This is a genomic window from Pseudomonas sp. R3-52-08, from assembly GCF_003851745.1.
Lineage (GTDB): Bacteria > Pseudomonadota > Gammaproteobacteria > Pseudomonadales > Pseudomonadaceae > Aquipseudomonas.
Genome location: NZ_CP027730.1, coordinates 2,101,990 through 2,159,075 on the forward strand (window position 1 = coordinate 2,101,990; position 57,086 = coordinate 2,159,075).

General features: G+C 57.8%; 50 protein-coding genes, 1 tRNA gene and 1 pseudogene (1 of these 52 running past the window's edge). 26 read left to right on the plus strand and 26 right to left on the minus strand.

Features of this window, described 5'->3' with window-relative positions; translation table 11 throughout:
- Positions 1-105: 105 nt before the first annotated feature.
- Both C4J91_RS09755 and C4J91_RS09760 read right to left on the minus strand, forming a co-directional pair.
- Positions 106-1,161 carry a permease gene (locus C4J91_RS09755; protein WP_124362120.1) on the minus strand — a complete coding sequence of 352 codons (1,056 nt, stop codon included), beginning with the start codon at positions 1,159-1,161 and terminating at the stop codon, positions 106-108.
- Positions 1,162-1,218: 57 nt separating this feature from the next.
- Positions 1,219-1,920, minus strand: coding sequence for a histidine phosphatase family protein (locus tag C4J91_RS09760; RefSeq protein WP_124362121.1), 702 nt, complete (start codon positions 1,918-1,920; stop codon positions 1,219-1,221).
- 254 nt (positions 1,921-2,174) lie between these two features.
- Here C4J91_RS09760 and C4J91_RS09765 point away from each other — a divergent pair, with 254 nt between their 5' ends.
- The 3 genes from C4J91_RS09765 (at position 2,175) to hemB (ending at position 4,799) form a co-directional block, all read left to right on the plus strand.
- On the plus strand, positions 2,175-2,873 hold the full coding sequence (locus tag C4J91_RS09765; RefSeq protein WP_124362122.1) for a glutathione S-transferase N-terminal domain-containing protein: 699 nt from the start codon (positions 2,175-2,177) through the stop codon (positions 2,871-2,873).
- 3 nt (positions 2,874-2,876) lie between these two features.
- Entirely contained in the window at positions 2,877-3,707 is an 831-nt protein-coding gene (locus C4J91_RS09770) for a PhzF family phenazine biosynthesis protein (protein ID WP_124362123.1), read from the plus strand.
- A gap of 117 nt (positions 3,708-3,824) precedes the next feature.
- On the plus strand, positions 3,825-4,799 hold the full coding sequence (hemB, locus tag C4J91_RS09775) for a porphobilinogen synthase (RefSeq protein ID WP_016977356.1): 975 nt from the start codon (positions 3,825-3,827) through the stop codon (positions 4,797-4,799).
- Between the two features lie 88 nt (positions 4,800-4,887).
- Here hemB and C4J91_RS09780 read toward each other — a convergent pair whose 3' ends face one another.
- The 3 genes from C4J91_RS09780 to C4J91_RS09790 all read right to left on the minus strand — a co-directional run bounded on the left by C4J91_RS09780 (position 4,888) and on the right by C4J91_RS09790 (position 6,649).
- Positions 4,888-5,337, minus strand: coding sequence for a hypothetical protein (locus C4J91_RS09780; protein ID WP_305955268.1), 450 nt, complete (start codon positions 5,335-5,337; stop codon positions 4,888-4,890).
- A 235-nt stretch (positions 5,338-5,572) separates the two neighbouring features.
- Positions 5,573-5,959 carry a hypothetical protein gene (locus C4J91_RS09785; RefSeq protein WP_124362124.1) on the minus strand — a complete coding sequence of 129 codons (387 nt, stop codon included), beginning with the start codon at positions 5,957-5,959 and terminating at the stop codon, positions 5,573-5,575.
- Between the two features lie 324 nt (positions 5,960-6,283).
- On the minus strand, positions 6,284-6,649 hold the full coding sequence (locus C4J91_RS09790) for a hypothetical protein (RefSeq protein ID WP_256681670.1): 366 nt from the start codon (positions 6,647-6,649) through the stop codon (positions 6,284-6,286).
- A gap of 284 nt (positions 6,650-6,933) precedes the next feature.
- Between C4J91_RS09790 and C4J91_RS09795 the strand changes: the two are divergent.
- Positions 6,934-7,179: pseudogene (locus tag C4J91_RS09795) on the plus strand (porphobilinogen synthase); the annotation flags it as partial.
- 46 nt (positions 7,180-7,225) lie between these two features.
- Here C4J91_RS09795 and C4J91_RS09800 read toward each other — a convergent pair.
- Together C4J91_RS09800 and C4J91_RS09805 are read right to left on the minus strand one after the other, a co-directional pair.
- The gene (locus tag C4J91_RS09800) at positions 7,226-7,612 is read right to left on the minus strand and encodes a hypothetical protein (RefSeq protein WP_124362126.1); all 387 of its coding nucleotides are present in this window, start codon (positions 7,610-7,612) and stop codon (positions 7,226-7,228) included.
- Positions 7,609-12,402: an RHS repeat-associated core domain-containing protein gene (locus C4J91_RS09805; protein ID WP_124362127.1), complete on the minus strand. Its 4,794-nt coding sequence runs from the start codon at positions 12,400-12,402 to the stop codon at positions 7,609-7,611. The genes C4J91_RS09800 and C4J91_RS09805 overlap by 4 nt, the downstream gene beginning before the upstream one ends.
- 235 nt (positions 12,403-12,637) lie before the next feature.
- Between C4J91_RS09805 and C4J91_RS09810 the strand changes: the two genes are divergently transcribed.
- Positions 12,638-13,723: a DUF1615 domain-containing protein gene (locus C4J91_RS09810; protein ID WP_124362128.1), complete on the plus strand. Its 1,086-nt coding sequence runs from the start codon at positions 12,638-12,640 to the stop codon at positions 13,721-13,723.
- 140 nt (positions 13,724-13,863) lie between these two features.
- On the opposite strand, the gene C4J91_RS09815 is transcribed toward C4J91_RS09810, so the two are convergent.
- From C4J91_RS09815 to C4J91_RS09825, 3 genes are read right to left on the minus strand one after another with little or no spacing between them, the layout of a single operon-like run.
- Positions 13,864-15,045 (minus strand): acetyl-CoA C-acetyltransferase, encoded by a 1,182-nt coding sequence (locus C4J91_RS09815; RefSeq protein WP_124362129.1) that lies wholly within the window; start codon positions 15,043-15,045, stop codon positions 13,864-13,866.
- Between the two features lie 11 nt (positions 15,046-15,056).
- Positions 15,057-15,716, minus strand: coding sequence for a CoA transferase subunit B (locus C4J91_RS09820; RefSeq protein ID WP_003211625.1), 660 nt, complete (start codon positions 15,714-15,716; stop codon positions 15,057-15,059).
- Between the two features lie 33 nt (positions 15,717-15,749).
- Positions 15,750-16,448 (minus strand): CoA transferase subunit A, encoded by a 699-nt coding sequence (locus C4J91_RS09825; RefSeq protein ID WP_124362130.1) that lies wholly within the window; start codon positions 16,446-16,448, stop codon positions 15,750-15,752.
- Between the two features lie 188 nt (positions 16,449-16,636).
- Here C4J91_RS09825 and C4J91_RS09830 point away from each other — a divergent pair, with 188 nt between their 5' ends.
- Complete coding sequence (locus C4J91_RS09830; RefSeq protein ID WP_124362131.1) at positions 16,637-17,539, plus strand: LysR family transcriptional regulator; 903 nt, start codon at positions 16,637-16,639, stop codon at positions 17,537-17,539.
- 59 nt (positions 17,540-17,598) lie between these two features.
- Here C4J91_RS09830 and C4J91_RS09835 read toward each other — a convergent pair whose 3' ends face one another.
- From C4J91_RS09835 to C4J91_RS09860, 6 genes are all read right to left on the minus strand, one after another.
- Positions 17,599-17,928: a hypothetical protein gene (locus C4J91_RS09835; RefSeq protein WP_057725643.1), complete on the minus strand. Its 330-nt coding sequence runs from the start codon at positions 17,926-17,928 to the stop codon at positions 17,599-17,601.
- Positions 17,929-18,456: 528 nt separating this feature from the next.
- Complete coding sequence (locus tag C4J91_RS09840; protein WP_124362132.1) at positions 18,457-19,299, minus strand: NAD-dependent protein deacetylase; 843 nt, start codon at positions 19,297-19,299, stop codon at positions 18,457-18,459.
- A gap of 8 nt (positions 19,300-19,307) precedes the next feature.
- Positions 19,308-19,748, minus strand: coding sequence for a CBS domain-containing protein (locus C4J91_RS09845; RefSeq protein WP_124362133.1), 441 nt, complete (start codon positions 19,746-19,748; stop codon positions 19,308-19,310).
- A gap of 132 nt (positions 19,749-19,880) precedes the next feature.
- Complete coding sequence (locus tag C4J91_RS09850) at positions 19,881-21,830, minus strand: DNA topoisomerase III (RefSeq protein ID WP_124365129.1); 1,950 nt, start codon at positions 21,828-21,830, stop codon at positions 19,881-19,883.
- 214 nt (positions 21,831-22,044) lie between these two features.
- Positions 22,045-23,667, minus strand: coding sequence for an MFS transporter (locus C4J91_RS09855; protein WP_124362134.1), 1,623 nt, complete (start codon positions 23,665-23,667; stop codon positions 22,045-22,047).
- 65 nt (positions 23,668-23,732) lie between these two features.
- Positions 23,733-25,379 carry a GMC family oxidoreductase gene (locus tag C4J91_RS09860; RefSeq protein WP_124362135.1) on the minus strand — a complete coding sequence of 549 codons (1,647 nt, stop codon included), beginning with the start codon at positions 25,377-25,379 and terminating at the stop codon, positions 23,733-23,735.
- Between the two features lie 129 nt (positions 25,380-25,508).
- On the opposite strand from C4J91_RS09860, the gene C4J91_RS09865 reads away from it, so the two are divergent.
- Positions 25,509-26,399, plus strand: coding sequence for a LysR family transcriptional regulator (locus tag C4J91_RS09865; protein WP_124362136.1), 891 nt, complete (start codon positions 25,509-25,511; stop codon positions 26,397-26,399).
- A 151-nt stretch (positions 26,400-26,550) separates the two neighbouring features.
- Here C4J91_RS09865 and C4J91_RS09870 read toward each other — a convergent pair whose 3' ends face one another.
- Positions 26,551-27,897 carry a glutamine synthetase family protein gene (locus C4J91_RS09870; protein WP_124362137.1) on the minus strand — a complete coding sequence of 449 codons (1,347 nt, stop codon included), beginning with the start codon at positions 27,895-27,897 and terminating at the stop codon, positions 26,551-26,553.
- 11 nt (positions 27,898-27,908) lie between these two features.
- Entirely contained in the window at positions 27,909-28,466 is a 558-nt protein-coding gene (locus tag C4J91_RS09875) for a helix-turn-helix domain-containing protein (protein WP_124362138.1), read from the minus strand.
- Positions 28,467-28,763: 297 nt separating this feature from the next.
- Here C4J91_RS09875 and C4J91_RS09880 point away from each other — a divergent pair, with 297 nt between their 5' ends.
- From C4J91_RS09880 to C4J91_RS09890, 3 genes are all read left to right on the plus strand, one after another.
- Positions 28,764-29,222 (plus strand): transposase, encoded by a 459-nt coding sequence (locus C4J91_RS09880; RefSeq protein ID WP_124365130.1) that lies wholly within the window; start codon positions 28,764-28,766, stop codon positions 29,220-29,222.
- A gap of 240 nt (positions 29,223-29,462) precedes the next feature.
- Positions 29,463-29,771 (plus strand): RcnB family protein, encoded by a 309-nt coding sequence (locus C4J91_RS09885; protein ID WP_124362139.1) that lies wholly within the window; start codon positions 29,463-29,465, stop codon positions 29,769-29,771.
- A gap of 89 nt (positions 29,772-29,860) precedes the next feature.
- On the plus strand, positions 29,861-31,054 hold the full coding sequence (locus tag C4J91_RS09890) for an MFS transporter (protein ID WP_124362140.1): 1,194 nt from the start codon (positions 29,861-29,863) through the stop codon (positions 31,052-31,054).
- Here C4J91_RS09890 and C4J91_RS09895 read toward each other — a convergent pair.
- Both C4J91_RS09895 and C4J91_RS09900 read right to left on the minus strand, forming a co-directional pair.
- A complete protein-coding gene (locus tag C4J91_RS09895; protein ID WP_124362141.1) occupies positions 31,017-31,289 on the minus strand; it encodes a DUF1652 domain-containing protein in 273 nt (90 codons plus the stop codon). The two genes, C4J91_RS09890 and C4J91_RS09895, sit on opposite strands and share 38 nt — an antisense overlap.
- Positions 31,290-31,391: 102 nt before the next feature.
- Positions 31,392-32,888 (minus strand): helix-turn-helix transcriptional regulator, encoded by a 1,497-nt coding sequence (locus tag C4J91_RS09900; RefSeq protein WP_124362142.1) that lies wholly within the window; start codon positions 32,886-32,888, stop codon positions 31,392-31,394.
- A 214-nt stretch (positions 32,889-33,102) separates the two neighbouring features.
- On the opposite strand from C4J91_RS09900, the gene C4J91_RS09905 reads away from it, so the two are divergent.
- From C4J91_RS09905 to C4J91_RS09940, 8 genes are all read left to right on the plus strand, one after another.
- Positions 33,103-33,723 (plus strand): hypothetical protein, encoded by a 621-nt coding sequence (locus C4J91_RS09905; protein ID WP_124362143.1) that lies wholly within the window; start codon positions 33,103-33,105, stop codon positions 33,721-33,723.
- Between the two features lie 203 nt (positions 33,724-33,926).
- A complete protein-coding gene (locus C4J91_RS09910; protein ID WP_124362144.1) occupies positions 33,927-34,271 on the plus strand; it encodes an FKBP-type peptidyl-prolyl cis-trans isomerase in 345 nt (114 codons plus the stop codon).
- An 11-nt stretch (positions 34,272-34,282) separates the two neighbouring features.
- A complete protein-coding gene (locus tag C4J91_RS09915) occupies positions 34,283-34,882 on the plus strand; it encodes a GNAT family N-acetyltransferase (RefSeq protein WP_124362145.1) in 600 nt (199 codons plus the stop codon).
- A gap of 562 nt (positions 34,883-35,444) precedes the next feature.
- The gene (mgtA, locus tag C4J91_RS09920) at positions 35,445-38,150 is read left to right on the plus strand and encodes a magnesium-translocating P-type ATPase (RefSeq protein ID WP_124362146.1); all 2,706 of its coding nucleotides are present in this window, start codon (positions 35,445-35,447) and stop codon (positions 38,148-38,150) included.
- Between the two features lie 28 nt (positions 38,151-38,178).
- Entirely contained in the window at positions 38,179-38,895 is a 717-nt protein-coding gene (locus C4J91_RS09925) for an MgtC/SapB family protein (protein WP_124362147.1), read from the plus strand.
- Positions 38,896-39,198: 303 nt separating this feature from the next.
- On the plus strand, positions 39,199-39,825 hold the full coding sequence (locus C4J91_RS09930) for a response regulator transcription factor (protein WP_124362148.1): 627 nt from the start codon (positions 39,199-39,201) through the stop codon (positions 39,823-39,825).
- 6 nt (positions 39,826-39,831) lie between these two features.
- Complete coding sequence (locus C4J91_RS09935; RefSeq protein WP_124362149.1) at positions 39,832-43,446, plus strand: transporter substrate-binding domain-containing protein; 3,615 nt, start codon at positions 39,832-39,834, stop codon at positions 43,444-43,446.
- Between the two features lie 133 nt (positions 43,447-43,579).
- The gene (locus tag C4J91_RS09940; RefSeq protein WP_124362150.1) at positions 43,580-44,002 is read left to right on the plus strand and encodes a chemotaxis protein CheY; all 423 of its coding nucleotides are present in this window, start codon (positions 43,580-43,582) and stop codon (positions 44,000-44,002) included.
- A gap of 42 nt (positions 44,003-44,044) precedes the next feature.
- Here the strand turns inward: C4J91_RS09940 and C4J91_RS09945 are convergent, their stop codons facing one another.
- Both C4J91_RS09945 and C4J91_RS27750 read right to left on the minus strand, forming a co-directional pair.
- Positions 44,045-45,124: a 3-deoxy-7-phosphoheptulonate synthase gene (locus C4J91_RS09945; RefSeq protein WP_124362151.1), complete on the minus strand. Its 1,080-nt coding sequence runs from the start codon at positions 45,122-45,124 to the stop codon at positions 44,045-44,047.
- Positions 45,125-45,464: 340 nt separating this feature from the next.
- Entirely contained in the window at positions 45,465-45,599 is a 135-nt protein-coding gene (locus tag C4J91_RS27750) for a hypothetical protein (RefSeq protein ID WP_256658946.1), read from the minus strand.
- Between the two features lie 141 nt (positions 45,600-45,740).
- Between C4J91_RS27750 and C4J91_RS09950 the strand changes: the two genes are divergently transcribed.
- The 8 genes from C4J91_RS09950 to C4J91_RS09985 all read left to right on the plus strand — a co-directional run bounded on the left by C4J91_RS09950 (position 45,741) and on the right by C4J91_RS09985 (position 52,852).
- Positions 45,741-46,490, plus strand: coding sequence for a carbon-nitrogen hydrolase family protein (locus tag C4J91_RS09950; protein ID WP_124362152.1), 750 nt, complete (start codon positions 45,741-45,743; stop codon positions 46,488-46,490).
- Positions 46,491-46,928 (plus strand): GNAT family N-acetyltransferase, encoded by a 438-nt coding sequence (locus tag C4J91_RS09955; protein WP_124362153.1) that lies wholly within the window; start codon positions 46,491-46,493, stop codon positions 46,926-46,928.
- A 141-nt stretch (positions 46,929-47,069) separates the two neighbouring features.
- Positions 47,070-47,435, plus strand: a complete 366-nt coding sequence (locus C4J91_RS09960) for a helix-turn-helix domain-containing protein (protein WP_124362154.1) — start codon at positions 47,070-47,072, stop codon at positions 47,433-47,435.
- Positions 47,436-47,586: 151 nt separating this feature from the next.
- Complete coding sequence (gene uvrY / locus C4J91_RS09965; protein WP_017530522.1) at positions 47,587-48,228, plus strand: UvrY/SirA/GacA family response regulator transcription factor; 642 nt, start codon at positions 47,587-47,589, stop codon at positions 48,226-48,228.
- A gap of 1 nt (position 48,229) precedes the next feature.
- Positions 48,230-50,053 carry an excinuclease ABC subunit UvrC gene (uvrC, locus tag C4J91_RS09970; RefSeq protein ID WP_124362155.1) on the plus strand — a complete coding sequence of 608 codons (1,824 nt, stop codon included), beginning with the start codon at positions 48,230-48,232 and terminating at the stop codon, positions 50,051-50,053.
- A gap of 32 nt (positions 50,054-50,085) precedes the next feature.
- Positions 50,086-50,646, plus strand: coding sequence for a CDP-diacylglycerol--glycerol-3-phosphate 3-phosphatidyltransferase (gene pgsA / locus C4J91_RS09975; protein WP_034119069.1), 561 nt, complete (start codon positions 50,086-50,088; stop codon positions 50,644-50,646).
- A gap of 59 nt (positions 50,647-50,705) precedes the next feature.
- Positions 50,706-50,781, plus strand: a tRNA-Gly gene (locus tag C4J91_RS09980).
- 235 nt (positions 50,782-51,016) lie between these two features.
- Positions 51,017-52,852, plus strand: coding sequence for an integrase arm-type DNA-binding domain-containing protein (locus tag C4J91_RS09985; protein ID WP_124362156.1), 1,836 nt, complete (start codon positions 51,017-51,019; stop codon positions 52,850-52,852).
- A gap of 82 nt (positions 52,853-52,934) precedes the next feature.
- Here the strand turns inward: C4J91_RS09985 and C4J91_RS09990 are convergent, their stop codons facing one another.
- From C4J91_RS09990 to mobH, 4 genes are all read right to left on the minus strand, one after another.
- The gene (locus C4J91_RS09990) at positions 52,935-53,606 is read right to left on the minus strand and encodes a hypothetical protein (RefSeq protein ID WP_124362157.1); all 672 of its coding nucleotides are present in this window, start codon (positions 53,604-53,606) and stop codon (positions 52,935-52,937) included.
- Entirely contained in the window at positions 53,603-54,739 is a 1,137-nt protein-coding gene (locus tag C4J91_RS09995; RefSeq protein ID WP_124362158.1) for a hypothetical protein, read from the minus strand. Before C4J91_RS09995 ends, C4J91_RS09990 begins: the two co-directional genes overlap by 4 nt.
- On the minus strand, positions 54,732-55,709 hold the full coding sequence (locus C4J91_RS10000) for a hypothetical protein (protein WP_124362159.1): 978 nt from the start codon (positions 55,707-55,709) through the stop codon (positions 54,732-54,734). Before C4J91_RS10000 ends, C4J91_RS09995 begins: the two co-directional genes overlap by 8 nt.
- Before the next feature lie 223 nt (positions 55,710-55,932).
- Positions 55,933-57,086 carry the 3' portion of a MobH family relaxase gene (gene mobH / locus C4J91_RS10005; RefSeq protein WP_124365131.1) on the minus strand. It continues 574 nt past the right edge of the window, so the window shows 1,154 of its 1,728 coding nt (coding positions 575-1,728); its start codon lies beyond the right edge, outside the window — the gene reads right to left on this strand; its stop codon occupies positions 55,933-55,935.

Consider the following 57,086-nt stretch of genomic DNA (forward strand, 5'->3'; position numbering starts at 1 on the left):
CGATTGCGGTGCAGCAGTCACCCATTTTTTAACTGACAGACCGCCATCGGGAGCAAGCCCCTTCCCACACTTAGGTCGCGGGGTGCGATAAAGCCTTCCCAAAACCTAAAGAATCACCGCCCCGATCAACCCGCACACCACCCCCATCAGCATGGTCAGCCCGGCCACCGTCACCAGCACCCGCGCATCGAAATCCTTACGCAGCATCAGCAACGACGGCAGGCTCACGCTCGGCAGGGTCATCAGCAAGGCGACGGCCGGGCCGGTGCCCATGCCCAGGGTCATCATGGTTTGTACGATGGGAATCTCCGCCGCAGTAGGAATCACGAATAACGTGCCGACAATCGCCAGCGGTACCAGCCACACCAGGCTGTCGGCCATCGCTCCGTCCACATGGGGGAACAGCCAGACCCGCGCCGCGCCAAGGATCAGCACCGCGAGGATATACACCGGGATGGTGCTCCAGAACAGCTGCCACAAGGTCCGTAACCAGCGCGCCAGGAAGGATTCGGACTCAACAGTGCTGACTTCGGCCACAGCCTGCAGCGCCGCTTCCGGCACTTGCTCCGGACGTGCAATGCGCTGCGCCACCAACGACACACCCACCACCAGCACAATCCCCGCCACCAGCCGCAGCGCGGTAAAGCCCCAGCCCAGCACAAACCCCATGAACACCAAGGTGGCCGGGTTCAAGACCGGGTTGGCGATCCAGAATGCCAGCGCAGCGCCGACCGATACCTTTTGGCGCCGCATACCCGCCGCGACAGGCGCCGCGCAGCAGCTGCACATCATGCCCGGCAAGGCGAACAGCCCGCCACGCAGGGTCGAGCCCAGGCCGGCGCGGCCAAACAGGCGCAACAGCCAGTCGCGAGGGATCAACACCTGCAGCAGCGAACCGAGGATTACCGCCAGTACGGCGGCCTTCCAGATCGCCAGGAAATACACCTGGGCATAGGCCAGCGCCGCCGCGAGGGGCGAGCTTTGCTGGTCATTGAGAATCGACGCGCCGATGCTGTGGTTATCGGCCGCTACAAAAGCCTTGAGGTAGTAGGGCGACCATTTCACATAGTAGAGGCCGATGCAGGCCACCAGCAGAAACAGCGCAGGTTTGCACCAGAACGACCAGCCCCGGTTGGGCTGGGCAGAAGCGAGGTTGGACATGGAGATGATCCGCAGATGAGTCAATAGCGGCCATCATACGCGCCTGATGCCCAACCTTCAGGTATCTGCGCTGACCTGGGTCGGATCCGGGCAGGTTTCCTCACCATTATTGAGCCCCTGCTTGTAGTTGCGACTGAGCAGCGAGGCCTTGCCGTTGTGCCAGGTCAGTGTCAGCACGTACAGCGAGTCATAGTCGTTACCGGACCAGTCTTCGGTGATGGTGTGCTTTTCGCCGGCCGCTTCACTGGCGACTTTGTTGATCAACTCCGGCAGGTAACCGTGGGACCAAGCGGTATAGATCGTTGCGTTGTGGTACTTGTCCTCGACCAGCTCATCGGCCAGGGCACTGGTGTCGTTCGCGGAAAACTTGATGTTGACCGGCAAACCCAGCTTGATTGCGCTGGGACTGATGGTCATCAGCGGGCGAATGTAGCTGTAGGAGTTATCCAGCTCGCCTTCCTCGACATTGCGCGTCGGGTTGGCGGCGAATACGAAATCGGCCTTGCCGAATTTTTCCGGCAATACACTGGCCAGGTTCATGGCGCGGTTCAGGCCCTGGCAATTGAGCTGGCCCAGGCCGCCGGCAGGTTTTTCGCCGTGGCGCAGGAAGACCAGAGTTTGCACGCCGTCCACCGGTTGTGCGCGGCTTTCGCGGGCATCCAATGCCGTGACAATGCCGGCGGTGACCAGCAGCAGCGGTAACATCATGTATGAATGGCGTTTGAATTGTTGCACAAGGCGCAGAGGCTTGATCTTCATTATGGGTTCGAGTCTTCGTGCGTCGGTTTAAGGCGGACAGGCCCGGCCCAATGGCGCAGTGTGCGTCCTGGGGGTGTTCCTTGTCGGTATAGCCAGGTGCCTCCATTCACCCTGCGAGCGCATTTAAGAGTGCGCTTGAGCGTTTTGGTTCGCCCGTGTGGGATTCTAGCCAGGCAATGTTGCTTAATGATGACCCATGCAGGGTGGCGAACAGATGACTATCATGGGGGCTTTCCGCCCAGGGATGTCTCCCGATGAATGCACTTGCCGCTTTCCCGATCAACAGTAAATGGCCCGCCCAGCACCCGGAGCGCTTGCAACTGTACTCGTTGCCTACGCCCAACGGTGTAAAAGTATCAATCATGCTTGAAGAGCTGGGCCTGCCCTACGAGGCACACAAGGTCAGTTTCGACACCCAGGACCAGTTGTCTCCCGAGTTTATGTCCCTGAACCCCAACAACAAGATCCCTGCGATCATCGATCCCAATGGCCCAAGCGGGCAGCCGCTGGCGTTGTTCGAGTCCGGCGCGATTCTGATTTACCTGGCGGAAAAAACCAGCCGGTTGCTTTCCGAAGATCCGGCCACCCGCTATGAAACCCTTCAGTGGTTGATGTTCCAGATGGCCGGGATCGGCCCGATGTTCGGTCAGGTGGGGTTCTTCAACAAATTCGCCGGCAAGGCTTACGAAGACAAGCGCCCGCGTGACCGCTACGTCGCCGAGTCCCGCCGCTTGCTCCAGGTACTGGAAAAACGCCTGCTGGGCCGCACCTGGATCATGGGGGATGACTACAGCATCGCTGACATCGCCACTTTCCCCTGGATTCGCAACCTGATCGGCTTCTATGAATCGGGCGACCTGGTGGGTATCGCCGATTTCCCCAATGTACTGCGCGCGTTGGATGGCTTTATCGCACGCCCTGCGGTGATCCGTGGCCTGAACATTCCGAGCTGAAGCATGCCGACTTTCGATTTCAAGCAACTGGATGTATTCAGCAGCGTGCCCCTCAAAGGCAACCCGCTGGCCGTGGTGCTCGGGGCCGATAGCCTCACGGACCAGCAGATGGCTGACTTCGCCAAGTGGACCAACCTCAGCGAAACCACGTTTTTGCTGAAGCCCCGTGACCCACGCGCCGATTACCGGGTGAGAATTTTCACCACCTTGCACGAACTGCCGTTTGCCGGGCATCCGACGTTGGGCAGTTGCCAGGCGTGGTTGCACGCAGGCGGTGTTCCGCGTGGGCAAGAGGTCATTCAGGAGTGCGAAATCGGTTTGGTCCGCATCCGACGTGAAGGCGACGAACTGGCGTTTATCGCGCCACCGCTGTTGCGTTCGGGCGTTGTCGAGGCGCCGCTGCTGGAGCGTGTGCGCCTGGGGTTGGGCCTGGCCCCTGACGCGATTGTGCGCAGCCAGTGGGTGGATAACGGCGCTGGTTGGCTGGCGGTGATGCTGGCTGATTGCCGGGCCGTGCTGGAGGTAAGGCCTGACTACGCGCAACTGCTCGGGTTGGCCGTTGGTATCATTGCTCCTTGCGATGGGGAGGACGCACAGTTTGAGGTGCGCGCCTTTATCGCCGGCGACGGTGCCCAGGAAGACCCGGCCACCGGCAGCTTGAACGCCGGCCTGGCCCAATGGTTGCTCAGCGAGGGCCTGGCGCCGGAGCGCTATGTGGTCAGCCAGGGCACGGCCATGGGACGCGCCGGGCGTATTCGTATTGAGCGCCAGGGTGATGAAGTCTGGGTCGGTGGCGCCGTTGCGGTATGCATCGAAGGCCGTCTACAGCTCTAGATCAATGCAATTGTTACGTGTCGCGCAATACACTGTTGGGCCCTCGGCATTTGTGCTGCGGGTGCTTGGGGCATAAGCTTTGGTCCCAAAGATTTCAGCCATTTTTTCAGGAAAGCCATGACCAGCCAGTTCCCCCAAGCCCGCCCCCGTCGCCTGCGCCGCTCCCCGGAGCTGCGTGGCTTGTTCCAGGAAAGCGAATTCACGCTCAACGACCTGGTGCTGCCGATTTTTGTCGAAGAAGAAATCGACGACTTCGTACCGATCACCAGCATGCCGGGCGTGTTGCGTATCCCTGAGAAAAAACTGGCCGGCGAGATCGAGCGTTATGCCCGTGCCGGCATCAAGTCGGTGATGACCTTTGGCGTATCCCACCATCTTGACGCCAGCGGCAGCGACACGTGGAAAGAACGCGGGCTGGTTTCGCGCATGTCATCGATCATCAAGGACGCCGTGCCGGAAATGATCGTGATGTCCGACACCTGCTTCTGCGAATACACCGACCACGGCCACTGCGGCGTGATGCATGGCGCTCACGTCGACAATGACGCGACCCTGGTCAACCTGGGCAAACAAGCCGTGGCCGCCGCCCGCGCCGGAGCCGACGTGATCGCACCCTCGGCAGCGATGGACGGCCAGGTCCAGGCCATCCGCCGCGCTCTGGACGACGCCGGTTTTACCCACATCCCGATCATGGCCTACTCCACCAAATTCGCCTCGGCTCTCTACGGCCCGTTCCGCGAAGCCGGCGGCAGCGCCCTCAAGGGCGACCGCAAAAGCTACCAGATGAACCCGATGAACCGCCGCGAAGCCGTCCGCGAATCGCTGCTCGACGAGCAGGAAGGCGCCGACGCGCTGATGGTCAAACCGGCCGGCGCTTACCTCGACATCATCCGCGACATCCGCGAAGCCTCACGCCTGCCAGTGGCGGCGTATCAGGTGAGTGGTGAGTACGCAATGATCAAATTCGGCGCCCAAGCCGGGGCGATTGACGAAGACCGCGTGGTGCGCGAGACCTTGGGCTCGATCAAGCGGGCTGGGGCGGATTTGATTTTTACGTACTTTGCGATGGATTTGGCGTTGGCGGGGATTTAAGGGCGCCATTTATCCCTGTGGTGAGCGGGTCGGATTTGCTTGCCACAGGGGTAGGAGGGCGACCTTGTATATTGATTTTGAACAGCGCTCAATTAAATTTTTCGTAATCTTCCGCACCTAATGACTTTAACCATTTCTTGAAGAAATCAATTTGATCCTGTGGGTTGTTTGTTAGGTTTTCTTCTTCATAGTCGAATAAATGGACAATGTTGTCCTTGGTTGCTTGTTGGCCTAAAGTCATTTCGTATGCCACAAGCCCAGCGCTCATCTGAGAGGCCATTCTTGATGGTTTAACGTTTATTTTTGCCCCTTTGCATAGAAAGGTTATCTCCGGGAAATCTGCTCGAATATTTGCGAAGCAGACATAAAGGTCTATTCCTCTATAAATTTTTTTAAAATTTTCGGCTTCTGAAAATGTCATGGTGAGTTTTGTTGGGGCATATCTGACGGTGACTTGCTTGTGTTCGTTGTTGATTATTACTTTTATATTTTTTGTTTCCATTTTATTTTCTATTAGGGTTTGGTATGGAATATTCAATGCGGCTAACCTCCCCTTGGAGCTAGATCAGGTGTTGGCAGAAATTTAAGAACGCCGTAATTCTGTGGTTAGCGAACTTGCTCGAGTGGGACTGAGCGGCAGCCACTTAACTGGCTACACGGATCTAATTGACTGAGCGGGCCATACTGATTAGTTTTATTCCCTGAGTAAGTAACTGTCGAATTTTTCTATTATGCTCTGTGGCTCGGGGTTTGCTTGTTACATGGTCATCGAGCTAAATTTGCAGTGATTCGGCCCATTTTTTGCGATAAGAAATCTGTTCGTTGATGTCATTTGTAAGTTCATTTTCTTCATAGTCGAATATACGAACGAGTTTTGCATCGGAATCACCTATTTGGGTTTCATAAGCAACGATTCCACTAGACATTTGTGAGGCCATGGCTGAGGGATAGACGTTTATTTTTGAACCTTTACATAGAAATTTAATATCGCTAAATTCTTTTCTCAATGAGCCAAAGCATAGATAGATATCTGCTTCGCTATACGTTTTTTTCAGTCCGCTGGCAAAGGTTATTGAAAGTGTTGCTGTTCTTCCGTCGCATTCTATTGTGGCTTTTTCTCGAGTTGAATTTTTGATTACAAATATCTCTAGTTTTTTCATTTTTTAGCTTCTATTTGGGTTGATTACTGGGTAGACCGACGCTGGGGTTGGCGCCGTGCAAGAAAGCCGTGCCATTTCCAAAAGGTGAGCTGAATTCCACATATAAAATTTCTCGTTCGGAAAAAACATCGATAGTTCGTATTTTCATTTCACTTCTTCGTTAATGGGAGTCGTACAACAGTATCATCTACATTCGTCGTGTTGGTTTTTAGCTCAAACGTCCATGTTTCCTCATGGTAATGATGCTTGCTCGGCTTGCTGTTCATTTCATGAAGGCCGTAACGGATGCTTCTTTTTGCATCGCCAGAAACAATTCTGTCGCGATCAGGTCCGCCGGTTCGTGGGTTGTTGTTCGTTTGTGACGGCTTCTAGGTCGTAATGTTGTAAGCAGCTTAGTAATACCCTCATGAATTCTTGCTGGTCGAGTACTTCGGCGCCGAAATAAGTTGTCATTTTTTTGAATACATCATCAAAGCTATCACCAGTCATTAAGAAGTGCTCAATTGAATCAATAAACCAATTTTGCTCGGATTTGGTGTATTCCAGAAATTCTGGTTTTGTCAGTTCGTTAAAAAGCTCGACGAGTTCTTTTTTGCTATTTACGTCTTTTGATGCGATGAGTTCTTCTCTTTTGGGGTCGTCGGTATTCTCGATGTCATACGTAAATAGCAGTCCGCGAATTATTGACATGCTGAGTGCTCTTTTATTCATAATCATAATTCCGCATAGGCTGTTTTGGGATTGCCGTCTCTATTCAGTATTACTCGAGCTTTAGATTGTTGGCTATATTTCATCTCGTCGCCAGAGTATCCTTCGCCTACAATTTTTCCCATATTCATGGGTTCTAATGATTGGGCAAGTCCGTTCCTTCTGAAAATGAGTTGTGCTCGATATATTGCATTCAATTGATCCCTATGGCTAAGAAAGTGGGTTGCAGCAGGTGAGGGGAAAAGGGGACAGATTTATTAGTTTTTAATGCGCTGATGGTCAAACCGGCCGGCGCCTACCTCGACATCATCCGCGACATCCGCGAAGCCTCACGCCTGCCGATGGCGGCGTATCAGGTGAGTGGTGAGTACGCGATGATCAAATTAGGCGCCCAAGTGAGTGCGATCGATGAGGCACGTGTCGTGCGCGAGACCTTGGGCTCGATCAAGCGGGCGGGGGCGGATTTGATTTTTACGTACTTTGCGATGGATTTGGCGTTGGCGGGGGTTTAGGTAGGCGCTCATTCTGTGGCGAGCGTGCTCGTCACAGATGCATTTGCTAAGTTTGCACCGATTCAGCCCAGCGCTGGCAGAAATCATGCTGCTCTTGTATATCATTGGTGAGATCGTTTTCTTCATAAGAAAATATATGCACAAGTTCCCCTCCTGGCTGCCCCATAGTCATTTCGTAGGCAACAAGACCGTTTGACATATGTGAAGACATACCTGACGTGTGGACGTTGATTTTGGCGCCTTTGCAAAGAAACAATGTGTCTTTCATATCAGCTCTTAATAAACCGAAGCAATCGTATAAGTCCATTGCTGTATAGGTTTTTTGGATTCCGTTGCTTAGCAATAGATAAAGGGTAGGTTTGCCGCCTTCATATTCAATCACGGCACTGTCACGTATCCCGTCTTTGATAATGGTGATTTCACGTGATTTCATGGGTATTTCCTATGTGGGTTCAAAAATGTATATCCCTTAAAGGTTCCGTCTTCATTAACGGGCGATGCACCTAAAATATCCTTGGTGTCTATTCGTTCGGGAATTGCGATTTCTAATTCGTTTTTATGTTTTGAGAGCCTTCCGAGCTCTTTGTTCACGTCTCTTCCAGGGATTTTTCTCAGTGTGTAAAGGAAACCCTCTTCGAGTCCAAAGTTTGAAGCAAATACCAACGCTTGTTTCCTTGAGGTTGAAGTGGGGACGAATTTGCTAGGAGGGCTGGCATTATTCAAGGCGTGCAGGAAAAGGTCTGTGCTGTCTCCTCGACTTTCAAATCCATTATTAAAGATTTCGTCTGGTCCTCTTAAGTCACCGCGATATAGATATTCTCGTTTTTTTTCTGAGCTGGGTAGCGGGGGAGTCCCCTCATCCACCTTTCCCTGCCCGTGAGATTTTTCCGTATTAAGCTGTGGTTTACATCCCCCCGCGCCTGGACATGTACTTAAACCTAGCGGATCCACCCATCCAGTAGGATTGGGCACGTACCGGTACGCATTGATCCCACCCGCCAGTTTCACCGGATCAGGCGTCAGGTAACGACCAATATCCGGATTGTAGTAGCGATGGCGGTTGTAGTGGAGGCCGCTTTCCTGATCGAAGTATTGGCCTTGAAAGCGCAGCGGGTTGTCGATTTTGCCTACGTCGAGGCGGCTGATTTCGCCGTAGGCGCGGTAGTGGGCGGACCAGACGATTTCGCCTTCAGGCGTGGTGAGTTCTTGCGGCGTGCCGAGGTGGTCGAGTTGGTAGTGGTAGGGCTTGGTTTCTTGTGGGCCGAAGCCTTCCAGCAACACCAATGGGCGGAAGCTGTCGGGTTCGTAGAGGTAGCTGCGATGACGTTCCGCATGATGTTCGGCAATCAGCTTGTCGCCTTGCCAGAAGAACTCGGTGGTTTTCCCATCCACGGTTTTGCTGATACGCCGCCCAAACGGGTCATAGCGATAACTGGCCGTTTTCCCGTTGGGCTTGGTGATGCCGATTAGCCGGTGCTGGCAGTCGTAGCGGTATTCGGTGACGAGCTGATGGCTTTTGCCGCGCCGTTCGCGGGTCAGGTTGCCGAAGGCGTCGTAGTCGTAATGGTGATCGCCTTGGATCACCAAGCGGTTGCCCGCGACGATGTCCGGGCCAGGCCTGTCTTGCATCAGCAGGTTGCCGGCAGGGTTGTGGCCGAAGCGTTCCTGGACGTCTTGCGAGTGATCGGCGCGGGTCAGGCGGTGGAGTGGGTCGTAGCGGTAAAGGTGTTCGCCTTTGCGGGTGTCGTGCAGGCGGGTGAGGTTGCCGGTTTTGTCGTAGTCGTAGTGGCGTTGGTAGAGGTGGTTTTGTTGCTGGGTGACGGCGTGGGTATGTAGCCGGTTTTGCTCGTCGTAGTGGTAATGGCTGAGCAGTTGGCCTTGTTGGCGTTGGTGTTCGCGACCGGCTTTGAACAGGTGGGAAGTCAGCAATGCACCGTTCAGCTCGACGGTGGCGAGGTGGCCGCCTTTGTCGTGGTTGAAGGTGAGGCGGTTGTTGTCCGGTAGGCGTAAATGCTGAAGTTGGCCGCAGGCGTCGTAGCCATAGCGCAACGTGCCCCAGCCTTGGTGTTCGGCAGTGAGGCGGTTTTGGCGGTCGTATTCGTAGGCCAGGAACCAGTGGCCGTCGTCGACGCTGAGGAGGTTGCCTTGGCGGTCGTAGGCATAGTCGACAGCGCTGCCGTCGGGCAGGGTTTTTCTTACGAGGCGGCCGGCGTGGTCGCGCTGGTATTGAGTGACGAGCTGACTGCCGTCGTCGCCGTGTTCGGTCTTTTCCAGCAGGTTGCCGTTGAGGTCGTAGGCGTAGGCGGTGCGTTGGCCGTCAAAACCGGTTTCCTGTTGGATCAGGCCGTTGGGGTGGTAGTCGAGTTGGTAGGTTTCGCCGACTTCGTTTTCGATGGCGGTCAGCAGCAAGCGGGCGTTGTCGTAGCGGTACTTGAGCTGGGTGCCGTCGGCATTGATGCGGCGGCTGATCAGGTGCAGGCCGTCGGCGTATTCGTAGCGGGTGACGTGGCCCAATTCATCGCGCTCGGCGATGATTTTTCCGTAGGGGTTGTAGCTGAATTCCCGGTAAGTACCGTCGGATTGGGTCAGTTTCAGCAGGCGGCCTACGGCGTCCCACTGATACTGGGTCAGCGCGCCCTGTTCATCCTCACGCGCAATCTGCCGGCCCAGCTCGTCATAGCGGTAGCGCTTGATCCCGCCATTCGGTAATTGCTCTTCAACGAGCTGCCCACGCTCGTTCCACACCAACCGATGACAACTGTGATCCGGATACCAGACCCCGGTCAGTTGCCCCTGTTTGTCGTAGCTGTAGTCGGTCGCGTTGCCATCCGGATTGATCTGGCGAATGACATCGCCTTGTTCATTGCGCTCGTATTTCCAGACCGCCTCACCGCGCCTTACAACCCGTACGAAACCGTTGTCATGCTCGTAGGACGTCGGCTCATCATCCCCCGGAAACAGCGCGACCAAGCGTCCGGCGTCGTCGTATTGATAGGCCGTCACCGCGCCCATCGGGTCCTGCTCGACCGTCAGGCGACCCTTGTCATCGTAGGATTTGAAGTGCTGGGCGCCGTCGGGGTCGATGCGCTGTACCAGCCGCGCCCGCTGGTCATGTACGTAAACTTCCTGGCTGCCGTCGGCGTTGTGCACGGTGACGCGACCGTCATCGCCCCAGGCATACCGCGTGTCCATCTGCGAGAAACTGGCCCAATGCCGGACACAGCGCGCCGCCTTGCCGGAACGTTCCCACTCCCAAAAGAAACTCGCCCCACCGGCCAGTTGCCGTTCAAGAATGACGTGCTGCTCGTCGTACCGATAACGCTCACATTCACCTACGGCATTGGTTGCTGAAACCAGTCGTCCACTGTCGTCATAGGCGTAGGAAACGACGTTCTGCTCGGTCACCCAGACGAAGGGTTCATGCCCCGTGGCGCGATGAACCTGGTAGTCCACCGCCACGATGCGGTCGAACTCATAACGCAACAAAAGCGAACGGCCCACGCCGTTATCCAACCGCTCAATGCGGCCCAATCGATCCCGGACAACCGACAACCGGTTGTCATACGCATCGCTGATCGCCGTCAGCACACCGTCGCGAAAGTGATAAAACCGGGATGACCGGGCCAGCACCAATTCACCAGGCAACGACCCCAGATAAATCGCCGCTTCCGCCAGGCTGTTGGTAATCGCCGGCCGAGCCACCGTCGGCAAGGGCAGGGTGGTCGCGCGATTCTCATGGTCCGTCCACACCACCGAATCGCCCGACACCACCAGCCGCTGGGCCAGCGCATGACTCCAGCCAAACCCCAACCCACAATCCACTTCCACCGCACTGCTGCGATACAAGCGCGTCCACTCGAATGGCAAGACCCCATCCAGCGCGCCATCGGTAAGTGTCAGCAGTTCCTCGCCAGTGACCATCGACACCGGGCAACCGTTCGTAACGGTTTTATCCGCAGAGGCCGCCGCATCGCCCTTCGGATTCGAAGCCACGGCAGGCACATCATCCACCGCCTCCTGCCGCACCAACGCCGTACGCTGGGTCTTGCTGCGCACCGCCGGCACCGGATTCGAAACCAGCGTGTCGCCAGCCTTCAAAGGCGCCACCGGCACCGCCTTGATCGGTATTGGGGCACTGCCCAGCAGCACCGGCTTAAGCGCTTCGGTGTGCCCCTCCAAGCGAGCTGTGCCGAACTGCGCGGCTATCTGCTCCAGCCACCTGCGCACCCGGCGTGACTTGATGCCGGCCAGCACTTTGGTGCTGATGCGCACCACAACCCCCATGCAGGCCGTTGCCATTCCCAATAGCAGGGTGATGACGACCTCGGCGCCAATCGCCCCGAGCATTTCGTTCATATACGGCGGTGGCAGCATGCGCATCCAGCTGACCAGGGCCGCCAGGTGAACGAACAGCAAAGGCTCATCGCTGAGCACCAGCAAACCCTTGGCGAGGGTCTCGGCACTTAACGCGAGTAACTTTTCAAGCTCATCCTGGGAAAGGTAATGCAGCAGCTTTTCAGCGTTGGCCAGCGGGTCGGACAACCACTGGAGTAACTGCGTGATGTTGTCCCAAACCGAGTAAAGAACTTCGCCAAAGCCTTGGGCATAAGCGCGGTGCAGCGAGAGGTAACGCTGGAGAAAATTCGCTTCGCAATAGTTCTTCCATAGCGGTTCAAAGGTGGTGTCCCATTCACTGCGCAGCCAGCCTTCCAGTGGCGTGATGACCGACTGATAAGAGGCATACAGCGCCTTGAAATGCGCCGAGGAAACGTCGGGGTAGAAACTCACCCGGTACCGCTGGTTGCGGTCACACTCGGTCACTTCGAGGATGCCGCTTGGGCCGATGGTTTTATGGATCGGCTCGCCCAGCGGGCCACCGTCTGGATCGATGCGCTGCAACATCACCGGCGTGTTGCCGATCGGCACGAAGCGCGAGCTCTGGAACATATGCACCAGTGTCAATGTGCCGTTGGCCTGGCATGTAGCGACGGTGCTGCTGGGGAAGATCGAACGGTTGATCGGGGCGACCAGCGCCACCTCGTTCCCGACCTTGAACACCTGCTCCACATCCAGTGCCGAAGAGCTGAAGAAGTGCTGCGCCCAGCTGTCGTAGTGGTTGAGGCAACCGCGGAAATCGCTGAGCACGGATTCGACGTCCCGCGTCTTAGAATCCATCGCGGCCAGCACCAGAAAGCCGATGGCTCGGCCGGTTGCTTCGATCATGGGCGAGCCCCATCGATCAGGGCTCTCACTGGAAAAACCATCTGCACTCCCTCGCACTGTTTGATCAGGCGAGGGACTTTGCAGAGGTTTTCAGGGCAGGGGAGTAGAGCTTATCTGGCGTTAACGTGGGAATTTTCAACCAGCGCCGCACCACGTTCGGCATAGCAGCGAACCCCGGTTAGACTTGCCTGTCGATATCCCCATTGCCCGGCCCGCCGTTCACCAAGGAAGCCTCATGTCTTCAAGCCGCCTGATCCTCTGCCTCGCCACCTTGCTGCTGCTGGCCGGTTGCGCCACCTCGCGAGGGCCGCAACAACCCGAGCGCAGCGAGGCCGAGGTGAAGGCGCAGATCGTGCGCCTGCTCCCCGCCAAGGTCGAGGACCGCGACGGTTGGGCCCAGGACATCTACACCGCGTTCGACGCCCAGAAGATCTACCCCAGCACCGAAAATATCTGCGCCGTGCTGGCGGTGACCGAGCAGGAGTCCACCTTTCAGGTCGACCCACCGGTGCCAGGCATGGGCAAGATCGCCCAGGATGAAATCCTGCGGCGTGCCGGGAAAGTTCATGTACCGGCGTTTGTCGTACGCAGCGCCTTGCAAGTGCGCTCGCCCACCGGCAAAACCTATGCCGAGCGTTTGAATGCCGCACGCACGGAGAAGGATCTGAGCGCGATCTTCGACGACTTCATCAGCGTGGTGCCCTTGGGCAACACACTGTTTGGCGGCTTCAACCCGGTGCACACCGCCGGTCCGATGCAGGTCAGCATCGACTTCGCGCAAAAACAGGCACGGGGTTATCCCTACACGGTGGACGGCACGATTCGCCGCGAAGTATTCACTCGCCGTGGCGGCATGTACTTCGGCATCGCTCATTTACTCGGCTATCCGGTGAGCTATGACCAGCCGCTGTACCGCTTCGCCGATTTCAACGCGGGTTGGTACGCCAGCCGCAATGCCGCGTTCCAGGCCGCAGTCAGCCGTGTCTCAGGCACTGAGTTGACCCTGGATGGGGATTTGATTCGCTATGGTTCGCTGCTGCCCGGTACCACCGAACTGGCGGTGCGTTCACTGGGAGCGAAATTGGATATGCGCAATCCCAGCATCCGCAGCCAACTGGAGCAGGGCGATCAGTTGGATTTTGAGGACACCACGCTCTACAAGCGCGTATTCGCCCTGGGCGACAAAGCCGCCGGCAAGCCGCTGCCGCGAGCCATCCTGCCGGGCATCGTGCTCAAAAGCCCGAAGATCACCCGCAACTTGACCACGGCCTGGTTCGCCAAACGCGTGGATGAGCGGTATCAGCGCTGTATGAAACGTTGATCAGGTGCGGCGCGTCGGACTGAAGCGTTGCCATCGCCGGCAAGCCAGCGCCTACATGTTGATCGAGTTCTTCCAGGGGATCGATAAAGAAAAGGCCCGGCTTTTCGTGGAGCCAGGCCCTTTCCGTGTTGCTCGTTGAATCAGTTGCGTTCGAGGGCCAGCGCCACGCCCTGGCCGCCGCCGATGCACAGTGTCGCCAAGCCTTTCTTGGCGTCGCGCTTGATCATTTCATGCAGCAGCGTCACCAGAACGCGGCAGCCTGAAGCTCCAATAGGGTGGCCGATGGCGATGGCGCCGCCGTTGACATTGACCTTGTCAGCGTCCCATTCCAGCTCTTTGCCCACCGCCAGGGATTGCGCGGCGAAGGCTTCGTTGGCTTCGATCAGATCCAAGTCGCTCAATTGCCAACCGGCCTTGTCCAGGCAGCGGCGGGTGGCCGAAACCGGGCCGATGCCCATGATTGCCGGGTCGACCCCGGCGTTGGCATAGCTGGCGATACGCGCCAGCACCGGCAGGCCAAGGGCCTTGGCTTTGGCGGCGCTCATCAGCAGCACCGCAGCGGCACCGTCATTAAGGCTGGAGGCGTTGCCGGCGGTGACGCTGCCGTCTTTTTTGAAGGCGGGCTTGAGCTTGGCCAGGGACTCGGCGGTGGTACCCGCGCGCGGTTGTTCGTCCACCGCAAAGGCCAGCGGGTCGCCTTTACGCTGGGGAATCAGGATCGGCGTGATTTCATCGGCAAACCGTCCGGCTTCGATAGCGGCGATAGCTTTTTGCTGGGAGGCGGCGGCAAAGGCGTCCTGCGCCTCGCGGCTGATGCCGTACTTGTCCACCAGGTTTTCGGCGGTGATGCCCATGTGGTAGTCGTTGAACGCATCCCACAGGCCGTCGGTGATCATGCTGTCGATCATCTTGGCGTGGCCCATGCGCAAACCGGTGCGCGCCGCGGGCAGCACGTACGGCGCAAGGCTCATGTTTTCCATGCCGCCGGCGATGATGACGTCGGCGTCGCCGCAACGGATCGCCTGTGCGCCCAGGTGCAGGGCCTTGAGGCCCGAGCCACAGACCTTGTTCAACGTCAGGGCGGGAACGGCATGGGGCAGGCCGGCGAGAATCGAGGCTTGGCGCGCCGGGTTCTGGCCGCTGCCGGCGGTGAGTACCTGGCCGAGGATCACTTCATCCACTTGCGCCGGGTCGAGGCCGGTCTGCTCCAGCAGGCGACGGATTACCGCAGCGCCCAGTTCAGGGGCCGGGATACTGGCCAGCGAACCTTGAAAGCTGCCCACGGCGGTGCGGGTGGCAGCAACAATCACGACGTCTTGCATGGAATCTGTCCTCACTGGAAATGCATTTCTGGAACATGGTCCGGGACGATCAGTTTACCGGCGGTCTTGCTCACAATCTCTTCAACGCTGACGCCAGGTGCGCGTTCCTTGAGGACAAAAGCGCCATTTTCGATTTCCAGGTAGGCCAGGTCCGTGAGCACGCGCTTGATGCAGTTGGCGCCGGTCAGCGGCAGGCTGCACTGGCTGAGCAATTTCGACTCACCGTCCTTGGACGCATGGGTCATGATCACGATGATATTTTCCGCACCGGCCACCAGGTCCATCGCGCCGCCCATGCCCTTGACCAGCTTGCCGGGGATCATCCACGAGGCGATGTTGCCCTGTACGTCCACTTCGAACGCGCCGAGTACGGTGAGGTCCACGTGGCCGCCGCGAATCATCGCGAAGGACTCGGCGGAGGAGAAAATCGAGGCGCCGATGCGTGCGGTGACGGTTTGTTTGCCGGCGTTGATCATGTCGGCATCGATGGTTTCTTCGGTCGGGAACGGGCCCATGCCGAGCAGGCCATTTTCCGACTGCAGCATCACTTCCATGCCTTCGGGAATGTAGTTGGCCACCAGGGTCGGAATGCCGATGCCGAGGTTGACGTAGAATCCGTCCTGCATTTCGCGGGCGACGCGTTGAGCCATTTGTTCGCGGGTAAGAGCCATGTCATGAGTCCTTATTGTTCGGGCCGGGGCGGATTACTTGCGCACGGTGCGCTGTTCGATGCGCTTCTCGAAGGTGCCGCAGATGATCCGGTCGACGTAGATGCCAGGGGTGTGGATCTGCGCGGGGTCCAGCTCGCCCGGTTCGACGATTTCCTCGACTTCGACCACGGTGATCTTGCCGGCGGTGGCGGCCAGTGGGTTGAAGTTCTGGGCGGTGTGCCGATAGATGACATTGCCGAAGTGGTCGGCTTTCCAGCCTTTGACGATGGCGAAGTCGCCGGTGATGGACTCTTCCATCAGATAGGGACGGCCCTTGAATTCGCGGGTTTCCTTGCCTTCGGCAACCGGGGTGCCGACGCCGGTGGCGGTGAAGAAGGCCGGGATGCCAGCACCGCCTGCACGCATTTTTTCCGCCAGGGTGCCTTGGGGGGTCAGCACCACCTCTATTTCGCCGCTGAGCAGTTGCTTCTCGAACAGGGCGTTTTCACCGACGTAGGAGGCGATCACTTTGCTGATCTGCTTTTCTTCCAGCAGGATGCCCAGGCCGAAACCGTCGACGCCGCAGTTGTTGGAAACCACGGTCAGGTCACGGGTGCCTTTGCGCTTGATCTCGGCGATGAGGTTTTCCGGAATGCCACACAGGCCAAAACCGCCGGAGAGGACGGTCATGCCATCTTCCAGGCCTGCCAGCGCCTCTTCATAGGACGCCACGCGCTTATCGAAACCTGCCATATGCACCTCGTTATTATTAGTGGGCCAGCCAATGGACCGAGTGTTGCGCTGACTGATTGATTTGTTAAGTTGTTTTTTTAGGTTGATTGGTTTGAAAAACAGCATAATCAGCTCCAAGCGGCAAGCTACAAGTATTGCCAGTGGCCGCTTTCACTTGCAGCTTTCAACTTGCAGCTCGGAGCTAACCTATGACCGTTAAACAGATGCGTGCCTTCCTGGCCGTGGCCCAGAGTCTGAGTTTTGCCGCTGCCTGTGAGCGCCTGCACCTGTCCCAGTCGGCGCTGAGTTTGACTATCAAAGGCCTCGAGGAAGGGCTGGGTGGACGCCTGTTCAGTCGCAATACGCGCAATGTAGCGCTCACGCCTGAGGGCGAATCGCTGCTCCCGCTGGCTCGCCGTTTGATTGCTGACTGGGACAACGCGGAGGACGAACTGCGTCAACGCTTCACCTTGCAACGTGGGCGCGTGACGGTGGCGGCAATGCCGTCATTTGCCGGTAACCTGCTGCCGCCGATCCTGAAGATATTCCGCGCCCGTTACCCGCAGGTGAACGTGACGGTGCATGATCTGATCAACGAGCAGGTGCTGGAGATGGTGCGCGACCGCCAGGTGGAATTGGGCGTAGCGTTCGAACCGTCCGACGGTTCGTCATTGGCATTCACCCCGCTGTACCTGGACCGATTCATTGCTGTGGTACCGGGAGATTCGCCGTTGGCGCAATTGAACGAGATCGACTGGAAAAGCCTGTTGGAACACCCCTTCATTACCCTTCAGCGCCCATCGACCGTACGGGTAATGCTCGAAGAGCACCTGGGTGCCTTGCAGATGAAACTGCCGGTTGCGCTGGAAAGTCATCAACTGGCCACAGTGGGCAAGATGGTTGCCAGCGGCTTGGGCGTCAGCGCTGTGCCCGCATTGTGCGCGCGGCAGATGGAGGAGGCGGGCGCCCATTGCATCACCTTGACCGGCCCGGTGATCGAGCGGCCCATTGGGGTACTGACCAAACCAGGGCATGAACTGTCGGCGGCGGCGCAGGTGTTGTTTGATATCTTTCAGGATGAAGCGAGGAAGGGACGGTTTCCGACGTTCTGAAGTTCACACGACAAAAGTGGGAGCTGGCAAGCCAGCTCCCACAATAGATCAAGTACTACTTAGTAGTAACGGTCGATCACTTTAACTTGCGAGCTGTCTTTGAAAGAGGCCCAGGCATTGTTAAGTGTGTCGAACACCTGCTCGATAAAGTTGCGATCGGCTGCGGCTTTCTTGCCAACATAACCTTGGCCACGACGGTACATTTTCAGGCGCGCCGCCAGTTCGCGGTGATTGCGGTCGAACTCGGCTTCTTCGGTGTGGGGCGCCAGGCAGTCAAGTTGAACTTCGCCCGATTTGCCAATCCACAGGATATGGTCGTCGAGTGTGTCTTTCTGCGCTGCGAACATCTCAGCCAATTCATCGATAGTTGGTTGGTTGTTCAGATTCATGTGTAAGCCCCTTGACCAGTTGGCGATCTATCAATTGATTCATTGAAACTTCAAGTTGTCTCCGGCTCAGAAAACCGGGCGTCAGTGACGGTCTGCCGAATACGGGCAGGGTCTTGAACCTGATGCATGTAGTCTTGCTGATGAACTGCTACGCAATGCTTTCATAACGAAGACAAGCAGCGCTTTAGCTCCTTGTACCGAGCCCCTTCGGGGCCAGTCAGCTTCATCAATCTGCCTTATGGGCAGTGCACATCCGGAAAAACAGCTCGGCGGTCAGACGAGCCTGTTCAAAAACGCGTGTTACCAACACTCCCGATCCGGGAGACGTCTCGATAATGCAAGGACAAAAAGCTTACGTCAACGATTATGTAGTGATTATTTTCAGGCACTACATAAATCGCTGTGAGGGCGGGAAGATGCGGGAAATCGTGACTTGGGCGTCATTTTTTGGGGCGGCTGGTCTCAGGAGTAACAAGTGTTGCCTGGGTGCACATTGCGACTGTAAGTTTTTCGCGAGCAAGCTCGCTCCTACAGTCGTTCGGCCAGCAAGGGCAGTAATTGCTCGCACGACGCTTCGATTTTCACCTGCAGCAGCTCATCCCCACGGGTCTTGCCCAGGTTGATCGCAATCACCGGCTTACCCTGTTCCACTGCCGCCTTGCACAGGCGAAACGCCGAGTAAGCCATCAGTGATGACCCGACTACCAGCAGCCCCTCGGCAGCGTGCACGGCAGCCATGGCCCTGGCGGCGGTAGCGGGAGCTACGTTCTCGCCAAAAAACACCACGTCCGGCTTCAGCCGTTGGCCTTCGCAATGGGGGCAGCGTGGCACCTGGAAGTGCTCCTCAAGCGTAGGGTCGAGCAAGGTGTCACCGTCAGGCGCTTGCACCGCATGGACGTGCGCGAAGTGCGGGTTGTCGATTTCCATCTGCCGCTGGACCACATCGCGCTCGCTGCGCTGCTGGCAATCCAGGCACAGCACCCGGTGCAAACTGCCATGCAACTCGATCACATCATGGCTGCCGGCCTGATCGTGCAGCGTGTCGACGTTTTGCGTGATCAGGCCGCTGATGACCTGCCGTTGCTGCAAGGTCGCCAGCGCCTGATGAGCCTTGTTCGGCCGGGCCAGGCGCACCCGTGGCCAACCCAGCATTGCCCTGGCCCAATAACGGCGCCGTGCTTGCGCGGTGGCGAGGAACTCCTGGTACATCATCGGCGCCTTGCCCCGGCGCACTCCTTCGCTGTCACGGTAGTCGGGAATGCCCGATGAGGTGCTGATCCCCGCACCGGTCAGCACCAGGAAGCGTTTTTCGGCCATCGCCCGGTGCAAGGTGTCGAGGCGGTCCTCTTGATGTTCCAGCGTGTCGAGCATGAAGTCTCCTATTCGCCGCGGATGTACTGCTCCAATTGTTTAATCAGGTCAGCCTGTTCGGCGATGGCCTCTTTGACCAGGTCACCGATGGACAAAAGCCCCAGCAATTTGCCGTCTTCCACCACGGGCAAGTGGCGCAGGTGACTGTCGGTCATGATGTTCATGCACGCTTCGACCGTTTTGTGGGGATCTACGGTGATTACCGGCGAACTCATCACTTCATGAACCCTGGTGGTCACCGACGACAGACCTTTGAGGATGAGTTTACGTGCGTAATCGCGCTCGCTGATGATCCCGACCACGGCGCCGTCCTTGACCACCGGCAAGGCCCCGACGTTTTTCTCGGACATCCGCACCAGCGCCTCGAATACGGTGTGGTCCCACTGGATAGTGTGGACGTCCTGGTTCTTCTGGTCCTTGGCTTTGAGTAATTCTGCGACGGTTTTCATGGCGGCCACTCCGGTGTTGTTGTTAGTAGTCAGCGATTGCCCCTACAGAATCCTAGACGGGCCACGTTGCAGCAAGGTCCAAAGCGGCGTTAAACCCGTCGAAAAGCGTCATTCGCCGGTTTTTTTTGCGTTTTATCCGGCTTTTACCGGCTTTTTCGCCCGTTTGGGGCTGGCCGTCGTCTTGCGTGGCGCGCTCTTGCGCTTGTTTTTCCACGGTGTGGCGCCTTTGCCTGCCGGGCTGGCGGGACCGGTGATGGTCATGCGCATGCCATGACAGCGAGCCACCTGCTTGCTCATCCACGCCGCTTGTTTGGCGACAAACTCTTCCAGGCTCATTTCGCCGCTTTGCACCATATCCAGCGCCTGCTCCCAGATGGCGGTGGTGCCGGGGTCGGCGATGGCGCGAGGCACAGCGTCAATCAGGCTGAAAGCCGCTGCGGTGGCCGACAGCGCCTTGCCGTTCTTCACCAGGTAACCTCGGTCCAGCAGGCCCTGGATGATCCCGGCGCGGGTGGCTTCGGTGCCGATGCCGGTGGTGTCCTTGAGCTTCTGCTTGAGCAGCGGATCTTCCACCAGCTTGGCGACGTTTTTCATCGCTTTGATCAGGTCGCCTTCGGTAAAGGGCTTGGGTGGTTGGGTCCACAGGTCCTTGAGATTGACCTTGGCCACAGCACAATCCTGGCCTTGCACCAGCATTGGCAAGGCTTGAGGCGCAGGCGTTTCCCTGCCTTTGGCGGGAGCAAGGGCTTCGGGCAGCGCGCGTTTCCAGCCCGGTTCGATGACGACTTTGCCCACCGCGCGCAACGCCTGGCCGGCACAATCGAAATCCGCCTGGGTACGGTCGTATTCATGGTTGGGCAGGAATTGCGCCAGGTAGCGCGCGCGAATCAGCGTGTAGACCGCACGGTGCTTCCCGGTGAGTTGCCCAACGTCCTTGCCGGCCCCTGTCGGAATAATGCCGTGGTGGGCGCTGACCTTGGCGTCGTTCCAGGCGCGTGAGCGACGATTGGGGTCCATGTAGGCCATCAGCTCGGCCACGGCCGCATCCGCGCGGCCGAGAGCGGCGAGGATCTTCGGCGCTTCGCTGTGCTGGCTCAACGGCAGGTAGCCGCAATCGCTGCGCGGGTAGGTGATGACCTTGTGGGTTTCGTAGAGGGATTGGGCGATATCCAGGGTTTCCTGGGCGCCGAGGCCGAGCTTCTTGGAGCAGATTTCCTGCAGGGTGCCGAGGTCGAAGGGCAGGGGCGCGACCTCACGCATGCGCTCGGTGCGCAGCTTAACCAATCGCGCACTGGCAGCGCGGGACATGGCGTCAGCGGCGTCCCGGGCCAGTTGCGGGTTGAGGCAACGGCCCTGGTCATCGCAGGCATCGTCGACGGCGCGCCATTGGGCAGTGAAGGTCATGCGCTCGTGGAGCAGGTCCACGTCGATGGCCCAATACGCCACGGGTACGAAATCGGCGATGCTGCGGTCACGGTCGACCACCAGGCGCAAGGTGGGGGTTTGCACCCGGCCCACCGGCAATACGCCCTGATAGCCGGATTGTCGCCCAAGCAAGGTAAACAAGCGGCTCATGTTCATGCCGATCAGCCAGTCGGCGCGGGAGCGGCCCAGGGCCGAGTGATACAGGCTGAAGGTTTGCGCACCGGGCTTGAGGGCGGCCAGGGCCTTGCGGATGGAGGCCTCGTCCAGTGCCGACAACCACAACCGCTGGATCGGCCCGCGATAACGGCAATGTTCTACCAGTTCACGGGCGATCATTTCACCCTCACGGTCGGCGTCGGTTGCGATCACCAGTTCCCGGGCTTCCCCCAGCAAGCGCTTGACCACCTTGAACTGGCTGGCGGTCTTGGGCTTGACCTGCATTTTCCACGTTTGCGGGACGATCGGCAGGTCGGCGAGCACCCAGCGTTTGTATTTAGCGTCATAGGCGTCAGGCGGGGCGGTTTCCAACAGGTGGCCGATGCACCAGGTGACTGTGACCCCGTTGCCCAGCCAGCATCCATCGCCCCGGCGGCTGGCGCCGAGCACGGCCGCGATGTCCTTGGCCTGGGAGGGTTTTTCACAGAGGTACAGCTGCATGGTCATCACATCAGATCGGGTTGATGCCTGGCAGGATGCTTAGTCAGAGAGATTTGAGCAACCATTATCTGTATGGATGTACAGCTTAAAGTTTCAAGCTACAAGCTACAAGCTACAAGCTACAAGCTACAAGCTACAAGCTACAAGCTACAAGCTACAAGAAAGAGCCGAGTGGCTTTTACTTGCCGCTTGCAGCTTGCCCCTTAAAGCTCATTCAGTTGTTATCGATATCCACATGCCGGGTTTCCTTGAGGCAGAACAAGCCGACCACCAGGCTGACCCCGGTCACCACCACCGGGTACCACAAGCCATAGAAGATATCGCCGGTGTACACCACCAAGGCAAACGATACGGTTGGCAGGAACCCGCCAAACCAGCCGTTACCGATATGGTAGGGCAGCGACATCGAGGTGTAGCGAATGCGTGTCGGGAACAGCTCCACCATCAGCGCCGCCAGGGGGCCGTAGCACATGGCGGCGATCAGGATCAGTGCCACGATCAGCACCACCACCATGACCTTGTTGACCTGGGCCATGTCCGCCGAGCTTGGGTAGCCGGCCAGGGTCACCGCGCCGCACAGTGCCGCTTCATCGAAGCCATCGATACGGACGTCACCGACGCTGACTTGCACCGGCGCGCCGGCTGGGGCGGCGACACTGCTGTACGGCAGGCCTTGCTTGACCAGGAAGGTCTTGACCTTGTCGCACGGGCTGTCAAAGCGCGCCTTGCCAACTGGGTCGAACTGGAAGGTGCAGGTGGCCGGGTCGGCCAGCACGGTAATCGGTGCCTGGTGACTGGCCTGGTCCATCGCCGGGTTGGTGTAGTGCGCCAGGCTCTTGAAGATCGGGAAATACAGCACGGTCGCCAGCAGCAGGCCGAGCATCAGCACCGGCTTGCGCCCGACCTTGTCCGACAGCCAGCCAAACAGGATGAAGAACGGCGCGCCAATCACCACACTGATGATCAGCAGCATGTTGGCCAGGGCCGGGTCCATCTTCAGGAACTGGGTGAGGAAGAACAGCACATAAAACTGCGCCGCATAGAAGGTCACCGCCTGCCCGCCGTTGATGCTGAACAGCGCGATCAATACGACCTTGAGGTTTTCCCATTTACCGAACGACTCGCGGATCGGCGCCTTGCTGGCCTTGCCTTCCTCTTTCATTTTCAGGAACGCCGGCGACTCGTGCAGGCTCATGCGAATCCAGGTGGAGATGCCCAGCAACACGATGGAAAACAGGAACGGAATACGCCAGCCCCACACCTCGAACTGGTCGCCGGTGAAATAGCGGCAGGCCAGCACCACCAGCAACGACAGCAACAGGCCGAGGGTGGCGGTGGATTGAATCCAGCTGGTGTGCAAGCCGCGTTTGCCGGGGGGCGCATGCTCGGCGACATAGGTGGCGGCGCCACCGTATTCACCGCCCAGAGCCAGGCCTTGCAGCATGCGCAGCACGATCAGAATGATCGGCGCAGCGATGCCGATGCTGGCATAGGTCGGCAGCAGCCCCACGCAAAAGGTTGCCACGCCCATCAGGATGATCGTGACGAGGAAGGTGTACTTGCGCCCGATCATGTCGCCCAGGCGGCCGAATACCAGCGCGCCGAAGGGCCGCACCACGAAGCCTGCGGCGAACGCCATCAATGCGAAGATGAACGCCGTGGTGTCGTTGACCCCGGCAAAGAACTGCTTGCTGATTACCGCCGCGAGGGCGCCGTAGAGGAAGAAGTCATACCATTCGAACACTGTCCCGAGAGACGAGGCGAAAATGACTTTCTTCGAGTCGTTGCGGGTGCTCGCATGTATCGCCGAGCCCAGGGGTTGAGCATGTTCTGACATCGGGTAGCCCTCACAGTGATTATTTATTGTTGTTCCACTGTCGGCGCCAGGTGCGGCGCCGCTATTCAGATTGCGTGAACCGTTTCTCTCTGCGGGGCGAGGCTCCTTGTGTTCGGTGAAAGGATCAGTTGCGCAGCCTTCTCGGCGATCATCAGCGTCGGTGAGCAGGTGTTGCCGGAGGTAATGCGCGGCATGATCGAGGCATCGGCGATGCGCAGGCCCGGCACGCCATGCACGCGCAACTGCGCGTCGACCACGGCGTCCTGGTCATTGCCCATGCGGCAAGTACCCACCGGATGGAAGATCGTCGTGCCGATACGCGCCGCCGCTTCGTGCAGTTGTTCTTCGGTTTGCAGGGCGTCACCGGGCAAATATTCAACCGGTTTGAACTGGCTCAGGGCCGGGGCGGCCACGATCCGCCGTGTCAGGCGAATGGCGTCGGCGGCTACGCGCAGGTCTTCGGGATGGCTGAGGTAGTTGGGCCGGATCAGCGGTGCGTCCGCCGGGTTGGCCGAGCGTATGTCGATGCGCCCGCGACTGTGCGGGCGCAGGTCGCAGACCGATGCGGTAAAGGCCGGGAACACGTGCAGCGGCTCGCCAAAACGCTCCAGGGACAGCGGCTGCACATGGTATTCAAGGTTGGCCGAGGTCTGCTCCGGCCCTGAGCGGGCAAAAGCGCCAAGCTGGCTGGGCGCCATCGACAGCGGCCCGCTGCGGTCGTACAGGTAGCGCAAGCCCATGCCCATCTTGCCCCAGAGGGTGCCGGCGATCTGGTTCAGGGTGCGGGCGTTTTCCAGCTTGTAGATCAGGCGCAGTTGCAGGTGGTCCTGCAGGTTGCCACCCACGCCCGGCAGTTCATGAACCACGTCGATGCCCAACGGCTTGAGCACATGGGCGGGGCCGATACCCGAGCGTTGCAGGATGCCCGGCGAGCCGACGGCGCCGGCGCACAGTACGATTTCCCGGCGCGCTTTCCAGCTCAGTGGTTGGCCGTGTTGGCGCCCGACGACCTGAGAAGCGCGACCGTTCTCCAGCACCACGCGATCGACCTCAACATCGGTCAACACGGTCAGGTTGGGCCGTTGGCGCACCGGTTTGAGAAACGCCTTGGCCGCATTCCAGCGCACCCCGGCCTTCTGATTGACCTGGAAATAGCCGCAGCCTTCGTTATCGCCCTGGTTGAAATCGCTGATGTTGGCGATGCCGCTTTGCTTTGCGGCCTCGCGAAACGCATCCAGGATCGGCCACGACAGACGCTGCTGCTCGACGCGCCACTCGCCGCCGTCGCTGTGGAATGGCGAGGCGCCGGCAAAATGGTTTTCGCTGTGCTTGAACAGTGGCAATACGTCGTTCCAGGCCCAACCTGGATTACCTTGCGCCGCCCAGCCGTCATAGTCCTGGGCCTGGCCGCGCATGTAGATCATGCCGTTGATGGACGAACAGCCCCCCAGCACTTTGCCGCGCGGGTAACTCAAGGCACGACCTTGCAGGCCTGCCTGGGCTTCGGTCTTGAAGCACCAGTCGGTGCGCGGGTTGCCGATGCAGAACAGGTAACCGACTGGAATATGGATCCAGGGGTAGTTGTCGCGACCACCGGCCTCCAGCAGCAGCACGCGATGGGCCGGGTTGGCGGACAGCCGATTGGCCAGCAAGCAGCCGGCGGGGCCAGCGCCGACGATCACGTAATCGTATTCAGCAGGTGCAATGGGCATTGGGGGGCTCGCTTGTTTTTCTTATTGGCTCCATCCTAGTTGTTAGTTTTCGTCTTAAAAATGTTAGTTTTTGCCCAGCTGCTGTGCGTTTTTAAACAGCGCTGCCCACGCGTGCGCAACGGAGGCGATATGTTCGACTGGAATGACCTGCGGTTTTTTCTCGAGTTGCAGCGCAGCGGCCGTTTGCTCACCGCCGCGCAACGTTTGAAAACCACGCACGCCACGGTGGCCCGGCACATCGAGGCCATTGAAAAAAGCCTCGGCACCGCGCTGTTCGTGCAGCACGCCCAGGGTTATGAGCTGACGCCGGCCGGCGAAGCTTTGCTCAAACATGCCGAAGCCATGGAAAATGTGGCCCTGCTGGCGGAAGACGAACTCACCCATTCTGCAGCGCCCCTGGGCAAGATTCGTCTCGGGGTGGCGGAGGGCCTGGGGGTGATGTTCCTCGCCAGTCGCATGGGTGGCCTGTTTGAACGGTATCCCGGCTTGGAAGTGGAATTGGTCGCGGTGCCGCGCTTTGTCAGCATCCTCAACCGCGAAGCGGAAATCAGCATTCATCTGGAACGCCCCAGCGTCGATCAGTTGGTCACCCGCAAACTCACCGATTACCGCCTGGCGCTGTATGCCAGCCGCGCTTATCTGGAGCGTCATCCGCCAATTGAAAAACGCGAAGACCTCGCGGCCCATTCATGGATCGATTATGTCGACGACCTGCTGTTCAGCCAGGAACTGAAATTTCTCAGCAGCTTCTGTCGCAACCCCAAGGTGGTCTTCCACAGCACGAGCGTGATTGCGCAACACCAGGCCGCGCGGTCGGGTTTGGGCATTGCGGTATTACCCTGTTTCATGGCGGCCGGCGATGCGGACTTGGTGCCGTTGTTGCCGGGGGAGAGCATCCAGCGCAGCTATTGGATCAGCTCGCGTCGGGAGTTGCACAAGTCGGTGCGGTTGCGGGTGTTGTGGGATTACGTGGTGGAGTTGTGCGCGCGCGAGCAGAAACTGTTGCTGGGTGAAGGCTGACTGACGAAACCGAATCAACACTGTGGGAGGGGGCTTGCTCCCGATGGCGGTGTATCAGTCAGCAAATTCGAAGCTGACCCACCGCCATCGGGAGCAAGCCCCCTCCCACATTGGATTTGGGCAGGGGCTTAACTTGGGGCGGGGCCTTTTTTTAAAGAAACCAGCGATATTCCCGCGCAGAAATCTCCTGCTGGAACGCCAGATGATCCTGGCGTTTGTTCTCGCAATACACATCGACGAATTCCGCGCCCAGCTTGTCGCGCACCACCGACTGATGTTGCATGGCGCGCACGGCGTCGAGCATGTCCACGGGGAAGTCGGTGCCACTGCTGCGGTCTTCGTTCAGCGGCGCGATGGGCTCCAGCCTGGTTTCAAGGCCATGCTCCAAACCGGCGAGGATCGCCGCCAGCACCAGGTATGGGTTGGCGTCGGCGCTGGCCAGGCGATGCTCGATTCGCAGGTTGCGTGGGTCGGACTCGGGGATGCGCACGCACGCATCACGGTCTTCGAAGCCCCAACTGGCGCGGGTGGCGGCGTTGACCGTACCGCCGAGGCGGCGGAACGCGTTGTGGTTGGGCGAGAAGATCGGCATGCAGTGGGGCAGCAACGCCAGGCAACCGGCCACGGCGTGGCGCAGCGGTTGCTGCTGGTGCGCCGCCAGCACGTTATTGCCCGCGCCGTCATACAGGCTGACATGCACATGCATGCCGCTGCCGGGAAACTGCAGGTAAGGCTTGGCCATGAAGCTGGCGCGGTAACCATGTTTGAGCGCCACGCCACGCGTGCTGCGGCAGAACAGGGCGGCCCAGTCGGCGGCGCGCAGGCCGTCATCGCAATGACCAAAATTGATTTCGAATTGGCCCGGGCCGATTTCGGCGGTGATCACCGTGATATCGATGCCCTGGGCCTTGGCGGTTTGTGCCATGTCCTCCAGCACGTCGCTGAAGCGCGACAGCCGCTCGATATGCAAGTTGGGCTGGTCATCGGCATCGTCGCTCAGCGGGTCGCGGGCGAATTGCGGTAGGCCGTCGTCGAGCTTTTTGTCGAACAGGTAGAACTCCAGTTCGAACGCCACCACCGGGTGAATGCCTTTGTGGTGCAGGCGTTCCAGCACCCTGGCCAACACTTCGCGGGGTTCGAATTCGATGGGCGCTTCGGTGCCGTCGGAAGTGATCAGCATCTGCCCCAGCGGCTGCGACTCCCAGCTCACCGGCTTCAGCGTACCCGGCACCAGGCGCCGATTGGCATCCGGGTCACCGTCGTTGAAGCAGTAGTCGCCGATCTTGAACAACCCGCCTTGTGCCCCCAGCAACACGGCGTTCTGCGGCAGCTTCAACGGGCTGCCGGCGGCGACTTTTTCAAGCATCTCCACCGGGTAGCGCTTGCCGTAGAAATGCCCCGGAATGTCCAGGGCGATCAGGTCGACGTAGCGCACCTCGGGATGGTTCTGGCGGAAGGTCCGTACTTCGGCCAGCAAGGTTGCAGATGGGCTTTTCACGGGTGCAGCTCCTAGTTGTAAACCCACAGCACGCGGGCGGGCAGGTCGGTCAGGTTGGCGTAGCGACAGTGGGCGAAACTGGCCAGATGAAAGCTGTCGCCAGGGCCGAGGGTGACCGCATCCACCTCGCCTTCAACCCACAGCGTCAACTCACCCTCCAGCACAAAACCGGCCTGTTCGGCACGGTCGCTCATGGCCTGTTCACCACTGTTGGCGCCGGGCGCCAACAGGCTGTCGAGCATCGAGAACGCACCGTTCATGCTGGGCGAGACGAGGATGTCGGTGATGCCATTGGCGTAATACAGCGTGCGCCGCTCGTTGGGCCGCGTGACCCAGTCCACCGCCTTGGGTTTGGGCAGGCTGTAGAAGTAAGTGGTAGGCACATCGAGGGCGTGGCTGATGGCGGTCAGGTCGGCCACGGTAGGGCGCGACAGGCCACGTTCCACTTGGGACAGGAAACCCACCGAACGTTGGATCTTGTGCGCCAATTGCGCCAGGGTGAGTTTCTTGTGCTTGCGCAGGTCGTGGATCAGGGCGGCGAGGGTGGCGAATTCATCTTGAGGGGTCATGAAATTTAATTCGAATAATTTCATGAAAAATTACAGGATTAATTTCATGGAGGCAATGATAGTGGCGATTCATTGTGGTGAGGAGCTAGCTCCCGCTGGGCGGCGAAGCTGCCCTAATTCGGCCACCTCATTTGTTCAGGTGTGTCTCGGCCGGCTTTTTTGGGGCTGCTGCGCAGCCCAGCGGGAGCAAGCTCCCTCGCCACGGGGAGTGGGGAAACATAATGAAATTGAGTCGTGGAGCGACCTTTCTCGGGCCTGCTAGGTTGAATGAGTCATTCAATCAAAGGGAGCGACGGATTGCTTCAAAGGCCCAACTCTCATGCGCTACGGCGCGGTCGTTATTCAGAAGCAGGTCGCGTGTACTTGGTGACGGCCGTGGTTTATCAGCGGCGTCCGGTTTTTGCTGAAATGGCTCTGGGGCGGTTATTGGTTGCAGAGCTCAAACGAGCCCACGATGCAGGTCTGCTTGCTTCGTTGGCCTGGGTCATCATGCCGGATCACCTTCACTGGATGTTTGAGCTTCGTGATGCGACGTTGCCGCAAGTGATGCAGCAAGTGAAGTCACGCAGCACGCTGACCATCAACCAAGCCAGTGGTACGAAGGGGGCTTTTTGGCAGAGCGGATACCATGATCGCGCGGCGCGAGCCGAGGAAGATCTTATAAAAATCGCGCGTTACATCATTGCCAATCCCTTGCGGGCGGGGCTGGTCGAGCATATCGGCGACTACTCGCTCTGGGATGCAATCTGGTTATGAGTTTGAGTTCCCGCGTGTGGCGAGGGAGCTTGCTCCCGCTGGGCCGCGAAGCGGCCCCAATCCATCCACCACGTTCGTTCAGGTATATCTCGGTCGGGCTGTTTGGGGCTGCTGCGCAGCCAGCGGGAGCAAGCTCCCTCGCCACAAGGGTTATTGGCGATCGGGTAGTGTTTTGACCTGAATGATTTCACGCCCCTGCGGTCGGAACCTGGGTACGCACCCAAAATTGAAGGAGCACCCATGAAGTCCAAATCCCTCGTTGCCTGTGTTCTCGTTGCTGCAAGCCTGTCTACCGCCAGTTTTGTGGTGCAGGCCGGCGATACGCCCCAGGAAACCGTGCAGCCTTCCAACATCAATACCCGTGATTTGAAGGAAGGTGACCGCGCCCCGGATATCCTCATGCGTAAGGAGTCGGCCCTCAGCGACTGGAAAAAACGTGGCCTCAAGCAGCCCGAGGAAGAGAGCCAGTGGGCGCGGGTCGGCGATAAATATGTGCTGCTCAAGACCACCAACGGCACCATCCTTGAGATCACACCGGTCAAGAAATAATCCCGCCGCACCACCTGCTCGTTTCACCTTTCTTGCGTTAAGGTAACCGACCGCAATGGTCGCGTTACCTTTAAAGAAAAGAGAGCAGGATGCTTGCCACCATCAAAAATTACCCCCGCACGGTGAATCTGTTGCTGTCCGCCACGTTGCTGCTGACGTTGGCCAAGGCGATCACCTTTCCGTACCTGGTGATCTACCTCACCCGCCACTTTGCCCTCGACATCAGCCAGGTCGGCCTGGTGATCGGCAGTTCGCTGATTGTTAGCTCGTTGCTCAGCGTCTATGGCGGGTTCCTTGTCGATCGCGTCAACAGTTACCGTTTGCTGCTCGGTTTGAGCCTGGTGTTTGTACTGGGCTTTATCGGTACGGTTGTGGCGCAGAATATCTGGGCGTTCTATAGCTGCCTGATCCTGATCAACCTGGCCTATGCGGTCATCGATATCGCGATCAAGGCCGGCTTCGCCAGCTTGCTGCCCGAGGATGGGCGCAGCGAAGTGTTCTCGATCAAATATACATTGACCAATATCGGCTACGCGGTGGGGCCGTTTTTTGGCGCGATGGTGGCGACGCTGGATATCAGCCTGCCGTTTATACTGTCGGCGCTGTTGGGCGTGGGATTTTTCCTGCTGTACTGGCGTTTGGGCGACCGCACATTGACCTCCGTCGACGCCACGCAAAAACCGGTGCCGTTCCTCGCCGTAGGCCGGGTGCTGCTCAGGGATCGCCGCTTGGTGTGCTTCACCCTCGGTGGCCTGCTCAGTGCGGTGGTATTCGGCCAATTTACGGCCTACCTATCGCAATACCTGGTGACTACCACCACTGCCGAATATACCTACACTGTAATCAGCGCCGTGCTCACCACCAACGCCGTGCTGGTGATTGCCTTGCAGTACCTGATTGGCCGGCGCATCTCGCACCGTTACCTGAGTCAATGGCTGATCGCGGGTTTAGGCATGTTCATGCTGGGGCTGATTGGCTTTGCGTTTGCCACCAGCGTGGTCTGGTGGGTGGTCGCGATGGCGGTGTTTACCGTGGGGGAAATCATCGTGTTCCCGGCCGAGTACATGTTTATCGACCGAATTGCGCCTGACGCCCTGCGCGGCATGTATTACGGCGCGCAGAACCTGTCCAATCTCGGCGCCGCCTTGGGGCCAGTGTTATGCGGGATGGTGCTGGCCAGCCTGCCGGCGCATTACATGTTTTATATGCTCGGAATGTTTATTGTCGGCGGCGGGGTGTTCTATTTCATTGGGGCGAAGATGAAGGCAAGTCATCCAGCGTGAGCTTGCCGACGTTGTTGCTTTGCAGCTCATAGCGCAATTCATCCACCATTTTCGCCACTTCCTCCGGGGTCTGCAGCCGATTGGTGCTAATCCCGGTGACCACCAGATCGACCCGTCCGGTTTCGGCGTCGAATACCTTGAGGGTCAAGGATGCATCCCGGCACAGGGTGAATTCGCAGGTCAGCGGCGACAAGCCTTCTTCGATGCAATTTCGCAGTTGAGAGAGGGTAAACATGCAGGTTCCTTCAAGGCACAGAGACGATGCCTTAAAGGTTATTGATTAGCCTGCTGCCTCATAAGGCGAATTAGCACTAGCTGCACTAGTGCATTTGCACTCTTAACGCTTGTTCTTTATCCGTACTTCACCGGCAAACAGCCCGCGTTCGCGGGCCCAGACGATAGCCGTACTGCGGCTGTGCACGCCCAGCTTGGAGTACACCGTCGCCACGTGGTTGCGCACGGTGTTGGGTGCCAGCTTCAGGCGCGAGGCGATCTCCTTGTCGGCCAGGCCCTCGCAGATCAACCCCAACACGTCGCGCTCACGGGCGGTGAGGTCGGTGAAGGAAACGTTCGGCAGGTTAGGGCTGTTGACGCTTTTGGCATTGGCGAGTTTTTCGATCAGGGTCTGGCTGAACCAGGACGCGTCCTGCATGACTTCCTCGATGGCCGCCACCAGTTCCAGCTCCGAGCGTTTACGTTCGGTGATGTTCATGAATACCAGCAGGTAGCACGGCATGTCCTGGATGATCACGGTGTCGGCAGACACCACGCAGTCGATCACTTCATCGCCTTTCTTGCGCACCTTGAGGTCATGACCTTCCAGGTTTCCGGCTTTCTCCAGGGTCGCGAACAACTGGGCGCCGGCCTGGGGGCTGTCGATGAAGTCGATGTCTTCGATGGATTTGCCGATCAGTTCTTCACTGATATAGCCGGTGATACTCATGAACGCTTCGTTGATATCCACCACCTGGCGATTGGCGGCGTTGCACACCAGGGTTGGCACGGGCGTCAGGCGGAAGGACTTGGCGAAGCGTTCTTCACTCTGGCGCAGGGCAATTTCCGCTTTGCGTCGCGGCTCCAGGTCCATGAACGAAAACAGCATGCAGTCCTCTTCGTTCATGTCCAGGGGCTGGCCGGCGACAATCACCAGCTTGCTGCCGCCTTCGGGCAGTCGCAGCTCTGCCTGCATCTGTGGAATGGTCGAGCCTTGCCCCAGCCGCTCAATGGCCAAGTCCTTGCGTTCGGCCTGTTCGAGCACGTCCAGTTCATACACGGATTTACCGATGACCTGGTCGCGGTTGTAGCCGGTCATCTCCAGGAAGCCCTGATTGACCTTGATGTAGCGCAGGTCGCTGAGGCGGCAGATCACGGCGGGCGCGGGGTTGGCGTTGAAGGTTTTCTCGAAACGCTGCTCGGCGCTCGCCCATTCGGTGGCGTCACTGAGGATCAGCACCAACAGTTCCGGCTCGCCGTGCGAGTCGGTAATCACCAGGCTGCGCAGGCGGTGAACCCAGGTCTTTTCTTCATCGGCCGTAGGAATGACCTCCACGATCACGTCGCTGAACTCATCACCCGCCGCCGCGCGGGCCAGGGGGTAGTTATCCAACTGCAACGGGTGGTAATTGCGATAACGCAAGGTGAAGCGCTCGGCGTATTCCTGCCCGTTGGCGCCCAGCCCCATGACGTCGGTGACGCCGTGCATGGTCAATGCGGCTTCGTTGGCCCAGAGAATGGTCTGGTCGACCTCGGCCAGGATCACGCCGTCGGACAACCCGGAGATGATTTGCTGCAGTTGGCGGCGGTTGGTTTCTTTGGCAAGAACATCCTGTGTCATAGGTTCTCCAAGGTGTGGACGCATGGCTTTTACGACATCCCCGGTTCAGGATAGTGCAGAGAAGTTGACTGAGTGGGAGTGCGAATGGACCAGGCAGGGTAGTGCATATGGGCCCCATCGCGTGCCATTGGCTTGATATGGTTTGCAGTAAGGACGCCGCCTGTATGAGTGCGTAAAATGCCGGCATTTCACGCGTTTCACGCAAGGGTGCCCTTTGAGCGCAAGCAAAACCGTCGGACTGTTACTACTCTCTTCCCTGCTGGCGGCGTGCGGCACCTCGCCGCCACGCACGCCCAATGATATCTGCGGCATCTTTCGCGAAAAGGATGACTGGTACGACGCGGCCAAGGTCACGCAAAAACGCTGGGGTGTGCCGATCCAGGTGCCCTTCGCGATCATGTATCAGGAGTCGGGCTTTCGCTACGACGCCAAGACGCCGCGTAAATACCTGTTGTGGATCATCCCCTGGGGGCGCGTGTCCACCGCTTCCGGCTATGCCCAGGCCAAGGACGAAGTGTGGAATGACTACCGCAAAAGCACCGGCCGCAGCGGCGCCGATCGCGAGGATTTCGACGACGCCATCGACTTTATCGGTTGGTACATGGACAAGACCTACACCATCAATGGCGTCTACAAGTACGACGCCTACGGCCAATACCTGAACTACCACGAAGGCTGGGGTGGTTATCGCCAGCGCACCTATGCCAGCAAAGCCTGGCTACTGCCGGTGGCGAGCAAGGTGCAGGCCCGTTCGCAGATGTATGCGCGGCAATATGCCGGGTGCAAGGATGAATTGGGGCGGGGGTTTTGGAGCCGGTTCTGGCATTGGTTATAAATGCCGATTGCGGGAGGCATGCAGATCGAAATGTGGGAGGGGGCTTGCCCCCGATAGCAGGGTGTCAGTCAATGATGGAGTGACTGATGCACCGCTATCGGGAGCAAGCCCCCTCCCACATTTGGATCGCGTGTTCATGACACTTGCCAAACCCACCCGGTTCTGGGAAAACCGCAGCCTTTCACGCCTTCAATGAGAGCCCCATGAGCAACGACGAATTGCAGATCACCGACACCCGCGTGGGCGCAGGCAAAACCGTGGTCAAGGGCGCGCTGATCACCACTCAATACACCGGCACCCTGGAAGACGGCACGGTGTTCGATTCGTCTTGGGAGCGGGGCAAACCGTTTCAGTGCGTGATTGGTACAGGTCGGGTGATCAAGGGTTGGGACCAGGGATTGATGGGCATGCAGGTTGGCGGTATACGCACGTTGTATGTACCGGCGCACCTGGCCTATGGCGAACGCTCGATGGGTGCGCATATCAAGCCAAACAGCAACCTGCGTTTCGAGATTGAATTGCTGGAAGTGCTGACGCGGGATGATTGAAAGGATTGAATATGGACGTTGATCCACATGTGTTGCCCAGGTGCACCCTCGAAGGCATTCGGGTGGTTGAGCTACTTGGTTGTGACGAGGCTGAGCTGCAAGATTTTTTTGAACAAGCGCCGGATTACTTCAAGGCGGTTAACGGCGAACCCGCTACCCCGATTGAGGCTCGGGAAGAGCTAAACGGCCAATTGCCCGCAGGCTGGCATTGCAGCCGTATGTACTGGCTGGGTTACCGCGATGCGCAAAACCAATTGGTCGCCGTGGTGAATATTGCCGCAGATTTGCTTGCCGTCGGAGTGTGGCATATCGGATTGTTGATGGTGCATACACGTTGGCATAGCAGTGGGCTGGCGCAGCGGCTGCACGCGGACCTCCAGGCATGGGCGGTGGGGAAGGGTGCCCACTGGCTGCGGTTGACGGTTGTGGTTGGCAATACCAAGGCCGAGCGTTTTTGGCCCAGGCTGGGGTATGTGACGGTGCGCATTCGAGAGGGAATTGCAATGGGGCGGCAGGTGAATAGGGTGCTGATTCAGGTCAAGCCGATTGCCGAAAAGGGTATTGACGCCTATCTGGCCTTGGTCGAGCGCGACCGTCCCGGTGCTCCTTAGCCTGGAACTTACACCGAGCCCATGTTGTGGGCTTGCCTGCGAATGCAGATTGTCAGGCATGAATTAGTAGCTGACACACTGCCATCGGGAGCAAGCCCCCTCCCACATTGCTCATTGGTGTGGTCGAGAAAGGGGTTCCTGAACCCATCCTGAAGAAATTTCTTATTCACCATGTGGAAACTTTCCTACGGTTTACTCTGCATAAATCGCGGCGTAAGCTTCGCGCGTTTTCATCAATAGCGGAGACCCTCAGTGGGTACTTGTTCGAGTGACAGTAGTCGGCCGGTTTCAGTAACCGGCACATACTTGGCAAGGTAACGCGCATTTTTTCGATGCCGTTGTCTCGCCAGAAAAGCGAGAAGCGGCATCCCGGCAGCAGCCATTCCTGGCGCCTGCCTGATCCCTCTCATCGACGCTGACCAGCACCCGAGTTGCCTCGGGAGGCTACGGACGCGCCTGCCTTTTACGGTGGGCGGGCCAGGTTCGGCTGCGCCTGTTCGGCAGGCGCGGTGCGGATGGGCGGTACCTGCACGAGGGTTTTTCATCGCGCAGGAGTAACACCATGAACCTCACGCTGCTCAAAGAGTTCTTCGCCGGTTTTCTGCGGACCCGGCATATCGCCCGGCATTTTCGGCGCCTGACGATGCTGGAGACCGTGACCGACGCCAGTGTCAGCCGCGAAGTACCGCCTAGCCTTGCGCAAACCCTGGTGGCCGCAGCCAACGGCAGTGCCGTGCAGTTGCTGGGCATGCTGGGCAGCCACGCCGAGGGTTTGAACGCCCAAGAGGCCGACGCGTTGCGCGGGCAATACGGGCTCAATGAAGTCGAGCACGAGCAGCCGCTGCCTTGGTGGGTGCACGTGTGGCACTGCTATAAAAACCCGTTCAACCTGCTGCTGACGTTGCTGGCGGTGATCTCCTGGCTGACCGACGACATGAAGGCCGCTTTGGTGATTTTCTCCATGGTGGTGCTGTCGACCCTGTTGCGCTTCTGGCAGGAGGCCAAGTCGAACAAGGCCGCCGACGCCTTGAAGGCCATGGTCAGCAACACGGCCACAGTGTTGCGCCGGGATGCGGCCAAGCGCCTCGAACTGCCGATCAAGCAACTGGTACCGGGCGATCTGATCGTGTTGTCGGCCGGGGACATGATTCCCGCTGATTGCCGCGTACTCAGTGCCAAGGACCTGTTTGTCAGTCAGGCGGCGATGACCGGTGAATCGATGCCGGTGGAGAAGTTCGTCCAGCAACAGGATGCCCAGGTTCGCAACCCGCTGGACTTGGAAAACATCCTGTTCATGGGCACCAACGTGGTGTCCGGCGCCGCCACGGCGGTGATTCTCGCCACCGGCAACCACACTTACTTCGGTGCCCTGGCGCAACGCGTCACGGCGACCGACCGTGCCACCACCTCGTTCCAGCAGGGGGTCAACAAGGTCAGCTGGCTGCTGATCCGTTTCATGTTCGTGATGGCCCCGCTGGTGTTGTTCATCAACGGGTTCACCAAGGGTGACTGGACTGAAGCCTTGCTGTTCGCGCTGTCGATTGCCGTGGGCCTTACCCCGGAAATGCTGCCGATGATCGTCACCTCGACGTTGGCCAAGGGCGCGGTGTTCCTGTCGCGCAAGAAGGTCATCGTCAAGCGCCTCGACGCGATCCAGAATTTCGGCGCCATGGATGTGTTGTGCACCGACAAGACCGGCACGCTGACCCAGGACAGGATTTTCCTGGCGCGCCATGTGGATGTGTGGGGCCAGGAATCCGAGGATGTACTGGAAATGGCCTACCTCAACAGCTACTACCAGACCGGCCTGAAAAACCTGCTGGATGTGGCCGTGCTTGAGCACGTCGAAATCCATCGTGACTTAAAGGTCGGTACCGCGTTCCAGAAGGTCGATGAGATTCCATTCGACTTCAATCGGCGTCGCATGTCGGTAGTGGTGGCGGAGCAGGACCAGCCGCATCTGCTGATCTGCAAAGGCGCGGTGGAGGAGATTTTGGCGGTGTGCAGCACCGTGCGCCACGGCGAGGTCAACGAGGCGTTGACGGACGAGCTGTTGGCACGCATTCGCCAGGTGACCGCAGCGTTCAATGATGAGGGCCTGCGTGTGGTGGCCGTGGCCGCGCAACCGATGGCGCCAGGTCGCGACACCTACAGCCTGGCGGATGAAAACAACCTGACCCTGATCGGCTATGTGGCCTTCCTCGACCCACCCAAGGAAAGCACCGCGCCTGCGCTCAAGGCCCTGAAGGCCCATGGCGTAGCGGTCAAAGTGCTGACGGGCGACAACGAACGGGTCACCGCAAAAATCTGCCGTGAAGTCGGCCTGGAGCAGCAAGGGCTGCTGATGGGCAACGACATCGAGGACATGACCGACGCCGAGCTCGCCCAGGCCGTGGAAACCACCAATGTGTTCGCCAAGCTCACGCCCAGCCACAAGGAGCGCATCGTGCGCCTGCTCAAGGCCAACGGGCATGTGGTCGGGTTCATGGGGGACGGCATCAACGATGCACCGGCACTGCGTACGGCCGATATCGGCATTTCGGTGGACAGCGCGGTAGACATCGCCAAGGAAGCCGCCGACATCATCCTGCTGGAAAAGAGCCTGATGATCCTGGAGGAGGGCGTGCTGGAAGGCCGCCGCACCTTCGCCAACATGCTCAAGTACATCAAGATGACCGCCAGCTCCAACTTCGGCAACGTGTTCTCGGTGCTGGTGGCGAGCGCGTTTATCCCGTTTCTGCCAATGCTGCCGATGCACCTGCTGGTGCAGAACCTGCTGTATGACATCTCGCAGATCGCGATTCCGTTCGACAACGTCGACGAGGAGATGCTCGCCAAGCCGCAACGCTGGCAGCCGGGAGATGTGGGCCGCTTCATGCTGTTCTTCGGGCCGATCAGCTCGATCTTTGACATCACCACGTTCGCACTCATGTGGTACGTGTTCGATGCCAACACGCCGGACCACCAGACCCTGTTCCAGTCGGGCTGGTTCGTGGTGGGGCTGCTCACCCAGACGTTGATCGTGCACATGATCCGCACCCCGAAAATCCCGTTCCTGCAAAGCCGTGCGGCGATGCCGTTGATGGTGATGACGGGCGTGATCATGGCGGTCGGGATCTTCCTGCCGATGGGGCCACTGGCGCATTACTTCAAATTGCAGGCGCTGCCGTCGCTGTACTTCGTGTTCCTGCCCTTGATCTTGCTGGCATACATGGCACTGACCCAGGCAGTGAAGGGCTACTACATCCGCAAGTTTGGCTGGCAGTAGTTGCCGCAGCAGTCATGGAGGTTTTTTTATGCAGGCAATCAACAACATCAACCTCGACTCTCTGGTGGATACCGTCGTCAGCCTCACGGCGGCGTTCCTCCTCGGCGGCTTGATCGGCTTCGAGCGCCAGTACCGCCAACGCACCGCAGGCTTGCGCACCAATGTGCTGGTGGCGGTCGGCGCAGCGATCTTTGTCGACATGGCCAATCGCCTGGGCGGTGCGGAAGGCGCGGTGCGCGTGGTCGCGTATGTGGTGTCGGGCATCGGCTTCCTGGGGGCCGGGGTGATCATGCGTGAAGAGGGCAATGTGCGCGGGCTCAACACAGCCGCCACCCTCTGGGCGTCGGCCGCAGTGGGAGCCTGTGCGGGGGCCGACCTGATCCTCGAGGCGTTGCTGGGGACGCTGTTCGTACTGGCCGCCAATACGTTGCTGCGGCCGATCGTCAACAACATCAACCGCCAGCCTTTGGACGTGGTCTCAGCCGAGGTCACCAACATCCTCTATGTCATCGCGCGGCGCAGCCAGCAACAGGCGGTCATGGTGCTGCTGGAAGCCGAGCTGGCGCGATGCAACTACCCGGCCAGTGATGTCGACGTAAGGCCGTTCGGCAGCGAAGAAGTTGAAATCGAGGCCACCCTGGCCGCGACGTCGGTCGACGGTGACGAGCTGGATGCGTTGGTGGCGCGTATTTCCACCTCCAGCCTGGTGGTGCAGGCGTTCTGGAGCCCAAGTACCACCGACTGACCTGCCTGTGCGCAACCCCGTCGAGCAACGTCGGCTAAGCTTTTTTGTGGAGGAAAAATCCTACAGATAGTCAGGAATATCCCTTCAATCAAAACGTCATTGCATTGTTAAGGTTGGGCACTTACGGCTGGACGCTCGTTCTCTTCCAGCCGTTATTGCTCGTGATGTTTCAATGCGAGGGGCCTGGCTGTGAGTGGTTATCGTCCTGAGAGTTTGCAGTACCGTTGGTCGGAACTGTCATTTCTCACAGGTGACGAGGTCCCATTTGATCTGTAAGGGTACGTTGACCGCCAAGGGGTGTGTATGAGCAAGGCATTAATCGTGGATGACCATCCGTTTATACGTGCGACGGTCAAGCATTTGCTGAAGTTGGAAGGATTCGATGACATTTATCAGGCGGGTGACGGTGCAGATGCAATGCAATTGGCGCGGGAGCAACGTCCCGAACTGATCATCCTCGACCTGGCGATGCCCAAGCTGGGTGGGTTGGAAGTTATCTGTCGGATCAAGTCCCTGGGCCTGCCGTGCAGGATCCTGGTGCTGACCTCTTACCTGGCCGTATTCTTTTCCACCCGTTGCATGCGGGCCGGAGCCATGGGGTTCGTGGCCAAGACCGGCGAGCTGGACGAACTGCAAAAGGCCATCAGAGCGATCCAGTCCGGCTACAGCTGTTTCCCCAGCCTGCCGACCAGCTCGGTACGCCGTGACGATCTGCAAGAAACAGAACGGCAGATGATCGAATGCTTGTCGGACCGTGAACTGACTGTGTTGCAGAAACTGGCCCTGGGGCTGGGCAACAAGGAAATTGCCGAAGACATGCTGTTGAGCCACAAGACGATCAGCACCTACAAGACTCGCCTCAAGGAGAAATTACGTATGTCCTCAGTGGTGCATCTGTCCAAATTTGCCCAGCGCAATCATCTGATCTGATTTGAAATGACCGCCATCGCGTTCAAGCGGTTCGCCACGATCCTCTGGTTGAGCCTGTTGCCCATGGTCGCGATGGCGCTTGATGAGCCCAATGTCTTGCGGCTATTGGGCCACTCCCGTATCACCCCTCCGACCGTCACGCTGCAAGAGGCTGACTGGAGCTGGTTGCGCGAACGGCGCACATTGCTGATGGGGGTGTCCGCTCCTGATTACGCCCCGTTTGACCTGACCAATAACCGTGAAGAACTCGAAGGCATCACCGCCGACTTTGCAGCGCTGATCAGCCAGGCCCTGAATATTCCCATTGAGGTCCGGTGTTACGAAACTCGAGATGAAGTGATTGAAGCCCTCAAGCGGGGTGATGTGGACTTCCTCGGCTCGGCCAATGGCTATGAAGCGGCCGACCCGCAACTGGTCCTGTCCCGTTCCTACGCCAATGACCAACCCACTCTGGTGACCCGCACCAGCGATAGCCAGGCGCTGACCGAGGACTTGGCGGGCAAGCGCGTGGCGATGCTCTATCACTATCTGCAACCTGAAGTGGTGCGGGCGTTTTACCCCCATGCCCAGGTAGAGTTGTTTTCTTCGGCCTTCGAGGCCATGGGCGCCGTGGCGTTCGGCCGCGCCGATGTGTATCTGGGCGATGCTATCAGCACCAATTACCTGATCCACCGAAACCAGCTCAATGTTGTACGCATGGCGGATTTTTCAACCCTTGAAGTCAACCCGTTTGCCTTTGCGTTCACCCAGCGGAATACGCGGCTGCCGCCGATCATCAATGCTGCGCTGGAGGCAATTCCCGCCGGTGAGCAGATGGAAATATTGCGCCGCTGGAGCGGCGGCAACCTCGGGATTGTCGGCGCCGGTCGTTTGCACCTGAGTGCCAGCGAACAACGTTGGCTCCTCAAGCATCCACGGGTCAAGGTCGCGGTACTCGACAAACTGCTGCCGCTGTCGGTCATCGACGACCAGGGGCAGTTCGAGGGACTGAGTGCCGAGGTGCTGGCGCGCATCAGCCTGCGCACCGGTTTGAAGTTCGACGTGGTGCGGGGCAACTCGATACCGCGTCAGATCGACCAGGTCAACGTGGGCGCGGCGGATATGATGGCGGTCGTGACCCCCAGTGTTGAATGCGCCGAAAAGGTGCGGTTTACCCGTCCCTACCTGACCAACGCCTTGGTGCTGATCACCCGAGGTGATCAACACAGCCCGGTCACCTTGGAAGATATGATAGGTAAACGCCTGGCGATGATCAGCGGCAATGGGCTGCGCGATACGATCTCACGGGACTTTCCCGGCATCGTGTTTATCGATGTCGAGAGCGCGGAGCAGGCGATGGCGATGGTGGCGAATGGCGAAGCGGAGGGGACGGTCAACGCCTTGATCAGTGCGCGCTATATGATCGCCCGGTATTACCGCGACCGGCTGCGAATCACCAGTACGGTCGGCTCCGAGCCTGCGCGAATCACGTTCGGGGTCAACCGCAGTCAGTTGGAGCTTTATTCGATCCTCGACAAAGCGCTGCTGAGCATCACCCCGCAGGAAATGGATGAGATGATCTCTCAATGGCGCAGCGAGGTGATCATCGAAGACAGTTATTGGCTCAGGCACCGCAACATGATCATCCAGGGGTTCGGGCTGGCCGCGTTACTGCTGATCATCACATTGAGCTGGGCCATCTACCTGCGCAGCCTGATTCGCAAGCGCGTCCAGGCCGAACGGGCCTTGAGCGACCAGATGCGCTTCATGAGCGTGTTGATCGACGGCACGCCGCACCCAATTTATGTGCGTGACCGGCAGGGGCGATTGATGGCCTGCAATAACGCTTACCTGGACGTATTCGGTTATAAGCTCGAAGACGTGATTGGTAAAACCGTGGTCGAAACCGACGCCGACAACCTGCCCCAGGCTCAGTCGTTTCATCAGGATTACCTGCGCCTGATGGCAGAAGGCGAGCCGCAGATTCATGATCGAATACTCAAATTGCCCAACGGCGATGCCCTGACCATCTACCAGTGGATGCTGCCCTATCGCGACGGTGACGAGAAAGTGGTGGGCATGATTGCCGGTTGGGTGGACGTCAGCGAGCGCCAACAGTTGTTGGGTCAGCTGCAAGAAGCCAAGGACGAGGCTGACGCCGCCAACCGGGCCAAGACCACCTTCCTGGCGACCATGAGTCACGAGATCCGTACGCCGATGAACGCGGTGATCGGCATGATCGAGCTGGCCCTGAAGAATGCCGAGCGGGGCGTGGCCGACCGGGATGCCCTGGAAGTGGCGTCGGAGGCTTCGCGTGGCATGCTGGAGTTGATCGGCGATATTCTCGACATCGCTCGGATCGAGTCCGGTCATCTGTCGTTGGCCCTGGAACCGGCCAACCTGCACGAGTTACTGACCTCGGTGGCGCGGGTGTTCGAAGGTCTGGCGCGGGCCAAGGGGCTGGCGCTGCAGGTTGAACTTGATCCGTTGATCGACCGCGTGGTCCTGATTGACCCACTGCGTTTCAAGCAGGTGGTGTCGAATTTGTTGAGCAATGCCATAAAGTTTACCCACGAGGGCGAGGTCAGGCTCGGTGCTCATGCGGCGTTCGAAGGGGAGCATCTGGAGCTGAAATTCTGGGTGCAAGACACCGGAATTGGCATCAGCGCCCACGACCAGCTGCGCCTGTTCAGCCCCTTTATCCAGGGCAGCAATGGCGAACAGTCGGCACGTAGCGGCTCCGGCCTGGGGTTGGTGATCAGCCGCAACCTGTGCGAAATGATGGGGGGGCGACTGCACTTGAGCAGTGTGCTGGGGCAGGGCTCGCGGGTAGATGTAACGTTGGCCTTGGTCATGACCGCTGTATTGGCGCAGGAGGGGGCGTCGGCAAACCCTCCGGCAGAGCCGCCCGATGCCCTGAGTATCCTGGTGGTGGACGACTACCCGGCCAACCGCTTGCTGCTGGCTCGGCAGTTGAGTTTCCTGGGCCACCGTATCACCACGGCCGAGGATGGGATTCAGGGGCTCGAGCAATGGCGTGCCGGGCAGTTCGATGGCGTCATCACCGATTGCAACATGCCGTTCAAGAATGGCTACCAGTTGGCACAGGACATCCGCGTATTGGAGCGTGAACGAGGCCTGGCGCCGTGCCTGCTGCTGGGGTTTACCGCCAACGCACAACCCGAAGAGGCCGAGCGCTGTCGGCAAGCCGGTATGGATGGGTGCCTGTTCAAACCCACCGGGCTTGACGATTTGCGCGTGGCGTTGGCGTCGCGCTCCACTTACGCCCTGAGCCCAGAAGCGGCAGCGTTTGATTTGAGCACCTTGATCGCGTTGACAGGCGAGGACCATCACGCGCTTACCGAATTGTTGACCCCCTTGCTCGACAGCCTCGAGGCGGACCGGGCGCTATTGCCGACGCTGCAGCGCAAGGCGGACTTCGCCAGGCTGCACGACCTCGCCCATCGCGCGAAGGGCGGTGCCCGCATGGTCAAGGCAAAGGTGTTGATCGCTCGCTGTGAAGCACTGGAGGCAGCCTGTGAAAGCCAGGACCGCAACGCGCTGGGGGTGGCGATCGATGAGGTGGCGCAGGCGATGATCGCTTTGCATGAGGGGTTGAGTCTCCATTGCAATCAGCCTTGATCCCGATAACAACCATTCGGAGCTTTTGGGAGAAGTCCTACGTGCTGGGGGAACATGCCTGATTTTGTCGTCGGGATTTGTCTGGAAAATGGGCCACGCTCACTGACGAGCGCTGCCTGCCCAGGGGCTTGCCATGCCGAACAAAGCACTGACCATCCTGATTGCCGATGATCTGCACTTGCAGCGGCTCTACATCGAAAAGATGCTTAACCAGTTGGGGTATTACCGGATCGTGCCGGTGCAAACCTTCGAAGAAGTCCAGATTCTCACCGCCATTCCGGCCGAACCCTTCGATGTGCTGATCATCAATGCGGGGCTGGCGGCTCATGCGCGTGGGCCCCACCCTCAGGCACGTCATGTATTGATCTACGACGACCTTGACCTGGGTGGTCCCGTCGGCGCAATGCCGACGGTAGCGGTACGCCTGCCGGGCGTACCGGATAACGTCAATCTCGAACATTTCATGGACATCATCGACCCCCCCGAGGCCATGACCGGCTTGCGGGTTTTGCCGTGGCTAAGGGCGCTGTCCCGCGGACCGGTGGTCGGCGTCTAGGCCCACGTAACTGCCCAAGTGGCTTGTGCCCGATGACGGCAATCATTGGGTATGGCTGTGTTCACGAAGGCGCTCGGCGGCACTGCGCAGCAACTGCTCGGTGCCCGCCCAACCCAGGCAGTCATCGGTTACCGACACGCCGTATTTCATTGACGGGCTCAGAGGCTGGCAACCTTCGAACAGGTGGCTTTCGAGCATCATGCCGATCAGCGACGTATCGCCTTGCAAGCGTTGCTCCAGCACCTCGCTGAACACCGCCGGCTGGCGCAACGGGTCTTTGCCGCTGTTGGCGTGGCTGCAATCGACCATGATGCGTGCCGCAACGTTGGATTTGGCCAGGTCATGTTTGATTTGGGACACGCTCTGCGCATCGTAGTTTGGCCCGCGGTGACCGCCGCGCAGCACCAGGTGGGTGTCGGGGTTGCCAGACGTCTGGATGGTCGCCGGATGGCCCTGGCTGTCGACGCCGAAGTGGCGGTGCGGGTGCGAGGCCGAGCGCATCGCGTCACAGGCAATCGCGACGCCGCCGTCGGTGCCGTTTTTGAAGCCAACGGGCATGCCCAGGCCGCTGGCCATTTCGCGGTGGATCTGCGATTCGGTGGTGCGCGCACCAATCGCGACCCAACTGAGCAGGTCATCGAAGTAGCCGGCGGCCATGGGTTGCAACAGCTCGGTGGCGACCGGCAGGCCCAGGCGCAGCATTTCGCGCATCAGTTCCCGAGACAGCGCAAGGCCTGCGGCCATGTCGTCGCTGCCATCGAGGTGCGGATCGTAAGCCAGGCCTTTCCAGCCAACGGTCGTGCGCGGTTTTTCGACGTAGGCGCGAATGACCAGCTGCATCTGGTCGCTGACTTCAAGCGCGAGCTTCTTCAGGTTACGCGCGTATTCCAAGGCCGACTGCGGGTCGTGTATCGAGCACGGGCCAACAATCACCAGCAAGCGTGGATCATGCCCATTGAGGATGGCGCGCACGGCTTGGCGGTGGGCGTGTACCTGTTCATTGAGGAACGGGCTGAGGGGCAGTTGATACTTGAGCTCAAGGGCGCTGGGCAGGCGCTGGGTCAGGGCTTCATTGGCGCTGTTCAGGGTGGAGACGGGCAAAGCGGCGACAGAGACGTTCATATTCTAGATTTCCTGGGCAAGCGGCGGGCAATTCCCGCGCGCTTGGCCTACTGGGGTGTTCGACAATTGGCCGTATCGGCTACGTGTGTTGGCTTGCCACCAAGAGGTGACCGGTCGGAGGCGGCAGGCTGTCCCGAACGGGGCTGGCTAAATCGCCATGCAGCGCAAGTGTCGTGGCGGTAATAGGTGATGGTGTTCATGGCGTGATTCCTTTATTTAAGTGTGCTGATCAAAAAAATTATCAGGGCCTGAAAAAACAAAACCCCCGGTCGGGGAGCCGACCGGGGGTTAGATTTCTCTGGCAGGCGACCCCTTGAGTAGTGGGCGCCGATTTCAGGTATCAGGCGCGCCAGCGGCTAAACCAATACCCAAAATAAAAGCTGACCAGTGCGCTCGAACCGTTCACACGGGTAGCCGACACCGAGCGCGATGCGCTGGCAGCGGGGCAAACCTGAATGTGGGTGAGTTGCAACATGGCATGTCTCCAAATGATGCGGGGAGCTTACTAGAGCGGCGCAGGTGGATTCAATCAGTAATTTCTATCGCATGGGGGGACTTACGGCTATGGGGGGAGTGTCGATATGCTGAACGCACTTAAGATTGCCAGGACGCAACCATGACTGCCTTGACCCTTGCTGCGGCGCAAACCCTTTCCATCGCAGGCGACGTAGCAGCCAACATCGCGCGACATCTCGAGTTCATGCAGGCTGCAGCTGCACAGGGCGTGCAATTGCTGGTGTTTCCAGAGCTGTCGCTGACCGGCTATGAGCCCGCGCTGGCAGCCAAGCTGGCCATTGCGCCTGAAGACCCACTGCTGGCGCCATTACGCGAGATGGCCCAGGAGCTGCAGTTGACGGCGGTGGTAGGTATGCCGATCCGCCTGGCGCCAGGGTCGGATGTACTGATTGGCGCCTTGGTCCTGGGGGTTGATGGCTCGGTGGCGGTCTACACCAAACAGCATCTGCATCCGGGCGAAGAACTCGCGTTTGCGGCCGGGCAGGGCGGTGCGGCGCTTGAGTGGGGGAAGGATCGTATTGCGCTGGCTGTGTGCGCTGACTTTTCCCACGCCAGTCATCCGCGCCAGGCAGCGCTGGCGGGCGCCACGGTCTATGCCGCAGGCGTATTGATCAGCGAGAGCGGCTACGCCACGGACAGCGCGCTGCTCCAGGGGTATGCGGCCGAGCATCGTCTTCTGGTGTTGATGGCTAACCATGGTGGCCCGTCGGGCGGCTGGGCTTGTGCCGGCCGCAGTGCGATATGGGCGGACGATGGTCGATTGCTGGCGGCGGTGCCTGGCGTCGGCGAAGCGCTGGCAATTGCCCGTCGCGATGGCGAGCGCTGGGTTGGGCACGTGGTGGCTGTGTAAATGCCTTTCTACCTGCGCGCTGCGACGGACCACGACCTGCCATTTGCACGATCCCTGACTCACCGGGCGATGGACCGTTATTACGTGAAAAACCAGTTACTGTGGTCCGACGATGGCTTTGATAGGGCCTGGGCTGCTCGAGAAAACTGGCTGATTTACGCGGATGACTGCGTTGTCGGGTTTATCAGCCTGAGCCGTGATAGCCACGCGCTCTATATCCGCGAACTGCATATGCTCGAGGCCTATTGCGGGCTCGGTGCGGGCACTTGGGTGCTGGAGCAGATGGCGCTCAAGGCCCAATTGCCGGGCCTGTTGCGTTTAACCGTGTTCAAGACCAACCCGGCCAAAAGGCTTTATCAGCGCACGGGGTTCAGCGTTGTCGGTGAAGAGGCCGGATTCTGGCGGATGGAACGCGTTTGTCGCTCAACATCCTGTTGACGGTGCCGTTCCTTGATGTTTCAGCCTGGCCTTGTGCAGGGGTACGCATTGCGGGCATAGTTCAAAAAATCGTTTAATTTGTTTAACGAAGTGATGAGCCTGTCACCTCTTGCGGTGTGCCAAATAGGATCATGCATCCAGATGAGTGGAATCGGTTCGCGTTTAAGGCAAGAAAGAGAGCGACTTGGCCTGTCGCAAAAGGTGTTTGGTGAAATCGGAGGCGTGGAAGCCAACGCCCAGGGCAAATATGAAAGCGGTGGGCGCGCGCCCAAGGCCGACTACTTGTCTCGCGTGGCCGGCAGAGGCGTGGATGTGCTGTACGTGTTGACCGGGACCGCGACGCCGACTCCACTGGAAAATCTGAGCCAGCTTGAAGAAAAAGTGCTGGTTGATTACCGGGCATTGTTCAAGGAAGACCAAGAGGCAATCCGCCGCCTGACGTCGACCCTGGCCGAGCATTCCCTTTCTCGCCATGGAAAAACCAAGCCTGCGCCGCAGGATTCCTGACCTTTTGCCCAGCAAATCCGGCCGTTCGCCGCTCGATAGAGGCGTGCCGAGCGCTCAAACTCCACATATATGACGCTTGCAGCTAGGTCTGCGCCCTGGTTTTTTGCTAAGGTGTTCAGCAACCTATAAGACCATATCGCGAGGTGTCTGCTTGATTAGGGTGCTAGTAGTCGATGACCATGATCTCGTTCGTACAGGCATTACACGAATGCTGGCTGACATCGACGGCCTGCAAGTAGTCGGCCAGGCCGAGTCGGGGGAGGAATCTCTGATCAAGGCCCGGGAATTGAAACCCGATGTGGTGTTGATGGACGTCAAGATGCCGGGAATCGGCGGTCTGGGCGCCACTACCAAATTATTGCGCAGCCATCCGGATATCAAGGTTGTGGTAGTAACGGTGTGCGAAGAGGACCCATTTCCTACGCGTCTGCTGCAGGCGGGAGCCGCGGGTTACCTCACCAAAGGCGCCGGCCTGGCGGAAATGGTGCAAGCCATTCGCCTGGTATTTGCCGGCCAGCGCTACATCAGCCCGCAGATTGCCCAGCAGCTGGCCATCAAATCCTTTCAGCCCACCAGCGACTCGCCGTTTGACGCGCTGTCTGAGAGGGAAATCCAGATCGCCTTGATGATCGTCGGTTGCCAGAAGGTGCAGTCGATCTCCGATAAGCTGTGCCTCTCGCCCAAGACCGTCAACACCTACCGCTATCGCATCTTCGAGAAACTCGCCATCAGCAGTGATGTTGAATTGACCCTGCTCGCGGTGCGCCACGGCATGGTGGACGCTAGCGCCTGACATGACCACACCGTTTGATCCAAGTGCCTTTCTCTCGACCTGCAGCGGCCGCCCCGGCGTGTACCGTATGTTCGACAGCGAGGCGCGCCTGCTCTACGTAGGCAAGGCCAAGAACCTGAAAAACCGTCTGGCGAGCTATTTTCGCAAGACCGGTCTCGCGCCGAAAACCGCCGCCCTGGTTGCGCGTATCGCCCAAGTCGAAACCACCATTACCGCCAATGAAACTGAAGCGCTGCTGCTTGAGCAGACGCTGATCAAGGAATGGCGGCCGCCGTATAACATCCTGCTGCGTGACGATAAATCCTACCCCTACGTGTTTTTGTCGGATGGTGCCTTCCCGCGCCTGAGCATCCACCGGGGTGCGAAGAAGCAGAAGGGCAAGTATTTCGGGCCTTACCCCAGCGCCGGCGCCATTCGCGAGAGCTTGAGCCTGCTGCAGAAGACGTTTTTTGTGCGCCAGTGTGAAGACAGCTTCTACAAGAACCGTACGCGCCCGTGCCTGCAGTACCAGATCAAGCGCTGCAAGGCGCCCTGTGTGGGCCTGGTGGAGCCGGCGGAGTACGCCGAGGATGTGCGTCACTCGGTGATGTTCCTCGAGGGGCGCAGCAACGCGCTGACCGATGAACTGTCCGGGGCCATGGAGCAGGCGGCCAGCACCCTGGATTTCGAGAAGGCTGCCGAGCTGCGCGACCAGATATCGCTGCTGCGCCGCGTCCAGGACCAGCAGAGCATGGAAGGCGGCACCGGCGACGTCGACGTGATCGCGGCGTTCGTCAACCCGGGCGGCGCCTGTGTGCACCTGATCAGCGTGCGTGGCGGACGTGTGCTGGGCAGCAAGAACTTCTTCCCGCAAACCGGGATCGATGAAGACGTCTCCGAGGTGATGGCCGCGTTCCTCGGCCAATATTATGTGAGTAGCCCTGAGCGCGACTTGCCGTCGGAGCTGATCGTCAACGTGGTCCACGAGGATTTCCCGACCCTGATCGAGGCGATCCATGAACTGCGCGGTCGCGAGCTGGACATCAGCCACCGCGTTCGCGGCACCCGTGCCCGCTGGCAGCAGCTGGCCGTGACCAACGCCGAACAGGCCCTGGGCGCGCGCCTGGCCAATCGACAGCACGTCGCCGCACGCTTCGAAGCCCTGGCCGAAGTGCTCAACCTGGACGAGCCGCCCCAGCGCCTGGAGTGCTACGACATCAGCCACTCCAGCGGCGAAGCCACCGTAGCCTCCTGCGTAGTGTTCGGCCCTGAAGGCCCGATCAAGGCCGACTACCGGCGTTACAACATCGAAGGCGTTACCGCCGGCGATGACTACGCCGCCATGCACCAGGCCCTCACGCGGCGCTTCAGCAAGTTGAAGGAAGGCGAGGGCAAGTTGCCCGATATCCTCTTGGTGGACGGCGGCAAGGGCCAGTTGTCCATGGCCCGCGACGTCCTCAATGAACTCGCCGTGCCCGACCTGATCCTGCTCGGGGTGGCCAAGGGCGCCACGCGCAAGGCCGGTTTCGAGACGTTGTACTTGAATGATGCCGCGCATGAGTTCACTTTGAAGGGCGACTCTCCGGCGCTGCACCTGATCCAACAGATTCGTGACGAAGCCCACCGCTTCGCCATTACCGGCCACCGTGCACGACGCGGCAAAACCCGCCGAACCTCAACCCTGGAAGGGGTGGCAGGGGTCGGCCCGACGCGGCGTCGCGACTTGCTTAAACATTTTGGTGGCTTGCAGGAGCTCTCCCGTGCCAGCATTGACGAAATAGCCAAAGCACCCGGTATCAGTAAAAAGCTCGCTGAATTGATTTATGCCAATCTGCACAGCGAATAGAATGCCTTCTCACCTCGTAGCCAGTTGTGCCGATGAATATCCCTAATCTGATCACCGTTCTACGCGTCCTGCTTATCCCGATTTTTATCCTGCTGTTCTATTTGCCGTATGAATGGAGCTATGTCGCCTCCAGTTCGGTATTCGCCTTTGCCGCCGCCACCGACTGGCTCGACGGCTACCTGGCGCGCCGCCTGGAGCAAAGCACCCCGTTTGGCGCGTTCCTTGACCCGGTGGCCGACAAACTCATGGTCGCCGTGGCCCTGGTGCTCTTGGTGCAGGAACATGGCAACTTGTGGCTGACCCTGCCGGCTGCCGTGATCATCGGTCGCGAGATCGTTGTCTCGGCCCTGCGCGAATGGATGGCCGAAATCGGCGCCCGCGCCCACGTCGCCGTATCGAACATGGGCAAATGGAAAACAGCCGCGCAAATGCTCGCGCTGGTCATCCTGCTGGCCAATCCGTCGGACTTCTCGTTCTGGGTCCTCACCGGCTACGCCTTGTTGCTCATCGCTGCAGGCCTGACGCTGTGGTCCATGCTGCAATACCTGCGCGCCGCCTGGCCCCACCTGCGCACCACCGTTGAAAAGAAATAAACTTTTTTGAATCAAGGGGTTGACGGGTGCTGGGGATTCTATAGAATGCGCATCACCAAGCGGGAATAGCTCAGTTGGTAGAGCACGACCTTGCCAAGGTCGGGGTCGCGAGTTCGAGTCTCGTTTCCCGCTCCAAATATTGCGCTGCAGAGTTCCACTGAATTCTGTAAGTGATTGAAATCAGGGCCTTTAGGCCCTTTTTTCGTTCCAGCGGGAACCACTGAAATCCAGCTCCATCCAGTGCTTTTAAGTCCCGATTTAAGTCCCGAATGAGGATCTTGGATTTGGATGTGCACTGAATCGGTTTTTTGCTGGAGCAGCTTGGATAGCGAGACGAGCATCTGGCCCTGACTCTGTTCAGGAGCTCGCTATGGCACTCTCGGATACTACCGTTCGGCAAGCCCGAATCACCGGCAATGACTACACGATAGGCGACACGGATGGGCTTGCGCTCAACGTGACGGCTCGCGGCGGAAAAATCTGGCGTTTCAGATACTACTGGGCGGGCGTGCAGAAGCGCATGTCTCTGGGTAGCTATCCGCAAATCAGCCTCAAAGAAGCCCGCGTCCGACGTGACGAGGCGCGAGCCTTGGTCGCCCAAGGCATCAATCCCTATGAGCACCGTAAGCAGCAGCGTCGTGCTGTTCGTTTTGCGGCAGAGCACACCTTTGAGGCTGTGTTCAATCAGTGGGTGGAGTTCCGTAGGCTGAGCCTGAAGGAAGGGCGCCAGAGTACGCTCTCGCAAATCCTGCGAATCTTCAATAAGGACGTTCTGCCCACGCTCGGTGTGCGGTCTATCTACGATATCAGTCGTCATGATTTGCTGGATTTGCTGAGCAGGATCGAACAGCGCAAAGCCTTAACGACCGCCGAAAAATGCCGGACCTGGTTCAACCAATTGTTCCGCTATGCGCTGGTGAAGATCGAGGGGCTGGAACACAACCCAGCTTCAGACCTTGATGTGGTTGCACTCCCCAAACCTCCGGTTACGCATAATCCATTTCTTCGTATGGACGAGCTCCCGGCATTGATGGCTGCTCTTCGAAACTACGGTGGCGCCAACCAAACTCGGCTTGGCCTTCGGTTGTTGCTGCTGACCGGTGTCCGCACGGGCGAATTGCGGTTGGCAACACCCGACCAGTTCGATCTGGAGAAACGGTTGTGGGTGATACCCGCGGAGGTGGTGAAACAGCTCCAGCTAGCCATGCGAAAGCCAGGTAAGCAGACCCAAAGTGTACCGCCTTATATCGTGCCGTTGTCGGTTCAGGCTCTGGAGATTGTGCGTCACTTGCTGGAACAGGTTGTCCCCGCACAACGCTACTTGTTTGCGCATCGAAGCGATCTGAGCAAGCGTATCAGTGAGAACACGCTGAATGGCGCGTTACGCCGGATGGGGTACGCCGATCAACTCACCGGTCATGGCATGAGAGCGACGATCTCGACGGCGCTGAACGAGATCGGATACCCGAAGGTGTGGGTGGATGCCCAGCTTTCTCATGCCGATCCAGACAAGGTGAGTGCGGCCTACAATCACGCGGAGTATGTCGAGCAACGCCGGACGATGATGCAGGACTGGGCGAATCGTCTCGATCTTTGGGGGCAGGGCCAGCTGAAAGCGGCAAGCTCTCCGCTTACCATCCGATTGGAGGGGGCCGCTTCGCTGCCGTCGCTGGAAAACGTGAAAACGAATTCCATTCAATTCAACGGCGCCTTTCCGATGACAACCGTCTCGGCGCCCAAGGCTTCGGTTAGCAACGAACCAGCTCTGATTGTGTCGCACCAGCCGCCTGTCGTACCTCTTTCGGCCCCGACTGAAACGCCGCATAAATCTCACGTGTCTGACATCCAGCGCGAACGCGCCGAGATGCTTGCCATTTATGAGGCCGCTAGTAATTTGCCGTTACTGGTTTTCGCGAAATTGGCTGGCAAATCCCGAGATCAGATCAACCGTGATATCAAGGCTCGCCGTCTGCTGTCCCTGAGCCTGGGGAATCGCGGTCAGCGCATTCCGGATTGGCAGCTTGATCCGTTGCGGCATAAGTTGGTACTCGTATTGCTTGAGCGGTTTCCAGATGTAAATGCTTGGACGCTTTATCGGATGCTCTGTGAGCCCCATGAGCGACTAAAAGGCTTTTCACCTATTGATGCTCTTACTCCCGAAAATTTCAATCAAACTACAAGAAAAGTGGTCCAATGCTTAAGCTAAAAACTGTGGTGCTATATCAACGCGGTGACAAGGACTGCGTCGCGTGCTTGAGTGATGAGCGCTCTTGCTATTAGAGCGCTTGTCAAATAATAAAAATTTCAGATTTTAGAAACTCTATAAGCCGGTTGGAATCTTTTCCTGCGGTTTTGAGCCCTCCATCTCTTGTTATAACAAAGCTCGCAACAAAATCCCGAGTGGTTGATTTAAATGTCAATGCCGATATGTAGTAGGCTCTTCCGGCGATCAACTGCTCAACCGTTTCTTTGATGTTCAATCCGCCAGTTGCAGTGATTTTTGCAGAGGTACCCTCGCCAAGGTCTATCTGCGAGATACTTATTGAGGTGTTTTGGAAATTCGAAGCTAAGAAATTATTGGTATAAGTGAGTTTTCTAATGTCCAAAGAGATGGGTTCGATGGAAAAATTAAAACCACTAGCTTCGCCAAGTTTCATTATAAATGTGTTTAAGTTTCTTCCTGGATTGATGATTTCCAAAGTGTTACTGCTAAAAAATATCTTAAACTGTGTGTCCCTATATACGATTCTGCGGGTGGTTATGGTTTCGCCAAATGGATCTTTTTGGGATTCGTCATATTCAATTCTTTCGATATATCTTGCCTCGATTCTATCCTTACGAAAACTTGAGATTTGAAAACCATCGGAAGAATATTGATTGAACTTTCTCTTGTTGATTTTTGAGTTCAAAGTTTCGGCGTCTAAACTAGAGGAAAACTTGTACCATTTTATTCTGGTCATTGCTCGTCTTCCTTTTGGCTGCCATTGGTGTACGAGGTTTGCTCTGTCTTTAAGTTATGGATCACAATTTGAGCTGTCTGCTCAATTAGTGCAATATACTCTCGTTTTTCATCGTCTTTGAATGATCTAATGCTTTTTGTGTATTCAAGGCTGCTAAAGTTGTAATACCCTTTGATACTGAATTTAAAACCTTCCCCAGTTTCAGGTTTCTCAAATCCAGCAAAAAATTCTACTCGCTCTCTTTTTCCTGAAGTTTTATCGGACCTCCATACGATAGAGGCTATGTAGAATCCTCCGTTTTTGAGATCTTGGTATTGTTTAGAGCTGAGAAGGCTTTCTCCACGTAGTGCTGCGTTTTTTACTACGCCTAACATCTCATCCCGGGCTTCATCACTAATGTCCGCTTCCTCCTCGTCATCGCTAGGCAGATTGTTCTTTGTGTGGCTGGACTCAACTTTTATATTGGTAACATTGCTAAGTCTAAATCCGGGTAGTGATGTGATAAGTCGTGTGAAAAATTCAGTTTTTGCGAGATGTCCCGAAATGTCAATTAGCTCAATTTTTAAGATAGGAATGATTTTTTTCTTTTTTTCTTCTATCCTGTTTGTTAGTTTTTTTGCTATAGATTCTCCTTTGCTGTTTGCTGGGAATCTCAAGATTGTATTTTTTGAATTAACCTCAAACTCAATGTCGGCTTCTTTTTTGATGCGTTGCATCAGTCTGCTTTTGGCGTAGTTCAAGTCGGAATATTCTATCTTTACGGTGATCTTGTTTCCGTCTTGAACTATCTTTACTTTCTCATCCTCCTCAGGACTCTCTTGGAACTCCTTGGCAATTTCCTTGATCTCTTCAATAGTCAGACTTCCATTAAGCGTTTCACTCTTGATTTTGTCACTTCTATTGTTTTGCTCACGCCTAGAGAGCAAAACATTCAGGTCGTAATAATCATGCGGGAGAAGTGAGATTTTTTCTGCAAGATCATCTCTATCTTCATTTGCAGAGTAGAAAATCCCTTTGTCTTTTGCGAGCTCTAAAAGAACGTGTTCAGTTAATCGTTGCTTGGCTGATTTTAGAACGTCAAAAATTTCTTTATCAGTAGCACAATAATAGAGTGGATTTTTTTTATCAGTCATCACGCATACCTATTTCGACCTCTGAAAATGTTTGGGTGGTAGTCGTCATTTGGGAGAATTCTATGCTGTTCAATATTTTTCCGATTTCTCCACCGCCGCAACGTTCCGCATATTCGTCGACAGCTAGCTTGAATTTAGCGTTTGCTGATTGATGGGGGTCAAGAATTTTTATTGTCACTTTGTTTCCGCTGACTAGAACCTGATAATGCATAAGGCAGTCGATCAGGTATAAAAACTCGGCTTGTTCAAAGCCTCGTTTCCTATAAAAGATTACAAAATCATTTTTGGGAGCGTCGGGAACCATAGAGTACTGCATGATGATCCAAGAAGAGGTAAGCATTTCAAGTGTGGCAGCTGGGGCCTTTTCAAGCTTAACGTTTTTTTTGTTTGATAGATGAGGGTAGAAAAATTTGCATTGATTGCGAGATGGTAAGTCTTCACTGCCTCGCATTCTAAGTATTTCATCCTTGACATTGTTAAGCCAGAATATATCCGCAGGGCTTAGTACGACGAGCTTAGAACCTTTGGGGATGTTGAGCTCTTCGCTTTTTATATTTTCAATTCTTTTGGAGAAATCCGCATCGAACTTCCCATCATGGTTGTAAATAAAAAGCAATCCGCAGATATTTTTTGCGACATGTTCGTGAGTGTATTCAGATTGCCACGGTTGGCTTTTTTCTGCACACTCCAAGCTGTTGGCCAAACTCTTTACGGCCACTTTAACTTTTTCAGTCGTAATTGTTTCTTTCTTGTAGCTTTTTAGGTCGCAGTTGATATAGGTTCGAGCTTGTGAATACGGCTCTTCGTACCAAAAAACAATATCGGTTGGGTGGGTCGAAACGCTATGTTTTTCAGGTTCTTCGCAAGTCCAGTTCCTATCGTGCGGGCCAACTCTGTTCCATAAAAACTCTCCGAATATACCTTTCGAGAGTATTTCCGCCATTTTTGCAATATTAGCTGTCTCAGCCATGTCATTCCTTGATTATTGATTTTAAAATATCACTGTACTGTCTCATTGCTATTGCGTCCATCGTAGTTAAGTCGATTCTAAAGCTCTAGGCAAGTCCGGAGGCGCACGCCTATGAAGTTTCAGGAGTGTGCCGCACGACGGTTCAGGAGGAGGCACTGGAGGCCTATCGGGAGGAGTCTGGAGGGCGCCAATTTTTATGGTGACGTTGTCGAAATCTCTACATTTAGGTACTGCCGGTTATTTCTAGGAACGGGTTATCCTCTGGTAGTTTCTCGAATAGGTAGTCGGGGCTTTGTAAGATATATCCTTGTATTTTCGAGGTTTTTCGTGGCCCCCTCACCGTACATACCCAGATATTCATACCGTTGCCACGCTTTCTATGAACCCTCAGTTTCTCAAACTGCTTCTGCACCCAACGCCATTCTTCGATCTCTTGGCAGGCGCCCAGAGAGATGCCGGGGAACTCCTGCGTATAGCGTTGAAAGAGACCAGGGGTGACCAGAAATACGTTCCCACCCACCGTGTGGATTTTGGCCTTGCTGTCATTGATGATCAGCCTGTGACTCCGGATGCCTTCTTTGACCCAATTCAGGAATGCCTGGCCAGGGTCATCCGACGAGGGATTTGAGATTTCGAGAATGTGTGCTGACGATTCGTCGCTGACCTCAGGCTCTTCCAGCTCGAACATATCCAACAGCGTGCCGAGAGAGTCAGCGTCTTCCATCGCCATGGGATTTGTCAGCGAAGAGCTTTGACGCGATCCATTACTGACAGTCTTAGGCGCTGGAGGTGATGCCGAAGCGTCAGACGGATGGTCATCGGTTACCACGCTCACTGTTCCGCTGAAAGTCTCAGGCCGGTCTTCGTTCCCCCAAATCAGTGCCGGTTGAAGGCGCAGAAAGGTGAAATGCTGCTGCCAATTTCCCTGTGCCACAAGCGCGGTCCAGATGGCTTTTCCTTCCGGCGTGGACTCAACCAATCCGTGCGACTGCAGCTCATCGAACACTGCGAGGTTGGACGAGGGAATGCCCTCAATCGATTGCGACAGTAGATAGGCTCGCAGCTTGTCCGTGACCGTCTTGTTGACGAGCCAGAGCGCGTCCTGGGTCAGCCATCCCGCGGCACCTGGCTGGTTGAGTTTCAGTTCGTGCTGAACCAGATGACGCAATCCGCTGATCAAGTGATGTTGCAGCGAATGAATCGGTGCTTGCAGCGCCTTGCTCGGGTTACCACCGATGTTCTGTGCGGTGGAAACGCGGTCGGCCTGCATCACCAACTCACCGAGCACGCCGGCACGTTCGTACTGGCCCGCCAGGACATACAGCAGATTGGCCCACAGAGGCGGAAATCCACTGAGCCAATCGAGAATTGGCCGGT

Excerpts from the sequence above, each read along its gene's own strand:
- C4J91_RS09990 (WP_124362157.1), bottom strand. The coding sequence starts at position 53,606 with ATGACCAGAATAAAATGGTACAAGTTTTCCTCTAGTTTAGACGCCGAA.
- C4J91_RS09800 (WP_124362126.1), bottom strand. The coding sequence starts at position 7,612 with ATGAAATCACGTGAAATCACCATTATCAAAGACGGGATACGTGACAGT.
- C4J91_RS09860 (WP_124362135.1), bottom strand. The coding sequence starts at position 25,379 with ATGCCCATTGCACCTGCTGAATACGATTACGTGATCGTCGGCGCTGGC.
- C4J91_RS09865 (WP_124362136.1), top strand. The coding sequence starts at position 25,509 with ATGTTCGACTGGAATGACCTGCGGTTTTTTCTCGAGTTGCAGCGCAGC.
- C4J91_RS09765 (WP_124362122.1), top strand. The coding sequence starts at position 2,175 with ATGAATGCACTTGCCGCTTTCCCGATCAACAGTAAATGGCCCGCCCAG.
- C4J91_RS09850 (WP_124365129.1), bottom strand. The coding sequence starts at position 21,830 with ATGCAGCTGTACCTCTGTGAAAAACCCTCCCAGGCCAAGGACATCGCG.
- C4J91_RS09875 (WP_124362138.1), bottom strand. The coding sequence starts at position 28,466 with ATGACCCCTCAAGATGAATTCGCCACCCTCGCCGCCCTGATCCACGAC.
- hemB (WP_016977356.1), top strand. The coding sequence starts at position 3,825 with ATGACCAGCCAGTTCCCCCAAGCCCGCCCCCGTCGCCTGCGCCGCTCC.
- pgsA (WP_034119069.1), top strand. The coding sequence starts at position 50,086 with ATGAATATCCCTAATCTGATCACCGTTCTACGCGTCCTGCTTATCCCG.
- C4J91_RS09935 (WP_124362149.1), top strand. The coding sequence starts at position 39,832 with ATGACCGCCATCGCGTTCAAGCGGTTCGCCACGATCCTCTGGTTGAGC.
- C4J91_RS09915 (WP_124362145.1), top strand. The coding sequence starts at position 34,283 with ATGGACGTTGATCCACATGTGTTGCCCAGGTGCACCCTCGAAGGCATT.
- C4J91_RS09770 (WP_124362123.1), top strand. The coding sequence starts at position 2,877 with ATGCCGACTTTCGATTTCAAGCAACTGGATGTATTCAGCAGCGTGCCC.
- C4J91_RS09815 (WP_124362129.1), bottom strand. The coding sequence starts at position 15,045 with ATGCAAGACGTCGTGATTGTTGCTGCCACCCGCACCGCCGTGGGCAGC.
- C4J91_RS09785 (WP_124362124.1), bottom strand. The coding sequence starts at position 5,959 with ATGAAAAAACTAGAGATATTTGTAATCAAAAATTCAACTCGAGAAAAA.
- C4J91_RS09760 (WP_124362121.1), bottom strand. The coding sequence starts at position 1,920 with ATGAAGATCAAGCCTCTGCGCCTTGTGCAACAATTCAAACGCCATTCA.
- C4J91_RS09950 (WP_124362152.1), top strand. The coding sequence starts at position 45,741 with ATGACTGCCTTGACCCTTGCTGCGGCGCAAACCCTTTCCATCGCAGGC.
- C4J91_RS09900 (WP_124362142.1), bottom strand. The coding sequence starts at position 32,888 with ATGACACAGGATGTTCTTGCCAAAGAAACCAACCGCCGCCAACTGCAG.
- C4J91_RS09840 (WP_124362132.1), bottom strand. The coding sequence starts at position 19,299 with ATGCTCGACACGCTGGAACATCAAGAGGACCGCCTCGACACCTTGCAC.
- C4J91_RS09885 (WP_124362139.1), top strand. The coding sequence starts at position 29,463 with ATGAAGTCCAAATCCCTCGTTGCCTGTGTTCTCGTTGCTGCAAGCCTG.
- C4J91_RS09845 (WP_124362133.1), bottom strand. The coding sequence starts at position 19,748 with ATGAAAACCGTCGCAGAATTACTCAAAGCCAAGGACCAGAAGAACCAG.
- C4J91_RS09925 (WP_124362147.1), top strand. The coding sequence starts at position 38,179 with ATGCAGGCAATCAACAACATCAACCTCGACTCTCTGGTGGATACCGTC.
- C4J91_RS09945 (WP_124362151.1), bottom strand. The coding sequence starts at position 45,124 with ATGAACGTCTCTGTCGCCGCTTTGCCCGTCTCCACCCTGAACAGCGCC.
- C4J91_RS09790 (WP_256681670.1), bottom strand. The coding sequence starts at position 6,649 with ATGTCAATAATTCGCGGACTGCTATTTACGTATGACATCGAGAATACC.
- C4J91_RS09820 (WP_003211625.1), bottom strand. The coding sequence starts at position 15,716 with ATGGCTCTTACCCGCGAACAAATGGCTCAACGCGTCGCCCGCGAAATG.
- C4J91_RS27750 (WP_256658946.1), bottom strand. The coding sequence starts at position 45,599 with ATGTTGCAACTCACCCACATTCAGGTTTGCCCCGCTGCCAGCGCATCG.
- C4J91_RS09835 (WP_057725643.1), bottom strand. The coding sequence starts at position 17,928 with ATGAATCTGAACAACCAACCAACTATCGATGAATTGGCTGAGATGTTC.
- C4J91_RS09940 (WP_124362150.1), top strand. The coding sequence starts at position 43,580 with ATGCCGAACAAAGCACTGACCATCCTGATTGCCGATGATCTGCACTTG.
- C4J91_RS09825 (WP_124362130.1), bottom strand. The coding sequence starts at position 16,448 with ATGGCAGGTTTCGATAAGCGCGTGGCGTCCTATGAAGAGGCGCTGGCA.
- C4J91_RS09985 (WP_124362156.1), top strand. The coding sequence starts at position 51,017 with ATGGCACTCTCGGATACTACCGTTCGGCAAGCCCGAATCACCGGCAAT.
- C4J91_RS09890 (WP_124362140.1), top strand. The coding sequence starts at position 29,861 with ATGCTTGCCACCATCAAAAATTACCCCCGCACGGTGAATCTGTTGCTG.
- C4J91_RS09755 (WP_124362120.1), bottom strand. The coding sequence starts at position 1,161 with ATGTCCAACCTCGCTTCTGCCCAGCCCAACCGGGGCTGGTCGTTCTGG.
- C4J91_RS09855 (WP_124362134.1), bottom strand. The coding sequence starts at position 23,667 with ATGTCAGAACATGCTCAACCCCTGGGCTCGGCGATACATGCGAGCACC.
- C4J91_RS09830 (WP_124362131.1), top strand. The coding sequence starts at position 16,637 with ATGACCGTTAAACAGATGCGTGCCTTCCTGGCCGTGGCCCAGAGTCTG.
- C4J91_RS09810 (WP_124362128.1), top strand. The coding sequence starts at position 12,638 with ATGTCTTCAAGCCGCCTGATCCTCTGCCTCGCCACCTTGCTGCTGCTG.
- C4J91_RS09960 (WP_124362154.1), top strand. The coding sequence starts at position 47,070 with ATGAGTGGAATCGGTTCGCGTTTAAGGCAAGAAAGAGAGCGACTTGGC.
- C4J91_RS10000 (WP_124362159.1), bottom strand. The coding sequence starts at position 55,709 with ATGGCTGAGACAGCTAATATTGCAAAAATGGCGGAAATACTCTCGAAA.
- C4J91_RS09995 (WP_124362158.1), bottom strand. The coding sequence starts at position 54,739 with ATGACTGATAAAAAAAATCCACTCTATTATTGTGCTACTGATAAAGAA.
- C4J91_RS09910 (WP_124362144.1), top strand. The coding sequence starts at position 33,927 with ATGAGCAACGACGAATTGCAGATCACCGACACCCGCGTGGGCGCAGGC.
- C4J91_RS09895 (WP_124362141.1), bottom strand. The coding sequence starts at position 31,289 with ATGTTTACCCTCTCTCAACTGCGAAATTGCATCGAAGAAGGCTTGTCG.
- mgtA (WP_124362146.1), top strand. The coding sequence starts at position 35,445 with ATGAACCTCACGCTGCTCAAAGAGTTCTTCGCCGGTTTTCTGCGGACC.
- C4J91_RS09930 (WP_124362148.1), top strand. The coding sequence starts at position 39,199 with ATGAGCAAGGCATTAATCGTGGATGACCATCCGTTTATACGTGCGACG.
- C4J91_RS09805 (WP_124362127.1), bottom strand. The coding sequence starts at position 12,402 with ATGATCGAAGCAACCGGCCGAGCCATCGGCTTTCTGGTGCTGGCCGCG.
- C4J91_RS09955 (WP_124362153.1), top strand. The coding sequence starts at position 46,491 with ATGCCTTTCTACCTGCGCGCTGCGACGGACCACGACCTGCCATTTGCA.
- uvrC (WP_124362155.1), top strand. The coding sequence starts at position 48,230 with ATGACCACACCGTTTGATCCAAGTGCCTTTCTCTCGACCTGCAGCGGC.